At 72.3% G+C, this 56,640-nt stretch carries 52 protein-coding genes and 1 tRNA gene (1 of these 53 running past the window's edge); 27 read left to right on the top strand and 26 right to left on the bottom strand.

All coding sequences use genetic code 11. From position 1 onward, the window contains the following. The 3 genes in view from rdgB to murI are tightly spaced (at most 41 nt apart) and all read right to left on the bottom strand, a layout consistent with a single transcriptional unit that may run on beyond the window. Positions 1–149: the start of an RdgB/HAM1 family non-canonical purine NTP pyrophosphatase gene (rdgB, locus tag J0P97_RS04760; protein WP_215486621.1), read on the bottom strand. The gene continues 484 nt to the left of window position 1, outside the view; only the first 149 of its 633 coding nucleotides appear in the window; its start codon is at positions 147–149; the stop codon falls past the left edge of the window. Positions 150–190: 41 nt separating this feature from the next. Further along, the gene (gene rph, locus J0P97_RS04755) at positions 191–925 is read right to left on the bottom strand and encodes a ribonuclease PH (RefSeq protein ID WP_215486620.1); all 735 of its coding nucleotides are present in this window, start codon (positions 923–925) and stop codon (positions 191–193) included. Beyond that, entirely contained in the window at positions 922–1,749 is an 828-nt protein-coding gene (murI, locus tag J0P97_RS04750; protein WP_215486619.1) for a glutamate racemase, read from the bottom strand. The genes rph and murI overlap by 4 nt, the downstream gene beginning before the upstream one ends. A gap of 38 nt (positions 1,750–1,787) precedes the next feature. Between murI and J0P97_RS04745 the strand changes: the two genes are divergently transcribed. Further along, positions 1,788–3,152 (top strand): nicotinate phosphoribosyltransferase, encoded by a 1,365-nt coding sequence (locus tag J0P97_RS04745; protein WP_215486618.1) that lies wholly within the window; start codon positions 1,788–1,790, stop codon positions 3,150–3,152. Between the two features lie 12 nt (positions 3,153–3,164). Here J0P97_RS04745 and J0P97_RS04740 read toward each other — a convergent pair whose 3' ends face one another. The 3 genes from J0P97_RS04740 to J0P97_RS04730 are packed head-to-tail and all read right to left on the bottom strand — an operon-like array spanning position 3,165 to position 6,515. Next, entirely contained in the window at positions 3,165–3,431 is a 267-nt protein-coding gene (locus tag J0P97_RS04740) for a DUF3039 domain-containing protein (protein ID WP_215486617.1), read from the bottom strand. A gap of 52 nt (positions 3,432–3,483) precedes the next feature. Further along, positions 3,484–5,040, bottom strand: coding sequence for a hypothetical protein (locus tag J0P97_RS04735; protein WP_215486616.1), 1,557 nt, complete (start codon positions 5,038–5,040; stop codon positions 3,484–3,486). After that, positions 5,016–6,515: an ATP-binding cassette domain-containing protein gene (locus J0P97_RS04730; protein ID WP_308163427.1), complete on the bottom strand. Its 1,500-nt coding sequence runs from the start codon at positions 6,513–6,515 to the stop codon at positions 5,016–5,018. Before J0P97_RS04730 ends, J0P97_RS04735 begins: the two co-directional genes overlap by 25 nt. Before the next feature lie 198 nt (positions 6,516–6,713). Here J0P97_RS04730 and J0P97_RS04725 point away from each other — a divergent pair, with 198 nt between their 5' ends. The 4 genes from J0P97_RS04725 to J0P97_RS04710 all read left to right on the top strand — a co-directional run bounded on the left by J0P97_RS04725 (position 6,714) and on the right by J0P97_RS04710 (position 9,889). After that, positions 6,714–7,406 carry a phosphocholine cytidylyltransferase family protein gene (locus tag J0P97_RS04725; RefSeq protein ID WP_215486615.1) on the top strand — a complete coding sequence of 231 codons (693 nt, stop codon included), beginning with the start codon at positions 6,714–6,716 and terminating at the stop codon, positions 7,404–7,406. A gap of 49 nt (positions 7,407–7,455) precedes the next feature. Continuing rightward, entirely contained in the window at positions 7,456–8,337 is an 882-nt protein-coding gene (locus J0P97_RS04720; protein WP_215486614.1) for a hypothetical protein, read from the top strand. Between the two features lie 4 nt (positions 8,338–8,341). Beyond that, the gene (locus J0P97_RS04715; RefSeq protein WP_215486613.1) at positions 8,342–8,551 is read left to right on the top strand and encodes a hypothetical protein; all 210 of its coding nucleotides are present in this window, start codon (positions 8,342–8,344) and stop codon (positions 8,549–8,551) included. 66 nt (positions 8,552–8,617) lie between these two features. Further along, on the top strand, positions 8,618–9,889 hold the full coding sequence (locus J0P97_RS04710; RefSeq protein WP_215486612.1) for a maltokinase N-terminal cap-like domain-containing protein: 1,272 nt from the start codon (positions 8,618–8,620) through the stop codon (positions 9,887–9,889). Between the two features lie 6 nt (positions 9,890–9,895). Here J0P97_RS04710 and J0P97_RS04705 read toward each other — a convergent pair whose 3' ends face one another. Further along, positions 9,896–11,128 (bottom strand): CDP-glycerol glycerophosphotransferase family protein, encoded by a 1,233-nt coding sequence (locus J0P97_RS04705; RefSeq protein WP_215486611.1) that lies wholly within the window; start codon positions 11,126–11,128, stop codon positions 9,896–9,898. Between the two features lie 103 nt (positions 11,129–11,231). Between J0P97_RS04705 and J0P97_RS04700 the strand changes: the two genes are divergently transcribed. Next, a complete protein-coding gene (locus tag J0P97_RS04700; protein WP_215486610.1) occupies positions 11,232–12,323 on the top strand; it encodes a glycosyltransferase family 2 protein in 1,092 nt (363 codons plus the stop codon). Between the two features lie 6 nt (positions 12,324–12,329). Here J0P97_RS04700 and J0P97_RS04695 read toward each other — a convergent pair whose 3' ends face one another. The 3 genes from J0P97_RS04695 to J0P97_RS04685 form a co-directional block, all read right to left on the bottom strand. Beyond that, the gene (locus tag J0P97_RS04695; RefSeq protein WP_215486609.1) at positions 12,330–13,787 is read right to left on the bottom strand and encodes a CDP-glycerol glycerophosphotransferase family protein; all 1,458 of its coding nucleotides are present in this window, start codon (positions 13,785–13,787) and stop codon (positions 12,330–12,332) included. After that, the gene (locus tag J0P97_RS04690; RefSeq protein WP_215486608.1) at positions 13,784–15,070 is read right to left on the bottom strand and encodes a CDP-glycerol glycerophosphotransferase family protein; all 1,287 of its coding nucleotides are present in this window, start codon (positions 15,068–15,070) and stop codon (positions 13,784–13,786) included. Before J0P97_RS04690 ends, J0P97_RS04695 begins: the two co-directional genes overlap by 4 nt. A gap of 66 nt (positions 15,071–15,136) precedes the next feature. Then, a complete protein-coding gene (locus J0P97_RS04685) occupies positions 15,137–16,774 on the bottom strand; it encodes a S1C family serine protease (protein ID WP_215486607.1) in 1,638 nt (545 codons plus the stop codon). A gap of 130 nt (positions 16,775–16,904) precedes the next feature. On the opposite strand from J0P97_RS04685, the gene J0P97_RS04680 reads away from it, so the two are divergent. After that, positions 16,905–18,110 carry an aminotransferase class I/II-fold pyridoxal phosphate-dependent enzyme gene (locus J0P97_RS04680; protein WP_215486606.1) on the top strand — a complete coding sequence of 402 codons (1,206 nt, stop codon included), beginning with the start codon at positions 16,905–16,907 and terminating at the stop codon, positions 18,108–18,110. A gap of 10 nt (positions 18,111–18,120) precedes the next feature. Here the strand turns inward: J0P97_RS04680 and J0P97_RS04675 are convergent, their stop codons facing one another. Together J0P97_RS04675 and J0P97_RS04670 are read right to left on the bottom strand one after the other, a co-directional pair. Further along, positions 18,121–18,951 (bottom strand): carbon-nitrogen hydrolase family protein, encoded by an 831-nt coding sequence (locus J0P97_RS04675; RefSeq protein WP_215486605.1) that lies wholly within the window; start codon positions 18,949–18,951, stop codon positions 18,121–18,123. Further along, positions 18,948–19,451 carry a DUF6328 family protein gene (locus J0P97_RS04670; RefSeq protein WP_215486604.1) on the bottom strand — a complete coding sequence of 168 codons (504 nt, stop codon included), beginning with the start codon at positions 19,449–19,451 and terminating at the stop codon, positions 18,948–18,950. Before J0P97_RS04670 ends, J0P97_RS04675 begins: the two co-directional genes overlap by 4 nt. An 81-nt stretch (positions 19,452–19,532) precedes the next feature. On the opposite strand from J0P97_RS04670, the gene J0P97_RS04665 reads away from it, so the two are divergent. Continuing rightward, a tRNA-Met gene (locus J0P97_RS04665) sits at positions 19,533–19,606 on the top strand. A gap of 81 nt (positions 19,607–19,687) precedes the next feature. Here J0P97_RS04665 and J0P97_RS04660 read toward each other — a convergent pair. Further along, a complete protein-coding gene (locus J0P97_RS04660; RefSeq protein ID WP_282837079.1) occupies positions 19,688–20,155 on the bottom strand; it encodes a MarR family winged helix-turn-helix transcriptional regulator in 468 nt (155 codons plus the stop codon). A gap of 72 nt (positions 20,156–20,227) precedes the next feature. Between J0P97_RS04660 and idi the strand changes: the two genes are divergently transcribed. From idi to J0P97_RS04625, 7 genes are read left to right on the top strand one after another with little or no spacing between them, the layout of a single operon-like run. Then, positions 20,228–20,788, top strand: a complete 561-nt coding sequence (idi, locus tag J0P97_RS04655; protein ID WP_215486603.1) for an isopentenyl-diphosphate Delta-isomerase — start codon at positions 20,228–20,230, stop codon at positions 20,786–20,788. Continuing rightward, the gene (locus J0P97_RS04650; RefSeq protein WP_215486602.1) at positions 20,785–21,840 is read left to right on the top strand and encodes a polyprenyl synthetase family protein; all 1,056 of its coding nucleotides are present in this window, start codon (positions 20,785–20,787) and stop codon (positions 21,838–21,840) included. Before idi ends, J0P97_RS04650 begins: the two co-directional genes overlap by 4 nt. Further along, positions 21,837–22,703, top strand: a complete 867-nt coding sequence (locus J0P97_RS04645; RefSeq protein WP_215486601.1) for a phytoene/squalene synthase family protein — start codon at positions 21,837–21,839, stop codon at positions 22,701–22,703. The genes J0P97_RS04650 and J0P97_RS04645 overlap by 4 nt, the downstream gene beginning before the upstream one ends. Next, a complete protein-coding gene (gene crtI, locus J0P97_RS04640; RefSeq protein ID WP_215486600.1) occupies positions 22,700–24,280 on the top strand; it encodes a phytoene desaturase family protein in 1,581 nt (526 codons plus the stop codon). The genes J0P97_RS04645 and crtI overlap by 4 nt, the downstream gene beginning before the upstream one ends. Positions 24,281–24,282: 2 nt before the next feature. After that, on the top strand, positions 24,283–24,633 hold the full coding sequence (locus J0P97_RS04635) for a lycopene cyclase domain-containing protein (protein ID WP_215486599.1): 351 nt from the start codon (positions 24,283–24,285) through the stop codon (positions 24,631–24,633). Beyond that, positions 24,630–24,968 carry a lycopene cyclase domain-containing protein gene (locus tag J0P97_RS04630; protein ID WP_215486598.1) on the top strand — a complete coding sequence of 113 codons (339 nt, stop codon included), beginning with the start codon at positions 24,630–24,632 and terminating at the stop codon, positions 24,966–24,968. The genes J0P97_RS04635 and J0P97_RS04630 overlap by 4 nt, the downstream gene beginning before the upstream one ends. Then, entirely contained in the window at positions 24,965–25,828 is an 864-nt protein-coding gene (locus J0P97_RS04625; protein ID WP_215486597.1) for a prenyltransferase, read from the top strand. The genes J0P97_RS04630 and J0P97_RS04625 overlap by 4 nt, the downstream gene beginning before the upstream one ends. A gap of 66 nt (positions 25,829–25,894) precedes the next feature. Here J0P97_RS04625 and J0P97_RS04620 read toward each other — a convergent pair whose 3' ends face one another. Both J0P97_RS04620 and J0P97_RS04615 read right to left on the bottom strand, forming a co-directional pair. Continuing rightward, entirely contained in the window at positions 25,895–28,801 is a 2,907-nt protein-coding gene (locus J0P97_RS04620) for a UPF0182 family membrane protein (protein WP_215486596.1), read from the bottom strand. A 9-nt stretch (positions 28,802–28,810) separates the two neighbouring features. Beyond that, positions 28,811–29,932, bottom strand: a complete 1,122-nt coding sequence (locus tag J0P97_RS04615; protein WP_215486595.1) for a YlbL family protein — start codon at positions 29,930–29,932, stop codon at positions 28,811–28,813. Between the two features lie 135 nt (positions 29,933–30,067). On the opposite strand from J0P97_RS04615, the gene J0P97_RS04610 reads away from it, so the two are divergent. Next, positions 30,068–31,504, top strand: coding sequence for a zinc-dependent metalloprotease (locus J0P97_RS04610; RefSeq protein WP_215486594.1), 1,437 nt, complete (start codon positions 30,068–30,070; stop codon positions 31,502–31,504). A 769-nt stretch (positions 31,505–32,273) separates the two neighbouring features. On the opposite strand, the gene J0P97_RS04605 is transcribed toward J0P97_RS04610, so the two are convergent. Continuing rightward, positions 32,274–34,013, bottom strand: coding sequence for an ATP-dependent helicase (locus tag J0P97_RS04605; RefSeq protein ID WP_215486593.1), 1,740 nt, complete (start codon positions 34,011–34,013; stop codon positions 32,274–32,276). After that, positions 34,010–34,942 (bottom strand): NAD(+) diphosphatase, encoded by a 933-nt coding sequence (gene nudC / locus J0P97_RS04600; RefSeq protein WP_215486592.1) that lies wholly within the window; start codon positions 34,940–34,942, stop codon positions 34,010–34,012. The genes J0P97_RS04605 and nudC overlap by 4 nt, the downstream gene beginning before the upstream one ends. A gap of 65 nt (positions 34,943–35,007) precedes the next feature. Here nudC and J0P97_RS04595 point away from each other — a divergent pair, with 65 nt between their 5' ends. Continuing rightward, complete coding sequence (locus J0P97_RS04595; protein WP_215486591.1) at positions 35,008–36,273, top strand: phosphotransferase; 1,266 nt, start codon at positions 35,008–35,010, stop codon at positions 36,271–36,273. A 23-nt stretch (positions 36,274–36,296) separates the two neighbouring features. Here J0P97_RS04595 and J0P97_RS04590 read toward each other — a convergent pair whose 3' ends face one another. Further along, complete coding sequence (locus tag J0P97_RS04590; RefSeq protein ID WP_246539774.1) at positions 36,297–39,665, bottom strand: ATP-dependent DNA helicase; 3,369 nt, start codon at positions 39,663–39,665, stop codon at positions 36,297–36,299. Next, on the bottom strand, positions 39,662–42,823 hold the full coding sequence (locus tag J0P97_RS04585; RefSeq protein ID WP_215486590.1) for an ATP-dependent helicase: 3,162 nt from the start codon (positions 42,821–42,823) through the stop codon (positions 39,662–39,664). The genes J0P97_RS04590 and J0P97_RS04585 overlap by 4 nt, the downstream gene beginning before the upstream one ends. A 137-nt stretch (positions 42,824–42,960) precedes the next feature. Between J0P97_RS04585 and J0P97_RS04580 the strand changes: the two genes are divergently transcribed. Together J0P97_RS04580 and J0P97_RS04575 are read left to right on the top strand one after the other, a co-directional pair. Beyond that, positions 42,961–43,185 (top strand): DUF3107 domain-containing protein, encoded by a 225-nt coding sequence (locus J0P97_RS04580; RefSeq protein ID WP_215486589.1) that lies wholly within the window; start codon positions 42,961–42,963, stop codon positions 43,183–43,185. Between the two features lie 2 nt (positions 43,186–43,187). Then, complete coding sequence (locus J0P97_RS04575; protein ID WP_215486588.1) at positions 43,188–43,478, top strand: GlsB/YeaQ/YmgE family stress response membrane protein; 291 nt, start codon at positions 43,188–43,190, stop codon at positions 43,476–43,478. Between the two features lie 22 nt (positions 43,479–43,500). Here the strand turns inward: J0P97_RS04575 and J0P97_RS04570 are convergent, their stop codons facing one another. Next, the gene (locus J0P97_RS04570) at positions 43,501–44,217 is read right to left on the bottom strand and encodes a ferritin-like fold-containing protein (protein WP_215486587.1); all 717 of its coding nucleotides are present in this window, start codon (positions 44,215–44,217) and stop codon (positions 43,501–43,503) included. 160 nt (positions 44,218–44,377) lie between these two features. Here J0P97_RS04570 and J0P97_RS04565 point away from each other — a divergent pair, with 160 nt between their 5' ends. After that, positions 44,378–45,901, top strand: a complete 1,524-nt coding sequence (locus J0P97_RS04565; protein ID WP_215486586.1) for a DEAD/DEAH box helicase — start codon at positions 44,378–44,380, stop codon at positions 45,899–45,901. A 15-nt stretch (positions 45,902–45,916) separates the two neighbouring features. Here the strand turns inward: J0P97_RS04565 and J0P97_RS04560 are convergent, their stop codons facing one another. After that, on the bottom strand, positions 45,917–46,843 hold the full coding sequence (locus tag J0P97_RS04560) for a DUF817 domain-containing protein (protein ID WP_215486585.1): 927 nt from the start codon (positions 46,841–46,843) through the stop codon (positions 45,917–45,919). 79 nt (positions 46,844–46,922) lie between these two features. On the opposite strand from J0P97_RS04560, the gene J0P97_RS04555 reads away from it, so the two are divergent. Further along, complete coding sequence (locus J0P97_RS04555) at positions 46,923–47,342, top strand: SHOCT domain-containing protein (protein ID WP_215486584.1); 420 nt, start codon at positions 46,923–46,925, stop codon at positions 47,340–47,342. 37 nt (positions 47,343–47,379) lie between these two features. Here the strand turns inward: J0P97_RS04555 and J0P97_RS04550 are convergent, their stop codons facing one another. Then, positions 47,380–48,237 (bottom strand): PHP domain-containing protein, encoded by an 858-nt coding sequence (locus tag J0P97_RS04550; protein WP_215486583.1) that lies wholly within the window; start codon positions 48,235–48,237, stop codon positions 47,380–47,382. 57 nt (positions 48,238–48,294) lie between these two features. Here J0P97_RS04550 and J0P97_RS04545 point away from each other — a divergent pair, with 57 nt between their 5' ends. Both J0P97_RS04545 and J0P97_RS04540 read left to right on the top strand, forming a co-directional pair. Beyond that, positions 48,295–49,329: an endonuclease/exonuclease/phosphatase family protein gene (locus tag J0P97_RS04545; protein ID WP_215486582.1), complete on the top strand. Its 1,035-nt coding sequence runs from the start codon at positions 48,295–48,297 to the stop codon at positions 49,327–49,329. A 41-nt stretch (positions 49,330–49,370) separates the two neighbouring features. Next, positions 49,371–50,795 (top strand): aminopeptidase P family protein, encoded by a 1,425-nt coding sequence (locus J0P97_RS04540; RefSeq protein WP_215486581.1) that lies wholly within the window; start codon positions 49,371–49,373, stop codon positions 50,793–50,795. A 33-nt stretch (positions 50,796–50,828) separates the two neighbouring features. Here the strand turns inward: J0P97_RS04540 and J0P97_RS04535 are convergent, their stop codons facing one another. Both J0P97_RS04535 and J0P97_RS04530 read right to left on the bottom strand, forming a co-directional pair. Then, entirely contained in the window at positions 50,829–51,527 is a 699-nt protein-coding gene (locus J0P97_RS04535) for an alpha/beta hydrolase family protein (RefSeq protein ID WP_215486580.1), read from the bottom strand. Beyond that, positions 51,502–52,119 (bottom strand): YflT domain-containing protein, encoded by a 618-nt coding sequence (locus J0P97_RS04530; RefSeq protein ID WP_215486579.1) that lies wholly within the window; start codon positions 52,117–52,119, stop codon positions 51,502–51,504. The genes J0P97_RS04535 and J0P97_RS04530 overlap by 26 nt, the downstream gene beginning before the upstream one ends. Before the next feature lie 72 nt (positions 52,120–52,191). On the opposite strand from J0P97_RS04530, the gene J0P97_RS04525 reads away from it, so the two are divergent. The 3 genes from J0P97_RS04525 to J0P97_RS04515 are packed head-to-tail and all read left to right on the top strand — an operon-like array spanning position 52,192 to position 55,201. Further along, positions 52,192–53,463 (top strand): magnesium transporter MgtE N-terminal domain-containing protein, encoded by a 1,272-nt coding sequence (locus tag J0P97_RS04525; RefSeq protein ID WP_215486578.1) that lies wholly within the window; start codon positions 52,192–52,194, stop codon positions 53,461–53,463. Further along, a complete protein-coding gene (locus J0P97_RS04520) occupies positions 53,463–54,044 on the top strand; it encodes a DUF1003 domain-containing protein (protein WP_215486577.1) in 582 nt (193 codons plus the stop codon). Before J0P97_RS04525 ends, J0P97_RS04520 begins: the two co-directional genes overlap by 1 nt. 5 nt (positions 54,045–54,049) lie before the next feature. Beyond that, a complete protein-coding gene (locus J0P97_RS04515; RefSeq protein WP_215486576.1) occupies positions 54,050–55,201 on the top strand; it encodes an Mrp/NBP35 family ATP-binding protein in 1,152 nt (383 codons plus the stop codon). Between the two features lie 30 nt (positions 55,202–55,231). Here J0P97_RS04515 and J0P97_RS04510 read toward each other — a convergent pair whose 3' ends face one another. Then, on the bottom strand, positions 55,232–55,609 hold the full coding sequence (locus J0P97_RS04510) for a twin-arginine translocase TatA/TatE family subunit (protein ID WP_215486575.1): 378 nt from the start codon (positions 55,607–55,609) through the stop codon (positions 55,232–55,234). Between the two features lie 72 nt (positions 55,610–55,681). On the opposite strand from J0P97_RS04510, the gene J0P97_RS04505 reads away from it, so the two are divergent. Continuing rightward, complete coding sequence (locus tag J0P97_RS04505; protein ID WP_215486574.1) at positions 55,682–56,323, top strand: O-methyltransferase; 642 nt, start codon at positions 55,682–55,684, stop codon at positions 56,321–56,323. Positions 56,324–56,408: 85 nt separating this feature from the next. Here the strand turns inward: J0P97_RS04505 and J0P97_RS04500 are convergent, their stop codons facing one another. Continuing rightward, positions 56,409–56,582, bottom strand: a complete 174-nt coding sequence (locus tag J0P97_RS04500) for a DUF3117 domain-containing protein (RefSeq protein WP_215486573.1) — start codon at positions 56,580–56,582, stop codon at positions 56,409–56,411. Between the last annotated feature and the right edge of the window lie 58 nt (positions 56,583–56,640).

The following is a 56,640-nucleotide window of genomic DNA, read 5'->3' as shown; positions in this document are numbered from 1 at the left end:
GGCTCCGGACCGTCGTACCCGACGACCTCCAGGTCCGGTCGGACGGTGGCGACGATCTGACCGAACTCCTCCACCTTGTGCGGATTGTGGGTCGCGAGGACCACTCTCCGGCGATCGGACGACGGGTCTGAGGAGTTCTGGTTCGTCATGTCGGGAGATCGGTGCTCAGGCGCAGTCCGGACGCCGGGGATCAGGAATCCAGAGCGGCGAGCTGGGCCGTGCGGAGGTCAGCGCAGCCGGCGACGCCGAGCTCCAGCAGCGCATCGAGCTCGCGCTTGTCGAACGGTGCCCCCTCCGCCGTGCCCTGCACCTCGACGAAGAGGCCGCGGCCGGTGACCACGACGTTCATGTCCGTCTCGGCGCGGACATCCTCGACGTAGGCGAGATCGAGCATCGGCTCCCCGTCGATGATCCCGACCGAGATCGCGGCGACCGAGTCGACCAGCACGGACGCGTTCTTCTTCACCAGCCCCTTGGCGCGGCCCCACTCGATGGCGTCCGCGAGGGCGACGTAGGCGCCCGTGATCGCAGCGGTGCGCGTGCCGCCGTCGGCCTGCAGCACGTCGCAGTCGATGACGATCGTGTTCTCGCCGAGAGCCTTCGTGTCCACGACGGCGCGCAGGGCCCGCCCGATCAGGCGTGAGATCTCGTGCGTGCGGCCGCCGACCTTCCCCTTGATCGATTCGCGGTCGTTGCGACTGTTCGTCGCGCGCGGCAGCATCGCGTACTCCGCGGTCACCCATCCCTTGCCCTTGCCGGTGAGCCACCGCGGCACACCGCCCGTGAAGGACGCGGTGCAGAGCACCTTCGTGCCCCCGAAGGAGATCAGCGCGGAGCCTTCCGCGTGGGCGCTCCAGCCCCGCTCGATGGTCACGGGACGGAGCTGACTGGTGGAGCGCCCGTCGGCGCGGGTGATGTCGGTCACAGGATTCCCCTCGGAAGGTCGATGGCGCCGGTCTGCACGAGGCGGACGGCGGAGACGCCGCGCCCCATCAGCCGATCGGCGAGTCGGATGAAGTCATCGGCGGAGTCGCCGGTCGCCTCGTAGACGTGGGATGCCACGGCGCCCGGCCCCGCGAGCAGGTCGCGCGAGACGAGCTGCCGGTAGACGTCCTTGGCGGTCTCGGTGTCACTGGAGACCAGCGAGACACCCTCCCCCATGACGTAGCTGATCGCGCCCTCGAGGAACGGGTAATGGGTGCAGCCGAGGACGAGGGTGTCCACCCCCGCGTGGCGCAGCGGCGCGAGATACTGCTCCGCGACTTCCAGCACCTCGGGCGAATCGGTGACGCCGGCCTCGACGAACTCCACGAACCGCGGACACGCCTGCGCCACCACGGTCAGGTCCGCGTTGACCCCGAGCATGTCCTGGTAGACGCCCGAGCCGATCGTCCCGTCGGTGCCGATGACGCCGACGCGGCGGTTGCGGGTCGTGGAGATCGCGGTGCGGACGGCGGGCCCGATGACCTCAACGACCGGGACGTCGTAACGCTCGCGCGCGTCGCGCAGCATCGCGGCGGATGCCGTGTTGCAGGCGATCACGAGCATCTTCACGCCCTGATCGACGAGCGTGTCGAGGACCTCAAGGCCGTAGCGGCGGACGTCCGCGATCGGCTTGGGACCGTACGGCGAATGCGCCGTGTCGCCGATGTAGAGCACCGATTCTCGAGGCAGGAGCTGCGAGACCGCACGCGCCACCGTGAGCCCGCCGACTCCGGAGTCGAAGATCCCGATCGGCGCGTCGTCCACGATCGACCAGCCTACCCGGCCGTCGATAGAGTGACCGCATGACCCTTCGACAGGCTCAGGGACCGGGACAGGCTCAGGGACCGTCCACCGCACTCCTGACCGACCGCTACGAGCTGACGATGATCGATGCCGCTCTGCGCGACGGGACGGCGGACCGGCCGTGCGTCTTCGAGCTGTTCGGCCGGCGTCTCCCCGGGGCGCGCCGCTTCGGCGTCGTCGCAGGAACGGGACGCCTCCTGGAGGCGCTCCGCGACTTCCGCTTCGGCGACGACGAGCTGCGCTACCTCCGCGACAACGGCGTCGTCAGCGCCCAGACGCTCTCCTTCCTCGAGGGATACCGTTTCGCCGGCACGATCCGCGGCTACCGCGAAGGCGAGCTGTACTTCCCCGGATCGCCGATCCTCACGGTCGAGGGGTCCTTCGCCGAGGCGGTCATCCTCGAGACGATCGCGCTGTCGATCCTCAACCACGACTCGGCCATCGCCAACGCGGCCGCGCGTATGAGCATCGCCGCGGGCGACCGCCCGCTCTCCGAGATGGGGTCGCGCCGGGCGGCCGAGCACTCGGCGGTCGCGGCGGCCCGTGCGGCCTACATCGCGGGGTTCGGCGCGACGAGCAACCTCGAGGCGGGACGCACCTGGGGCATCCCCACGATGGGCACCGCCGCGCACGCGTGGACCCTTCTGCACGATACGGAGGAGGAGGCGTTCCGGAGCCAGGTCGAGGCGCTCGGCGCCCAGACCACCCTGCTCATCGACACGTACGACATCCGCACCGGCGTCGAGACCGCGGTGCGCGTCGCGGGCACGTCGCTCGGCGGGGTCCGGATCGACTCCGGCGACCTCCCGACGGTCGCGGCCGAGGTCCGCGCGCAGCTCGACCGGCTCGGCGCGACCGGCACACGGATCACCGTCACGAGCGACCTCGACGAGTTCGCGATCGCCGCGCTCGCGGCATCTCCCGTCGACGCCTACGGGGTCGGCACGTCCGTCGTCACCGGTTCGGGCGCTCCCACCGCCGGCATGGTCTACAAGCTCGTGGCGCGTCAGGATGCCGCGGGAGGCTGGGTCGCGGTCGCGAAGGCGTCGACGGACAAGGCGTCCACGGGCGGGCGCAAGGCCGCCTTCCGCACCCTCGAGCACGGGACCGCCACGAGCGAGCTGATCGCCGTCTCCGACGGCTTCGAGAGCATCGACACCCCCGCCGAGCACCCGGACGCACGTCCCCTGCAGGTGACGCTCGTCGATCACGGCGAGGCGGACCCCGCCTTCGCGGGACCGGCCGGAGTCGCCCAGGCCCGCGCGCACCACGCCCGCGTGCGCGAGGAGCTGCCCATCACGGCGCTGGCGCTGAGCCGGTCGGACCCCGCACTGCCGACCGTCTACGTCGACGCCGCGCGGTGAGGCACTGAGCGCTCAGCTGATCAGCGACTCGTAGATCTCCTTGCACGTGGGGCAGACGGGGAACTTCTCCGGGTCGCGACCCGGCGTCCACTTCTTGCCGCACAGCGCGCGCACCGGCTTGCCGGTGATGGCCGACTCGACGATCTTGTCCTTCTTCACGTAGTGCGAGAAGCGCTCATGATCACCGGGCTCGATGTTCTCCTCGCGCAGGAGCTCTTCGAGTTCGCGGTCGAGTGTCAGCGTGCCGCCCTGATCGGGGCCTTCCACCGGAGTGCTCATGACATCCGAGTCTAGGGCGTGGCCTGGAGGTCGGGGCGGGGAGGCGGGCCCGTCAGGTGGACTCGACGAACTCCATCAGACGCCCCCCACGACGGGAGAAGACGGCGCCGCCCGTGAGGATGCCGGCGAGGAGTACGAGAAGTCCGATGCCGACGCCCGTCCACAGCGTCGCCCACGCCAGCGCGGCGTCCGAGGTCAACGTGAGCCACCCGAGCCACAGCGCCGGGGCGCTGAACACGATCGCACCGAGCAGGACGACCCCCTGAGACAGTCCGCCGCCGGAACGCTGCGGCTGCTGGAAGGGGCTGTCCCCCGGCCGCGAGACCGCGTACGGCGCGACCACCGACGACACCGAGGACAAGCCCAGCCCGCACAGGAAGAGGCTCGCGCACACGCCGACCATCGCGGGGAGGACCACCCACCGACCGTGGAGGGAGACCAGGAGCGGGATCGACACCGCGAGGGCGGCGAGGGCCACGAGAGCGACCGGCACGAGCCGCCCCGCCCGGTCGGAGGCCCCCCGCACGGCCGAGGCCACATGCATCCACAATGCCGTCGAATCGTAGGCGAGGTCGTTGTGCGCCAGCCATCCGAAGAAGAGGGCCATGAGCGGGGCGGGCACGAGCGCGACGTACTCGATGGGCACGCCGACCAGCAGGAGCGGCGCGATCGCGAGCGTCGCGCCGACCGGGACGACGACGAGGTTGACGATGTACCGCGGGTCCCGCAGCCAGTAGAGGAGGCTGCGTGCGGCGATCCCCCCGCCGGGTGTGCTGGGAGTGAGCGCGAACCAGCCGAGGCCCGCGCGTTCCCGCCCTGCTCCCGGGCGCTCCGTCGTCGTCAGCAGGAGTCGGACGAGAGCCACCCACGCCGCGCCCAGCAGAAGAACGGTGAGGACGGCGACGACGATCTGCGCCGTGGACGACCCCGCCACGGCGCCTCCGGGGATCGCCCACGCGGCCCCGAGCGGTGTGAGGGAGAGGACGCGCACGGCTTCGGCGAGAGCCGACGGCACCGCACCGTCCCATTCGAGCGAGACAAAGAAGATCGCGACGGGCACCGCCACGACGACGATCATCACGAGGAACAGTCCGCTGAGCTCCCGCGAGCGGCGTTCGCGCAGAAGGAGGCCGCCGATCGCGAGCCCGATCTTCGCCAGGAGCATGCAGGTGAGAACAGCCAGCACCGCCGCGAGGACGACGATCGGCAGCGGTGCGCCCTGCGCCCGCCACAGCCCGCCGATCGCGACCGCGACCGCGATGACCCCGAGGACGGGAACGCTCAGCACGCCGGCGAGGAAGGTCGCCCCGGCGACACGCATCGGCGAGGTCCCGAAGACGGCGAACCGGCGCGGATCGAGCTGATCGTCGAACCCGCCCACGAGCGCGCCCAGGAAGAAGCCGAGCGCGAGGGCCGAGCCGACCACCACCGTGACCGCCTGCGCGGTCGCGGCATCCGCGTGATGCAATCGGGCCGCGCCGAAGAAGATGGCGACGAGCGCCGCGACCAGGAGTCCGAGCCCCGCGACGCGGGTGAGGACGTGTCGCGCATCGCCGCGGAACGCGCCGATGAGCAGGTCGATCCTCAGTCGGAGAACGTGTGCAACCACTCCAGCCCCTCCACGTCGGTGGGTCCGCCGGCGAGTTCGAGGAAGCGCTGCTCGAGTGTGAGGTCGCCCCGCACCTCGGCGACCGAGCCCTCGGCGAGCACCTGGCCCGCGACGATCACGGCGACGCCGTCGCAGACGCGCTCGATGAGGTCCATCCCGTGGCTGGAGAGGATCACGGTGCCCCCGTGCGCGACGTAGGCGGAGAGGATGTCGAGGATGACGGCGGACGACACGGGATCGACCGATTCGAAGGGCTCGTCGAGCACGAGCAGGCGCGGCGAATGGATCATGGCGCCCGCGAGCATGAGCTTCTTCGTCATGCCCGTCGAGTAGTCCGAGACCTTCCGGCTCAGCGCGTCGGACAGGTCGAAGGCACGGGCGAGGTCGGCGGTGCGCGACTCGACGACGGATGACGCGAGCCCGCGCAGCACGCCGTAGTAGTGCAGCAGCTGACGGCCGGTGAGCCGGTCGAAGGTGCGCAGGCGATCGGGGAGGATGCCCATCTGGCGCTTCGCACGCGCGGGGTCCGCGGAAAGGTCGACACCGGCGACCTCGACGCTGCCCGCGTCCGCGCGCAGCAGGCCCGCGACGATCGACAGGGTCGTGGTCTTTCCGGCCCCGTTCGGGCCGACGATTCCGTAGAACGTGCCTGCCGGGATCGTCAGATCGACGTCGTCGACGGCGCGCGTCTGCCCGAACGTCTTCGTGATCCCGCGCAGGCGCAGCGCGGGGACAGCCGTGTCGACGTCGATGTCCAGACCGATGTCCGCACGCGCCGACAGCGCGGAATCCGGGTCCTCCTCGGCAGCCACAGCGAGCTCGGGCTCGGGCTCAGCCGCGGGTGCGGGCTCGGGCTCCACCACAGGCTCAGGCTCAGGCTCAGGCTCAGGCTCAGGCTCAGGCTCAGGCTCAGGCTCAGGCTCAGGCTCAGGCTCAGGCTCAGGCTCCACCAATAGCTCGGGCTCCACCACAAGCTCGGGCTCAGGTTCGACCGGCTCCGAATCGGCGAAGGTCTCGACCTCGGGTTCGGCCACCGCCGCAGCCTGGATCTCGGGTTCGGGCTCGACGACGGGCTTCGGCCTCGCCTTCGGCGCGCGCTTCGGTCTCGGCTTCGTCGCGGGCGCCTGCCCGGCGGCTTCCCGCTCCCCTGCCTCGGCGGCGGGACCGGGGGCGACGTCAACCTCGATCTTCGGCTCGGGCGCAGCCTCCGTCGCGGTCTCGGAACCGGGGTTCGCGAGGCGCGCCGCGGCCTCTGCCGCGGAGACGGTCGGGGGTGGCGGCGGCGTGACGGGGGGCGTCGCGACGGGGCGCGTGCGCGCCACCGCGCCCGGCCGTGTGCGCGGCTTCCGCACGGGTCTCGGGGCGGCGATCGGTGTCGCGGCTGCGGCATCCGCAGCGCTCAGGGCGGGGAGCGGGGGCGCCGGGAACGCGTGCTCGCCGGCGTCGTTCTCGGGGAGCGGCAGGGAGGCGTTCACTCGACCAACCTAGCAAGCGAGAACCGGCTGTGCGGGGCGTGTTCCACCCCGTGACGGCGCTAGCGCAAACATCACGAAAAGGCAACGGACCGGCCACTTCCTGCGCTCTCCCAGGCGCCTTCGATACCATGGCGGGCGGCACGAAGGAGTGTCCCCACGTCGAACAGACAGTGAACAGAACCTTCAGGAGCACCTACTTTGACTCTTCAGACCGTCATCCTCGCCGCCGGCATGGGATCCCGCCTCGGCCGGAGCCTCCCGAAGCCGCTGACCGAACTGAGTGACGGTCGCAGCATCATGCAGCAGCAGCACGACAACATCCGCGCCGCCTTCGGCAGCGACGCACGGATCACGACCGTGGTCGGCTATCGCGCGGAGACCGTCATCGACGCGTTCCCCGACGTCGACTACGTCCACAACGATCGCTACGACCAGACCAACACGTCCAAGAGCCTCCTGCGCGCCCTCAAGGCGACCGGCAAGGGCGGCGTGCTGTGGATGAACGGCGACGTCGTCTTCGACCCGCGCGTCCTCGGACGGGCGATCGAGCTGGTCGAGGACGACCGGTCGTTCGTCGCGGTCAACACCGCCCGCGTCAGCGACGAAGAGGTCAAGTACACCGTGACGGCGGAGGGCTACATCAAGGAGCTCTCCAAGACCGTCGCCGCGGGCATCGGCGAGGCCGTCGGCATCAACTACATCTCGAGCCGCGACAAGCGGGCGCTCATCGCGCAGCTCGGCCGGGTCGCCGACCAGGACTACTTCGAGCGCGGCCTCGAGCTCGCGATCGCGGAGAACGGCCTCCTCCTGGAGCCGCTGGACATCTCCGACCTCTACGCCGTCGAGGTCGACTTCGCCGAAGACCTCGAGCGGGCGAACCAGTTCGTCTGACGCGCCGCCGCGCCCTCCCGCCGCCGGGGCGCTTACGATCGTGGGTGACATGGCAAAGGTCCACCGCATCCATTCCATGCCCGACGACGCCCCCTGGGACGGCGGGCTGCCCCCGCAGGGCTCCCCGGAGCATCCGCACGTGATCCGAGCCCTCGACGGCGTCCTGCGCATCCAGCGCCCCGCCGTCGTGGCGCACCTGCGCAGCATCCGCCTGCGGCATCCCGACGCCACGACGCCGGAGATCGTCCGCATGCTCGAGCGGCGCTACCTCACGGCCGTGACCACCGGTGGCGCGGCCGTCGGCGCGACCGCGGTCGTCCCGGGGATCGGCACCGGGGTGACCCTCGCGCTGTCGGGCGTCGAGACGATCGGGTTCCTGGATGCCACCGCACTGTTCGCGCAGTCCCTGGCCGAGCTCCACGGCATCCCCGTGGAGAACCCCGACCGCGCTCGCGCCCTCGTTCTGACCCTCATGCTCGGCAAGGAGGGCGTCGACCTCGTCGGGCAGCTCGGTCAGCAGCTCGCCGGCACCGGTGCCGCACGCTCGACGTATTGGGGCGAGCTCATCACGAAATCGCTCCCCCGCGCCGCCGTCGGGCCGCTCGTCGATCGGCTGAAGTCGGCGTTCATCCGACAGTTCGCGACGCGCGGGAGCGCATCCGTGCTCGGCAAGGCGCTCCCGTTCGGCATCGGTGCGGCCGTCGGCGGCACCGGCAACCACCTTCTCGGGCGACGGGTCGTGGTCGGCTCGCGACGCGCCTTCGGCGTCCCCCCGACGATCTACCCGCCGGAGCTCGAACCGCGCCCGGGCGCGTCACGATTGGAGTCGTCGGCGTTCGGCGTCGTCCGCCGCACGGGCGCGTCCATCGGGGCGGGCACCAAGCGCATCGCCGGGGCCGTGGTGCGCTCCCCGCGAGGGCGCGCAGAATAAGCGCATGGGAATCTTCCAGAGCCGCCCCGAAGAGCCGACCGAATGGGCCGGTCTCCCCGCCGAGCCGTGGGAGGCGCGCGTCCCCGGAGAGGTCCTTCCACCTCCCCTGGGCGACCTCGCCACCGTCTCGTCGATCGACATCGCCTTCGGCGTGCCCGCCGCGACGATCGCCGAGGTCGCGGTCGACGCGGACGGCGACGGCGACGGCGACTGACCGCGCGGGAGACGGCGCGGGTCGGGCGTCCGCGGGCTGAGGATGCCGAGGCGATACCCTCGACGCATGGCAACGGCCCTCCCCCTGCTGCGAACGTGGCTCCCCCGGCAGCGCTGGTACTCCGCGGCCGGCGAGCCGCCGGCGCTGCGCATCCTGGGTGAGATCCCGGCGGGTGCGGACGACGCCGGCGCGGAGGTGCGGATCTACGCGGTCGCCGATGATGCCGCACCGCGCGAGATCGTCTACCAGGTGCCGGTCGTCCTGCGCTCCGCGCCGGCGCCGACGGGGACGAGCGTCATCGGCAGCCTCCCGGACGGTCGCGTCGTCACCGACGGGCCCACCGACCCCGCCTACACCACGCTCCTCGCTCGCGCGATCGGCCTCCCCGCCGGGGATGCCGAGGTCCTGCGCGGCGAGCAGTCCAACACGTCGGTCATCTATCGTCCGGAGGGCGAACCCCCGGTGATCTGCAAGGTGTACCGGCGCTTGGAGGCGGGATCCAACCCCGACATCGAGCTGCAGAGCGCCTTGGCCGCAGCGGGATCGCCGCACGTCCCCGCCGCCCTCGGCACGTGGGAGAGCGCATGGACGGTGCCCGACGGCACGGCGAGCGGCCCGCTGGCGTTCGCCCAGGAGTTCCTTCCCGGCGTCGAGGATGCCTGGCGCGTCGCCCTGCGCTCCGCCGCGGCCGGCGCCGACTTCCGTCGTGACGCGGAAGAGCTCGGCCGTGCCACCGCCGAGGTCCACCTCGACCTCGCGCGGCTGTTCCCCGTCTCCGAGCCGGGCCCCGCCGCACGCTCCACCCTCGAGAGCGCGTGGCGCCGCCGGCTCACGATCGCCCTCGACGAGGTCCCCGCCCTCGCCGCGCATCGGGAGCGCATCACGCGACGCTATGACGCTGCGGCATCCGCCCGGTGGCCCGCTCTGCAGCGCATCCACGGGGACTATCACCTGGGTCAGGTGCTCCAGGTCGCCGGCCGCGGCTGGGTGCTCCTCGATTTCGAAGGTGAGCCCATGCGCCCCATGGAGGAGCGTCGCGCGCCGGATCTCGCGCTCCGGGACATCGCCGGGATGCTCCGCTCGTTCGACTACGTGTCGGGCTCACTCGTGCTCGGCGCGCCGGCGGACGTCCAGGGCAACCCGACGGCGTGGGCGTCGAGCGCCCGCGCCGCGTTCCTCGCGGGCTATGCCGGAGTGACGGGCGACGAGCCCGCCGGCGCGCTCCTGGACGCGCTCGAGCTCGACAAGGCCGTGTACGAGGCGATCTACGAAGCCCGCTACCGCCCTGACTGGCTCGGGATCCCGCTCGCCGCGATCGAGCGCCTGGCCGGCGTCTGAGTCCGCTCAGGCGTCCGCAGACCCCTCGTCCCACGCTTCCCATCGGGCCATGAGCGACGCGATCGCCGCCTCGAAGCGCGCGGTCGCGGCCCCCGGAGCGGTGTCGCCGAAGTAGTGGCGCACCCACCGCTCGAGCGCGTCCGCGGCACCCGGATCCGCGAGCACGCGGGACGCCTCGTCGAGAAAGCGTCCGGATGCCTCGGCGCTCAGCCATTCGGCATCCGCCAGGTACCCGTGCGTGTCCACGAGCGCTTCAGGATCGACGGGCCGGGTCACCATCAGCGGCCGGTCCGCCGCGAGCCGGTCGTAGACCATCGCGGAGATGTCGACGACGGCGAGGTCCGCGGCGGCCAGCTGCCACCCGAGCGCAGGGCCGTCGTCGAACACGTGCTGGGCACGCGGATCGGCGACGTTCGCCGCCGTGATCGCGGCGATGATGCGCGCGTTCGCCGCGCCGTACTCCGGGTCGACGACGCCCGAGCGCGGATGCGGACGATAGACGAGCCGGTGCCCCGGGGAGGCCAGCACCGCTGCGGCGAGCGCCTCGCCGTGAGTCCGGATCGACCCGTAGTGCGCCGACGGCCGGTCGCCCTCCCAGGTGGGGGCGTAGAGCACGACGGTGCGCTCGTCCGGCGTGTAGGGCAGCGATCCCGAGTAGTAGTCGGCCTGAGGGCGGCCGATCATGATGGTGCGCGCGTCGAGATCGTAGTCCCAGAGCACGCGGCGCAGGCGTTCGCGCGCGGCGTCCCCGGCGATCAGCGCGACGTCGTAGGCCTTGAACTGGTTCGTGGTCATGTACATCTTGTCGGACTCGCCGTGGTTGATGAACACGTGCCAGCGGCGTCCGTACCGGAACATCTGGAAGTTGCGGGTGTTCTGGTTGACGTACAGCACGACGCGGATGTCCTGCGCATCGACCGCCTCCTCCAGGTCGCGCACCGTCGGGACGAACGCGACCGGCAGCGCCCCGTCGGCCAGCAGCGCCCGCGCGCCCGTCGCGCTGCGGGCGAGGACCACGACGGGCCACGTGCGGGCGAGGTGGGCGAGGGGCTCGTACCACTGCCGGATCTGGTACATGTTGACCTCGCCGTCGGCGAAGTACACGGCGATGCGGAAGCGGCGAGGCGGCAGCGGTCCCTGCCGGGCGATGCCGGCGCGGACCGCGCGCAACGCGACCCGGCCGCGGAGGGCACGACGCGTCAGCGCGAGCGCTTTCCGCCCTTCGGTGATCACTCCCACCCGCCCAGCCTAGTCAGCACCCTCGGTGGGGCCGCACGCGGCCGGGGGTGCCGAGGGGACGAGCCGCGAGGGCCCCGGCGAACGCGCATGACATGATCGACGGATGCACGACGTCGCCCCGAGGCAGCAGGATGCCCCCGTCCCGCCTCCCGGCGCCGGGGTCAGTTTCGTGATGCCGGTCCTCAATGAGGAGCGCTATCTGCGCGCCGCGGTGGACAGCGTCCTCCAGCAGGAGGTCGACGGTGAGGCGGAGCTCATCCTCGCTCTCGGCCCCTCCACCGATGCCACCGACGCCATCGCGCAGCGCCTCTCGGCGGATGACCCCCGGGTGCGGGTCATCCGCAATCCGGCGGCGGACATCCCGGTCGGACTGAACCTCGCGATCGCCGCATCCCGCTTTCCGACGATCGTGCGGGTCGACGCGCACTCCGCCCTCGAACCCGGCTACGTGCGCCAGGCGATGACGACGCTCGCGCGCGAGCGCGCCGCGAATGTCGGCGGCGTGATGCGCGCCGAGGGTCGGACGCCGTTCCAGCGCGCCGTCGCCCGGGCCTACAACTCGCGCGTCGGGCTGGGGGGAGGTGCCTACCACTCGGGCGGCACCGCGGGCCCGGCCGAATCGGCCTACCTCGGCGTTCTCCGCCGATCCGTCCTCGACGAGGTCGGGCTCTTCGATGAAACGATCCGCCGCGGCGAGGACTGGGAGCTCAACCTGCGCATCCGCCGCGCCGGATACCGCGTCTGGTTCGATCCCGCACTCGCCGTCGCATATTGGCCGCGGGAGCGCTGGTCGAGCCTCGTCCGACAGTTCCGCTCCACCGGCACCTGGCGCGGCGAGCTCGTCCGTCGGTACGGGCGACGCAACTCCCTCCGCTTCTTCGCCCCGCCCGCGCTCGTGACGCTCGTCGCCCTCGGCCTCGTGACGGCGGTCCTGCAGCTGACGGGAATCGTGCACGGCGTGGCATCGGTCGTGGCATCCGTCCTCTACCTGCCCCTCGCGGCGTATGCGGCGCTCGTCGTCGTCTACGCGGCGAGCGCGCAGGCCGGACCGGGCGTGCGGGAGCGGGCGTGGGCGCTCCTCGTCCTCCCTTCGATGCACCTCTCGTGGGGCGTCGGATTCCTCATCGGGGTGGCGCGCGGTGCGCGCGAGAACATCGACACGTCACGGCTGAGACGCAACACTCCCCTCCCCTGAGCCGTCTCAGGCGCGGTCGACGAAGCCCTGGTCGAGGATGCGCGCGACGACGCGCTCGGCGGCGTGGCCATCGTCGCGCGCGTTGAACCGCGACTGCCACCGCGCGTACTGCTGCGCGTACTCCGCCGCGATGCTGTCGTCCGCGAGCGTCGCGGTCAGCTCGTCCTGCGTCGTCGACAGCGGCCCCGGTGCGTGAGCCGCGAGGTCGAAGTAGAAGCCGCGGAGGTCCTCCCGGTAGTGCTCGAGATCGGGGGTGAAGAAATGGATCGGCTTGCCCGTCGCGGTGAAGTCGAACATCACGGACGAGTAGTCCGTGACGAGGGTGTCGGCGACGACGAGGAGATCCGACATATCGGGATAGGTGGTCACGTCGAGCACCCGCGCGCCGCGGACGTCCCGCCCGGGAAGAAGCGTGCGGGAGTGTCCCCGCACGAGGACGACGGCGCCGGTGTCGGCGGCGAGTCGCGCGGGGTCGAGGTGGTCGACCATCTCCTCGCGGTCGTCGCGCCAGGTCGGCGCGTAGAGGATGACCCGTTCATCCGCGGCGATGCCGAGGGCCGCGCGGAGCGGCCCCGGCGCGGCGCTCACCACCGCGTCGTTGCGGGGATACCCCTCCACCCAGACGGGACGACGGAGGAAGGCATAGGCCTTCCTCATGACCCGCGCGCCGAACGCGTTCTGCGCGAGCAGGACATCCCACCGCCGGCTCTCCCGGACGACGGCGAGCATGCGTCGCGGGTCGAAGCCGGGGCGGTGCAGCGCGAGGCGCTTGAGGGGGGTGCCGTGCCAGGTCTGCAGAACGACCTGACCACGGCGACGCTCGTAGCGGCGACGCAGCCAGTCGTTGACGACGAGGAGGCGCGCGGCCCCCCGCGCCCGCCACCAGGACGGGCTGCCCTCGACGACGGCGATCGCCCCCTCGGGCACCTCCACCGAGAGGTCCACGATGCTCCAGTATCGGGTGACCCCGGGCGCGACACGGGCGAGCTCCCGATCGATCGCGCGGGGGTTGCAGCTCGCGCCCAGCCCGGAGAAGCTCTCGAAGAACACGGCGTTCTCGAGCCCCTGCGGCCGCGTCGCATAGCGCCGTTCGAGGGCCGCCTGACCCTCCCCCGTCTCGTAGGCCGGATCGATGGGAGGGCGCACCCGCAGAATGCCGGAGTGAAGCCCCGCCCGCAGCGTCGCGGTCATCGTGTCGGGCACCTCCGCGGCGACGGCGAGGCCCTCTCCCCCGGCGGCGATGAGCTCGAGGGCGTAGTCGCCGGTCGGCAGCGGGCGCGGGGCACCGCCCCAGCGTGCGGCTTCGAGCGGGAATCGCACCGTCCACGTCGTGCCGTCGCCGCTCACACGGGCATCGACGCGGGCGCGTCGACCGACGAGGGCGGCGGAATCGGGACGTGGTCCGGATCCGGTGAGCACGAGCTCCGGGACGGCGGTGTCGTCGAGGCGTGCGGCGATCGTCATGAGGCCCTCTCGGGTGGGGATGCGGCCAGGCGGTCGCGGATGACACGGTAGACCCGTTCGGTGCTGTGCCCGTCCCGGAAGGCGTGCACGCGGGCGCTCAGGGCGCGGCCGCGGGCGAGGCGTTCGTCACGGAACCCGGGCTCGGTGAGGAGTGCGCGGAGGGTCGCGACGACACCCGCCCAGTCGGACGCGGCATCGCTCCCGGCGACGTCGTCGTATGTGCCGTAGAAACCGCGGGAGCGGGCGTACTCGGCGAGGTCCGGCGCGAAGAACACGGTCGCCACGGGGACCGATGCCGCATCGAACGCGAGCGAGGAATAGTCCGTCACCAGGACGTCGAGCCCCGGGAGGAGCGGCGTGACGTCGGCGACGAGGTCGCCACCGAGCATCCGCACGCGGCCGCCGCCCCGGGCGGGGCCTCGTGCGGCGGCGAGGTCTGCTTCGGCGAGGCCTCCCGCGGCGAGGTGGTGGGCCCGTACGAGCAGGACGGCATCCGCCTCCTCGAGGACGGCCGCGAGCGCCGTCGCCTCCCCGGCATCCGGGCCGGCGGGGTCCGCAGCGCCGTCGCGCCAGGTCGGGGCGTAGAGGATGAGGCGCGCGGCATCCGTCACCCCCGGGAGGATCTCCCGCAGACGCGCCCCCGCGATCTCACGGCGTTCGTCGGCGGTGCCGCACCAGAGGACGTCCGTTCGCGGCTCCCCCGTCACCGGGACGCACGCACTGCCCAGCCCGAAGGCCGACTCCAGGCGGCCGCGGACGATCTCGGATGCCGCCGGCAGCACCGCGATCCGTGCCTGCGTACGCCGGTACAACAGCCTCAGGAGGTGTGCGGTCGCACGGCGGGCGAAAGGCAGAGGGCTCGCCGTCGTGACCGCGGCGTCCAGACCGATGCGCTTGAGCGGGATGCCGTGCCACAGCTGCACGATCACCCCGCCGGTCGCCGCATACCGGTTGACGTCTCCGAACCCGTGGGTGACCACGATCACCGCGGCGCGCGCCGTGAGCCGGAAACCCCGCCACGACGCCTTCGGCGCCCAGGGGATGCCGCGCCGCTGCGCGATCGCCGCTTCCTCCGCGCTCGCCGTGAGCCACACGGCCCGCTCCCCCTGCGCCACCGCGTACTCCCAGAGAGCCCAGGCCCCGTCGGCCGGGCCGGCGGCGGACCCGAAGACCCACAGGTCGCCGGTCCGCGGCGTCACCGCCGTGATGATGCGGCCGAGGGCGTACAGCGGGATGCGCAGAAGCTTCCCGGCGTTGCCGGCGCCGAACGAGAAGGACGCCACCCCGCGAGCCTATCGCGGGGTGGCGTCCGGAGCCTGCGGCCGACTGTCAGGCGGAGAACGCGGATGTCACTGCGTGAGCGTTCCGAGCGTCACTTCGCCCGAGGCGGTCTTCCCGTCGCGGATGTAGACGATGCTGGCGCTGCTGCCGCCCGCAAGAGCCCGCACCTGCGCGGTGAGGTCGGTGGCGTCGGTGATCGGGAAGCCGTTGAAGCTCGTCACGACGTCACCCTTCTTGAGCCCTGCGGCGGCGGCCGCGCCGCCACCGGTGACGTCGCTGATGTACGCGCCGGCATTCGTGGCGCCCTCCTGCGCGGCGGCGTTGCCCACCATCGCCCCGAGGAGACCATGGGTCGCGGCACCGTCCGAGATGAGCTCGTCGGTGATCCGCTTCACGACCGAGGACGGAATGGAGAAGCCCACCCCGATCGATCCGGACTGACCGGAGGAGCTCGACCCGCCGGCCGAGGCGATCGCGACATTGATGCCGACGAGCTCGCCCTTCGAGTTCACGAGCGCACCGCCGGAGTTGCCCGGGTTGATCGCGGCATCCGTCTGCACGACGGCGATCGAGATCGAGCCGCTCGCCGACTGCTGCTGACCCTGGCCGAAGTCGAACTGGAACGGGGAGTCGCCCTGACCGGGGGTCTGCTCCTGCTGGTCGCCGCCGTCGGGCACCGCCGACGAGGCGATCTGGATCGACCGGTTCAGCGCGGAGACGATGCCCGTCGTCACCGTGTTCGAGAGCCCGAGGGGCGCTCCCACGGCGACGGTCTGGTCGCCGACGTTGAGCTTGCCCGAGTCGCCGAACTCGATCGGGGTGAGCCCCGACGCATCCTTCAGCTTGATGACGGCCAGATCGTACGTCGGGTCGGTGCCGACGACGGTCGCCTGGTAGACCTTGCCGTCCGAGGTCGTCACGGTGAGCGCGGCATCGGAGGTCTCGCCGTCGAGCGTGACCACGTGCGTGTTCGTGACGACGTAGCCGTCCGCCGTGAGGATGACTCCGGAGCCGGTGCCCCCGGACGACCCGGCGCTCGCGGAGATCGTCACCACCGAGGGGACCACCTTCGCGGCGATCGCGGTGGTCTGGTTCACCGAGCCGGTGTCGTTGACCGTGACGTTCTGCGGGCTGGAGGTGACGACGCTCTGCGACGAGGGGAAGATCGAGGCTCCCGCAGCGGCGCCGCCGATGCCTGCCGCGCCGCCGACGAGGGCGGCGGCGACCATGATCCCGACGATCTTGCCCGCGCCGACCTTGGCGGACGGAGCGGAGGGAGCGGATGCCGTCGGAGCCTCGCCCGGAGCGGTGGGCACGGTGCCGTATGGGGCGGTGCCGTAGCCGTAGGGCTGTGTGCCGTAGGCCGCCGTCTGGTGCTCGGGCATCCGCGCCTGGGGCGCCGTGTAGGGCTGCTGCGCACCGTAGGGGGCGCCGTACGGGGCGCCCTGCGGCGCGCCGTGCGGAGCGGACTGCGGTCCGCCGTGCGCAGCGGGCTGCTGGCCGAAGGCGTTCGCCGTCGGCGCCGGCGCAGACGTCGGCACCGCGGGCGCGGCCTGCGCGGCATCGGCCGCGGCCTGCGGAGGCAGCGGCGGATGCGTCGCGTCCGCGGCACGGACCTCGGAGGCGCTCTGCGCTTCGGAGGCGCTCTGGGCCGCGGCCGCGCTTTGGGGCTGCGGGTCGTTCGGCGTGGGGGTGTTTTCGCTCATCAGTGGTTCCTTACTTCCCAAGACACCTTCAGCATGACGCCCGATGCTGTGGATTGCTTATGCCACCGCCCCCATGAGCCTATGCATCCCGTTCCCCTCGCGGCAGGTGGGGGCATGTAACGTGTGCACCGTGCGAGAGATACCAGGCGCCTGGCGCCGCACCGCAGCAGGCGCCGGACTCCTCGGCCCGGCGGGAGAGCCCGCCCCCACGATCTTCGCCGAGATGACCGCCCTCGCGACGCGGACCGGTGCGATCAACCTCGGCCAGGGGTTCCCCGACGAGGACGGGCCCGACGAGGTGCGGGATGCCGCGATCGCGGCCATCCGGGGCGGCGCCAACCAGTACGCCCCCGGCCGCGGCGTTCCCGTGCTCCTGCAGGCGATCGCCGCCCATCAGGAACGCTTCTACGGGCTCGAGCTCGACCCGGACCGCGACATCCTCGTCACCGCCGGTGCGACCGAGGCGCTGGCCGCGACGATCCTCGCCCTCACCGCCTCCCCGGACGATGAGATCGTCGTCTTCGAGCCGCTCTACGACGCGTACGCCGCTCTGGCCGCTCTCTCCGGAGCGCGCCTTCGCACCGTGCCGCTGCGCTTCCCCGACTTCCAGCCGGATCTCGACGAGCTCGCCCGAGCCGTCACCGACCAGACCCGCCTCATCCTCGTCAACGACCCGCACAACCCGACCGGCGCGGTCTTCACCGCCGAGGTCCGCGCCGAGATCGTCCGGCTCGCCGAGCGTCACGGCGCGATCATCGTGACCGACGAGGTGTACGAGCATCTCGTCTTCGACGCGCCGCACGTGCCGATCTCGACGCTCCCCGGTGCCGCTGCGCGGACCCTCACCATCTCGTCGGCGGGCAAGACCTTCTCGACCACGGGCTGGAAGATCGGCTGGGTCTCCGGCCCGGCCGCGCTCGTGGATGCCGTGCTCGCGGTGAAGCAGTTCCTCACCTACGTCAACGGCACCCCGTTCCAAAGCGCCGTCGCCGTCGGTCTCGCTCTCCCCGACGCCTTCTTCGCGGGGATCGCGGACACGCTCGCCGCCAAGCGCGATCTGCTCGGCGAGGGGCTGCGCGCCGCCGGATTCTCGGTGTCCACGCCCGCGGGTTCGTACTTCACGATCACCGACGCCGGCCCGTTCCTCGCCGCCGGTCAGGATGCCGCGGAGTTCTGCCGCGTGCTGCCCGAGCGGGCCGGGGTCGTGGGCATCCCCGTCACGGCATTCGCCTCGCCGGAGCACCGGTCCGAGTACGCCGGTCTCGTGCGATTCGCCGCCTGCAAGCGCGTGGACGTGATCGCCGAGGCTTCCGCTCGGCTGCGCGGGCTCGCCTGACGCCGCGGGCTCAGCCCCCGGCGACGACGCGGAAACGTCGGAGCGCCAGGGCCGGGTTGACCCGGCGCACCCGATCGACGGTGGCGGTGTCGACGAACCCGACGGCGACGTCGGTCGTCGTGCCGACCCCGGCGATCTCCACGCCCTGCGGGTCGACGACGACGGAGGCCCCCACCCCGAGGGGCGGCGGATGGTCAGCGCCGGCGACGTACAGCGTGTTCTCGATCGCGCGCGCGTGCAGGAGCGTGCGCCAGTGGTGCTCCTTGAGCGGCCCGCGCACCCACTCCGCCGCCGTCAGGACGACGTGCGCGCCCGTGTCGGCGAGCACCCGCGCGACCTCGGGGAAGCGCAGGTCGTAGCAGGTCATGAGCGCGAAGCGGATGCCGCGGTGCACGAACGTCTCGGGGTCGCCGATCACGCCCGGCTCCACCCAGTCCGACTCGTGCTGGCCGAACGCGTCGTACAGGTGCAGCTTGCGGGAGACCGCGAGGATGCCGTCGGCGCCGACCGCGACGACGGCATTGCGCACGCGGGAGCCGGCGGCCCCCTCGACCAGACCCGCCACCACGACGATGCCGAGGTCGGCCGCGAGGTGGCGCAGCGCGCGCGTGAACGGCCCGTCCAGCGGCTGCGCGTGCGCGGCCAGCGACTCATCGAACGGGTCGACGAAGTAGCTCGCGTATTCGGGGAAGAGGACGACGTCCGCGCCGCGGGCGGCGGCGCGACCGGCGAGCTCCGCGATGACCTCGAGGTTCCGGTCCGTGTCGGTCGTGGGCGCGAACTGCCCGACGGCGACGCCGACGGCATCCGAGGCGTCCGCAGTGTTCTCGGCATCGGTCATCGGGAGACTCCGTTCCTGCGCAGGACGATCGGGATCACGACCCAGAGGATGAGGACAGCCGACGCGGCGGCGATCGCCGCGCTCCACGCCCCGGCTTCGCCGACGACGACCTCGAAGACGAAGGCAACCACGCCGATCAGCAGAAGCGACACCGTCACCAGCGCCGTCACGAGTGCCGCATGGCCGAAGGCGACGACGACCGTCTTCTCGCGCCGCGCGAAGAGCATGCGATGCAGGGCCACGGGCGAGAGGGCGACGATCGCGCTGAGGACGGCGATGACGACGAGGAAGAGGTACAGCATCCGCGCGCCGGTGCCGAGCTCCGCGAATGCGGGCTGGAAGGCGACGGCGAGGAGGAAGCCGGTCAGGATCTGGGTGCCGGTCTGCAGGACGCGCAGCTCTTGCAGCAGCTCGCTCCAGTTGCGGTCCGCGCGCTCGTTCGCCGTCTCATCGCGCCCGTCGACCCGGTCGTCCTGATCGTCGGAGGCGTCGAAGGTCACCGGTTCATCCTCCCCCGCACCGCCGGATCGGTGCAACGTGCGCGCGGCCCCCGAAACCCGTGCTAGGCTTGTGACTCGTGCCGCGGGGTGGAGCAGCTCGGTAGCTCGCTGGGCTCATAACCCAGAGGTCGCAGGTTCAAATCCTGTCCCCGCAACAAAAAACAGAACGCCCGGTCTCCTCGGAGGCCGGGCGTTCTGCCGTCCCGGGGCCTTCCGAACGCGGTCCGCTGGGCGACTCAGTCGGTGAGCGACGTGCCCACCTGGTCCATGAACCGGATGACCGCGCGCAGCTCGTCGTCATCGAAATCCTCCATCGCTGCGCGCATCGTGCGCATCCGGTGGCCGAAGTGCGTGGAGAACTCCTGCCGCGCGAGGTCGGTGAGCACCACGATCCGCCCGCGACCGTCGTGCGGGTGCGGGCGTCGCTCCACATGGCCACGCTCCGACAGACGGTCGAGGAGTTTCGTCGTGGACGCCGTAGAGATCGACAGCTGCGCGGCGATCTCATGCGGCGACACCCACTCCCCCCGGCGCTCGCGCACGACGAGCATCCGCAGGGCCGCGACATCCGTCGCATTCATGTCCATGTCGTCCCGCACGCCGCCGTGCATCCGGTCCATGGATTCGCCGAAGGCGCGCACGGATTCCATCGCGGCGAGCACGAGCTCATCCCGCGGCGACTGCGGCCTCCACGCTCCGTCCACCGTATGGACACCTCCCTCTCCCCCCGGTAGTATCGCTGAAAATCGCTAGATAAACTAGCAACAGGAGAAAACGTGCCCCCGAGCGATACCCCGGTCGACGTCGTCGTCCTCGTCGACGACGACGGCCGAGAGATCGGAACAGCCCCCAAATCGAGCGTGCACGGCGTGGACACCGCGCTGCATCTCGCCTTCTCCTGCCACGTGTACAACGCCGCAGGGCAGACGCTCCTCACGCGGCGGGCGCTGGAGAAGAAGACGTGGCCGGGGGTGTGGACCAACTCGTTCTGCGGGCATCCTCGACCCGCTGAGCCCGTCATCTCCGCCGTCCGCCGCCACGCCGAGCACGAGCTCGGGCTCGTCCTCCGTGACATCCAGCTCGTCCTCCCCCTGTTCCGCTACCGGGCGACGGATGCCAGCGGCATCGTCGAGAACGAGATCTGCCCCGTGTACACGGCGTACGTCGATGACGAGCCGCGCCTGAACCCGAGCGAGGTGGTGGAGGCACGCTGGGTCGATCCGCAGGACCTCGCGATCTCGCTCCGCGCGACCCCCTGGGCGTTCAGCCCCTGGCTGGTGCTGCAGGCCGAGCAGATGCACGTCTTCGACAGCGTGCACGTCGGGTCGGCGCCGTGATCACGCTCGCCGCGGACGACCGGGTGTTCGTCGACACCGAGATCGGCGCCGCGCTGGACCGTCTCACCCGTCGCAGTGTCCCGCTCGGCGACGGACCCCGGGCGCTCGCCGAGGCAGCCGCCGCCGCCGGCGCCGACGGCAAGCGCCTACGCCCCGCCCTCGTCGTCGCCGCCTTCCGCGCCTTCGGCGGGGAGCCGGATGCGGCCCTCTGGCGGGTCGCGGCGGCCTTCGAGCTTCTGCACACCGCTTTCGTCGTCCACGACGACCTGATCGACGGCGACCTCGAGCGGCGCGGCGCCCCGAACGTCTCGGGCCGTTTCCGTACGCGGGCGCGCGCCTATGGCGCGCGCGGCGAGGACGTCGCCGTCGTCGGCGACGCCGCCGCCGTCCTCGCGGGCGACCTGCTGCTGTTCGAGGCGAGCCGGCTCGTCGCCACCGCGGACATCGACGCGGACGCCCGCACACGGCTGTTCGCCATCCTCGACGACGCGGTGCTCGTGTCGGCGGCCGGTGAACTCGCCGACGTCGAGAACGCCGCCCGCGCGGAGGTCCCCGAGACGGACGAACTGCTGGGTGCCGCCCACGACAAGACCGCCGTCTACTCGTTCGAGGCCCCCCTCGTCGCCGGGGCGGTCCTCGCGGGGGCCACGCCGGAGGCTCAGGCCGATCTCGCCGCCGCCGCGGCGGACCTCGGGCTCGCCTTCCAGCTCGTCGACGATCTCATCGGCACGTTCGGCACGCGCCGCCAGGCCGGCCGCGATCCGGGCGCCGACCTGCGCGAGGCCAAGCGCACCCCGCTGATCGGCCTCGCGCGCCGGTCCGGCGCGTGGCCGGAGATCAGCTCCGCCCTCGCCGTCGCGCACACCGGCCCGATCGCCGTGCGGCGCGCGCAGCGCGAGCTCGAGCGCAGCGGCGCCCGCGAGCACGTCGTCGCCCTCGTGCACGAGGGGCTCGATCGAGCGCGCACCCACGCCGCGGGCGGTCGGCTCCCCGTCGCCGCGGCGAGCCTCCTCGACGACATCGGGTCCGCGATCGAGCGGCGCATCCCGTGACCGGCCTCACCCTCTACGACCGGTGCGCGCAGGATGCCGCGGCATCCGTCATCGCCGTCTACTCCACCTCCTTCGCCCTCGCGACGCGGCTGCTGGGGCCCCGCGTCCGCACCCACGTGCGAAGCGTCTACGCGCTCGTGCGCGTCGCCGACGAGATCGTCGACGGCGCCGCCGCGCACGAGGGTGTGCCCGCACCCGAGCAGCGCACCCTCCTCGACGAGTTCGAGGCCGAGACCTTCACCGCCATCGAGCGCGGGTTCAGCACCAACCTGATCGTGCACGCCTTCGCGCTCGCGGCGCGCGAGTGCGGGATCGGGAGCGACCTGATCCGCCCGTTCTTCGCGTCGATGCGCACGGATCTCGACACGACCCGGCACGACGCCGCCTCCCACGAGGAGTACGTCTACGGCTCGGCTGAGGTCGTGGGACTCATGTGCCTGCAGGTCTTCGTCAACGCCGGGCGGCGGACGCCGATCGATCCCGCTCCCGCTCTCGTCGAGGGGGCGCGGCGGCTCGGAGCCGCCTTCCAGGACGTGAACTTCCTCCGCGATCTCGCCGACGACCGGGGGCGGCTCGGCCGCGACTACCTGGGGATCGACGGCGACACGGGTGCCGCCCCGGTCACGCGAGCGACCGTCCTCGACCGGATCGACGCCGACCTTGATGTCGCCGCTGCCGCGATCGGTCAGCTTCCGGCCGATTGCCGTCGGGCGGTCACGACGGCGCACGGACTGTTCGCCGAGCTCGCGCATCGCCTGCGCGAGGACGATGGCGGCGCGCGCGTGTCGGTGCCCGCGCCGGTCAAGGCGACGATCGCGGCGAAGGCCCTCGTCGGCCTGCCCCCGCATCGGAGCCGGTCGTGAGCCGGCAGCCGGGGACCGCCGCCGTCGTCGGCGGCGGCATCGCGGGACTCGCCACCGCGGCGCTGCTCGCCCGCGACGGGTGGACCGTGACGCTGTTCGAGGCGCGCGATCAGCTCGGCGGGCGCGCCGGGTCGTGGGAGCGCGACGGATACCGCTTCGACACAGGCCCCAGCTGGTATCTCATGCCGGAGGTGTTCGACCACTTCTTCCGCCTCCTCGGCACGAGCGCGGAGCAGGAGCTCGACCTCGTCCCGCTCGAGCCCGCGTATCGCGTGTACCCCGAACCGGAGGGCGCGGGTCCCTCGGACCCCGTGGACGTCCCCTCCGGCCGCGACCGGGCGCGCGCGCTGTTCGAGGGGCGCGAACCGGGCGCCGGGGCGGCGCTCGACGCCTACCTCGACTCGGCGCGCGAGGCCTACGACCTGGCCGTGGACCGCTTCCTCTACGACACCTACGCCTCGTACACCGGGCTCCTCGACCCCGCCGTCACCCGGCAGCTGCCCCGCCTCCTCCCCCTCCTCACGCGCTCACTCGAGGACCACGTGGCCCGCTCGTTCAGCGATCCGGTGCTCCGCCAGATCCTCGGCTACCCCGCCGTCTTCCTCGGCGCGTCACCCGACACCGCTCCGGCGCTGTACCACCTCATGAGTCACCTCGACCTCGATGACGGCGTGCGCTACCCCCGGGGTGGATTCACCGAGCTGATCGCGGCCGTCGCGCGACTCGCCGCCGCGCAGGGTGTTGAGCTGCGCACGGGCGCTCGCGTCGCCCACGTCATCGTCGAGGATCGCCACGCCCGCGGAGTGCGCCTGGCCGACGGCACCGAGCACCGGGCGGACCTCGTCGTCTCCACCGCCGACCTCCATCACACCGAGCAGACCCTGCTCGGACCGGCGGAGCGCACCTACTCCAACCGGTGGTGGTCGCGCCGGAACCCCGGCCCCGGTGCGCTGCTGATCCTCCTCGGGGTGGACGGCGAGCTCCCCCAGCTCGCGCACCACACCCTCCTGTTCGCCCGTGACTGGCAGCGCAACTTCGCCGACGTCTTCGGCTCGCCGGGTCGTATTCCGGATCCGGCATCGGTCTACATCTGCCGACCGTCGGCGACCGACTCCACGGTGGCGCCGCAGGGCGGCGAGAACCTCTTCGTCCTCGTGCCCATGGCCGCCGCCCCCGAACTCGGCCACGGAGGCGAGGACGGCGCGGGTGACGAGCTGATCGAGCGCGCCGCCGACCGCGTCATCGCGCAGATCTCGCAGTGGTGCGGCATCGACGATCTCGCCTCGCGGATCCGGGTGCGCCGCACGATCACCCCGGCCGACTTCGAGCGCGATCTCGGCGCGTGGCGCGGCGGGGCGCTGGGCCTCGCGCACACCCTCCGCCAGAGCGCCGTCTTCCGTCCGCGCGGCGCGTCGGCGAAGGTCGACGACCTGCTCTACGCGGGCACCTCGGTCCTCCCCGGGATCGGCCTGCCGATGTGCCTCATCTCCGCCGAGCTCGTGGTCAAGAGACTGCGCGGTGAGCGCGGCGCCGCGCGGCTTTCCGAGCCCGCTGCCGAGGGTTCCGGAGGGGCGTGAGCATGCCCGGCCTGTATCTGCTCTTCCTGCTGATCTCGATCGCGGGCATCACCGCGCTCGACGCCCGGTTCCGCCTGGCGCTCTGGTCCGCTCCCGTCACGTCGGCCCTCGCGGTGGTGGCGGGCACCGCGTTCTTCGTGGGGTGGGATGCCGCGGGCATCGCGAGCGGAGTCTTCGTCCGCGGTGACTCCCCGCTCCTCCTCGGCATCGACCTCGCGCCGCATCTCCCCGTCGAGGAGCCGGTCTTCCTCGCCTTCCTCTGCTACCTGGCGCTCGTCGTCCACGCCGCGGTCCTGCGCATCCTCGGGCGCCGGAGGGCACCCACAGCCGATGGCGGGAGACCGACGCCGTGACCTACGCGCTGCTCGTGCTCCCGTTCCTCGTCCTCGCGGCGATCGTCACCGCCGCCAGCGCGATCCGCCCCGGCTTCGGAGCGCGCATGCGCGCCTCCGCCCTCACCGCTCTCGTGCTGCTCGTCCTCACCGCGATCTTCGACAACGCGATGATCGCGGCCGACCTGTTCACCTATCCGGAGCATCTCATCAGCGGCATCCGCATCGGCCTCGCCCCCCTCGAGGACTTCTCCTACCCCCTCGCCGCCGCCTTCCTCGTGCCGGCGCTGCGCTCCCTCTTCGCTCCCCGGAGCGCACCCGGCCACCCCGGCGCCGCGGTCGGTGAGGACGCGTGATCCGCCAGCTCCTCCTCGCCTCCCGGCCGGTGAGCTGGATCAACACCGCCTATCCGTTCGCGGCGGCCTACCTGCTGACGACGGGCCGCGTGGACCTCGTGCTCGTCGTCGGCACGCTCTTCTTCCTCGTGCCGTACAACCTCGCGATGTACGGGATCAACGACGTCTTCGACTACGAGTCCGACCTGCGCAACCCGCGCAAGGGCGGAGCCCACGGCGCCGTGCTCGACCGTCGGTTCCACCGGGTGACGCTGTGGGCCGCGGGGCTGTCCTGTCTTCCGTTCGTCGTCGCGCTGGTCATCCTGGGGGCATCCACACCCGCGTCGTGGGCGGTGCTGGCCGGCAGCCTCTTCTTCGTCGTGTTCTATTCGGCCCCGCCGCTGCGTCTCAAGGAGCGGCCCCTCGCGGACTCACTGACCAGCAGCATCCATTTCTTCTCGCCCGCCGTCTACGCGCTCGTCCTCGCGGGCGCGACCTGGACGCCGTCCCTCGTGCTCATCATCGTCGCCTTCGGCCTCTGGGGCGTGGCCTCCCATGCCTTCGGGGCGGTCCAGGACGTCGTCGCCGACCGGGAGGGGGGGATCGCGTCCATCGCGACCGCGTTCGGAGCGCGCCGGACCGTCTGGTTCGCCCTCGTCGCCTATGCACTCGCGGGAGTCGCGCTGCTCGGGGTCACCTGGCCGGGGCCCCTCGCCGCCCTGCTCGCCCTGCCGTACCTCGCGACCGTGTGGCCCTTCCGCGCCGTGACGGACGAGACGGCATCCGCCGCGACGCGCGGCTGGGACCGCTTCCTCTGGCTCAATCAGTTCAGCGGGTTCGCGGTGACGCTGCTGCTCATCTGGTTCGCGGCGATCCGCTGACGCAGACGTCCCCCCGACCGCTGACGCGGTTCGAGGGGACGACGGGCTGCGCGCCGATCCGTGCGATCAGTTGCCGCTCAGCGCCAGCAGCTTCTGCACAGCCGCGGTGAGGCGGGCGTCCGCCTCGGCGAACTTCGTCAGGTCGCCCGACTTCAGCGCTGCGTCGCGGTCCAGCATCGCCTGCTGCGCATCCTTCAGCGCCGCCTGGAACGCCACGTCCGTGCCCGTGCCGCCGCCCGTGCCGCCGGTCTCGCCGGAGCCGTCGCCGGAGGCGCTGGGGCTCGGCGTCGGGGTGACATCGCCGTCGCCCGTGTTCGCACCCGAGTCGCCGCCGAAGAGGCTGTCCAGAGCCTCCTGCAGCGTGTCTTCGAACGCGATGTTGTCACCGAACGCGACGAGGATCTTCTGCAGCGTGGGCAGCTTCGTGCCGCTGGATGCCTGGACGAACACCGGCTGCACATAGAGCAGTCCGCCTCCGACGGGGAGGGTCAGCAGGTTGCCGTTGAGCACCTGGGACTGGCCCTGTTGGAGGATGTTGATGAACGAGGAGACGCTCGGCTCGGCGTTGAAGGAGTTCTGCACCTGACCGGGACCGGGCACGCTCACGTCCGCGCTGATCTCCAGCATGCGGAGCTTGCCGTAGTCGGCGGCCTTCGCACCCGCCTGAGCGCCGGCATCGGAGTCGACGGCGAGGTAGCCCATGAGCACGTTCCGCGCCCCGTCGCCCTCGGACGCCGGGATGAAGGAGGTGAACATCGAGAACGCCGGGTCGTCCTGACCCGGCATCTTCATGGTCAGGTAGTACGGCGGCTGGAGGACCGGTTCCTTCTGGGTCGGGTCATCCGGCGTCTTCCACGCGTTGTCGCGGGCGTAGAAGGATGCCGCGTCATCCACGTGGTAGGTGCCGAGCATCGCGCGCTGCACCTTGAAGAGGTCGGTCGGGTAGCGCACGTGGCTCATGAGGTCGCCGGACATCTCGGAGACGGGCTTGAGCGTCGACGGGTACACCTTCTGCCAGGCCTGCAGCAGCGGGTCGGTGTCATCCCAGGCGTAGAGCGTGACCTCGCCCGAGTAGGCGTCGACGGTCGCCTTGACCGAGTTGCGGATGTAGTTGACGTCATCGAGCGCGACCCGCGGGGTCGTGTTCGTCGTGTCGCTGATCGCGTCGCGGAGGCTGACGATCGACGAGTACGGGTAGTTGGCGCTCAGCGTGTAGCCGTCGACGATCCAGACGATGCGGCCGTCGACGACCGAGGGGTACGGGTCGTTGTCGAGCTCGAGGTAGGGCGCCACCTTCTGCACGCGGTCGATCGGGTCACGGTCGTAGAGGATCTGCGAGTTGTCGTTGATCGCGTCGGAGAAGAGGATATCGGTCGACTGGAACTTCAGCGCGTAGAGCATCCGGTTGAAGAGGTTGCCGACGCTCGGCCCGCCGTTGCCCGTGAAGGTCGTCTTGGTCTGCGCTGCGCCGTCCGTGCCGCGCGGGTAGTCCAGCTCGATGTCCGGCCCGCCCTCGGGACCGCCGACGATCGAGTACGTCGGCGACTTCTCTCCGAAGTAGATCCGCGGCTCGTACTGGCCGTCCGTCAGCGCTCCCGCCGTGGGGATGCCGCGCTCCAGGAAGACCGGGTTGCCGTCCGTCGTGCGCTCGTTGCCCTTGGCCGCGACCATGCCGTAGCCGTGGGTGTAGACGAGCGTCGTGTTGTACCAGCTGGCAGCCGCGCCGAGCTGATCGAGGTTGAGCTCGCGCACGGAGACAACGGCGTCCTGGCTCTTGCCGTCGATCTGGTAGCGATCGACGTCGAGCGGATCGGTGAACTGGTAGTACGAGCGGTACTGCTCGAGCTGGCGCACGGTCGGCGAGATGATCGCGGGGTCCATGATGCGGATGGATGCCGTCGTGTCGGCGTCCGCACGCAGCTGCCCGGGCTCGGCATCCGTCACGGCCTTGAAGTCGCTCTTGTCGAGCCCGTCGATGCCGTAGGCGGCCTTGGTCGCGTCGATGTTGCGCTGGTAGTACGGGCTCTCGAGCGTCTCCTGGTTCGGGACGACCTGGAACTGGTTCACCAGGGCCGGGTAGGCGACGCCGACGACGAGGGACGAGACGATGAGTAGCGCGGTGCCGATCAGCGGGAAGCGCCACCGTCCGATCACCGCCGTGACGAAGAACAGCACCGCGACGAGGGCGGCGGCGATCGAGAGGATCGTCAGGCCGGGGATCACCGCGTGGACGTCGACGTAGCCCGCTCCCGTGATCCGGTCGGCGGGCTTGACGAGGGTCTTGAACCGGTCGAGCCAGAGGCTCGCGCCCTGCACCAGGAGGTAGAGACCGGCGATCACGGCGAGCTGGACGCGGGCCGCCTTGGAGATGCGGAGCTCCCGCTGGCCGACGCGCACGGACCCGTACAGGTAGGAGACGAGCGCCGTGACGCCCAGGCAGACGAGCAGGATCGCCGAGGCGAAGCCGAGCGCGGCGGAGAGGAACGGGAGCGAGAACAGATAGAAGCCCGTGTCCATCTGGAACTGCGGGTCGGCCGTGCCCGTGTCGACGCCGTTCGCCCACAGCCACACCGTCTCCCACTGCGCGGCGGCGGCGAATCCGGCGAAGAAGCCGAAGAACACCGGGATTCCCCACATCGCGAGGCGGCGCAGGGGCTCGACGACCTCCTGATAGTGGTCGAGCTGCGAGGACAGCCGGGCGTAGACCGGACGCAGGCGGTAGGCGAGCTGGATCGCCACGGCCACCGGCACCGCCATCAGGAGGAACCCGACGACGAACATCACGACCCTGCCGACCCACTGGGTCACCAGGACGCTGCTGAACCCGAGCTGGTCGAACCAGAGCCAGTCCGCGTAGAGACTCGCGAAGATGAAGAACCCGACGACGATGACGGCGATCACCGCGAGGGTGATGCCGATGGCGCGGCGGAACGGACTGGGCGTGGCCTGATTCGGCGCAGAGGTCGTGGTCACGAGTCCATCCTACGATCCGCAGGTGGGCAGGGCGTCGAGGTCGCCGCCCTCGCGGATGGTCTGGAGCGCCGTGAGGGAGTCATCGAGCGTGCCGACCGAGAAGACGCGCAGGCCATCCGGCACATGGCCGACGACCTCGTCGCAGTTCGCCTCCGGCGCGAGGAACCACCGCGCCCCGGCATCCACCGCCCCGAACATCTTCTGCCGGATGCCCCCGATCGGGCCGACGGTGCCCGCCGAATCGATCGTCCCGGTGCCGGCCACCTGCTGCCCGCCGTTCAGGTCGCCTTCGGTGAGGGTGTCGATCATGCCGAGCGCGAACATCATGCCGGCGGAGGGGCCGCCGACGTTGTCGAGCTGGATCGTGACATCGATCGGGAAGTCGTAGTCGTGGAGGGTCGACACGCCGATGAGCCAGAGGGTCTGGCCGCCGGACTCGACCTTCTTCGGAGTCACGGTCTCGGTGAGCGAGGAGCCCGCGCGGTCGACCGTGAGGGTCACCGGGGCACCGCCGCCGGCGTTGATGATGGCACGCAGGGCGTCGGTGTCCGTGACCGGCTGCCCGTTCGCGGCGCGGATGACATCGTCCTTTTGCAGGATGCCGGTGGCGGCGGAATCATCGGTGAGCGAATACACCCGCACCATGGGCTTCACGTCGTAGCCGAGGTGCGTGAGGGCCGCGGCGGTGGCCTCCTTCTGCGAGTCGACCATCATCACCGCGCTCTCCTGGTTGCGCTGCTCGGTCGACTGGCCCTGCGGGAACACCTCGTCGATCGGGAGAACCGCCCGCGAGCGGTCGAACCAGGCGAGCGCGAGCTCGAACCACGACGGTGTCCGCTCACGCGATCCGACGACCTGGACGGTCAGGAGGTCCAGCGCTCCGGAGGTGGGGTAGGTCTGCGCCCCGTCGACCGAGATGAGCGGCACCTCCTTGCCGTCGGCGTTCTGCACCGAGCCGAGCGTGTTGAACACGGGTCCGGGCTGCTGGATCACGAACGAGGTGGGGAGGAGGGTCAGCGCCAGGAGCGCGAAGATCGCGACGGTGAGCGACCAGATCCCGATCGATGTCGTCCGGGACGCGCGGCGGCGGGGCGCAGGGACGATCCTGACCCGCTCGTCGAAGAGTGCCACTGCAGCCCTTTCCGGCCGGTCGTTCGCGATCGGCGTACAGACGACGTCTCGTCCGAGGGCGCGGATCGCGCCGCGGCGGAAGCCGTGCGACTAGCGTAGAACGGGACCCGACGAGCCTGCTGAAAGGCGCCTGACATGGCTGACGACGACACCCCCGATCGCTTCGACCCCTCCGACGGCTTCGACCCGCAGGACTTCCAGGAGCTGCTGCGGAATCTCCTCGGCGGGGGCGGCGCGGGCGGGATCGACCCGGCACAGCTCGAGGGCCTCTCACGAATGGGCATCGACCCCGCGATGCTCCAGCAGATGATGGCTCAGATGCAGGCCGCCTTCGCGCAGCCCGGCGCCGGCGACGGCATCGACTGGAGCGCCGCGAAGACGCAGGCGCTGCACCTGTCGAACAAGGACGGCCTGAGCATCGCGGCATCCGAGCGCACGGAGTTCGACCAGGCGTTCGCTCTCGCGACCCTCTGGCTGAGCGAGGCGACGACGATCTCCGAGCTGTCCGCACCGCCGGTTGCGATCACCCGCGGCGACTGGGTGGAGCAGACCCTCCCGGTCTGGCAGGAACTCGCCGAGCCCGTCGCGGACTCGATCGCGGGGGCCCTGACCGCCGCGATCGGCGAGCAGACGCCCGAGGAGATGCGCCAGCTCGTCGCGGGCGCCGGGGCGTTCATGCGTCGCATCGGCGGGTCCCTCTTCGCCGCCCAGCTCGGCGGGGTGATCGGACGGCTCTCCCTCGAAGTGGTCTCCGGAGGCGACGTCGGGATCCCGGTCATGCCCGACGGGGTCGCGGCGATCCTGCCGCAGAACTTCGCCGACTTCGGCCGCGACCTCGATGTCACCGACGACCAGCTCGCCCTCTATCTCGCCACCCGCGAGCTCGCCCACGCGCGCCTGTTCCGCCACGCGCGGTGGCTGCGACTGCACGTGATCTCGCAGGTGACGGAGTTCGCCCGCGGCATCCACGTCGACACGTCGGCGTTCGAGGATCTCGCGGCGCGCTTCGACCCCTCCCAGCCGGAGGAGCTGCGCGCCCTCATCGAATCGGGGGCGCTCCTCCCCCAGCGCACCGAGACGCAGGAGGCGGCCCTCGGGCGCCTGGAGAACCTCCTCGCGACGATCGAGGGCTGGGTGGATGTCGTCACCGCCGATGCCACCGCGCGCCTTCCCGAGTCCGCGAAGATCGCCGAAGCCGTCCGCCGCCGCCGCGCTGTGGGGGGCCCCGCAGAGCAGGCGATGGCCTCGCTCGTGGGCCTGGAGCTGCGCCCCCGGCGCCTGCGGGAAGCCGCGGCGATGTGGCGCGCGGTGACGGATGCCGTGGGCAGCGCCGAGCGCGACGGCCTGTGGGACTACCCCGACCTCATGCCGACCGCCGAGGACATCGACGACCCGCAGGCTCTCGTGGCGCGGCTGCGTGCCCGGGCCGCCGGCGAAGCGCCTCCGCGCGACGCCTTCGACGACGCTCTGGACGAGCTGCTCGCGCAGGCGGCCGAGGGGGACACCCCGGGCGAGGCGCCCGGGGACGGCCGGGACGGCCCGGACGACCGGGAGGACCCGCGACCGGTCTGACCGGTCCCCCTGTGGACAGTTGACCCGCCCGCCCGCGCGGGGCGGCAGGATCGGCGCATGCTCCGACTCGCGCCGTCCCGCCCGCCGCTCTGGCGCACCCCGTCCTCCCTCCAGCTCGGCGTGGACGGCGAGGTGCGGCTCGAGGACGTGACGCCGTGGCAGGAGCGCCTCCTCCATGCGCTCGGAGACGGCATTCCCGACGCCATGCTCGCCCCGCTCGCGCGAAGCCTGGGCGCCGCCCCGGCGGATGCCGAGGCCTTCGTCGCGCAGATCGCCCCGGCGCTCGTCCCCGTGGCACCGCCGCGCCTGGCCGTGCAGGTGCAGCTGCCGATCGACATCGCGTTCGCGGAGGCGGACGCCCTCGCCCGCGGGTGGAGCGCGGCGGGGGTCGATCCCGTGCGCACCGTCCGCTGGGCTCCGGAGGATCCCGACCCGACCCTCCCGCTCATCGTGGTGGCCGATCGCCTGCTCGACCCGCGTCAGGCCGCCGCGCTCATGGCCGCGGACATCACCCATCTCCCGATCGAGGTGGCGGGAGACCGCGCCGAGGTCGGGCCGGTCGTCGTCCCCGGGGCGACAGCATGCCTGTCCTGCCGGCACGCGCGGCGCACCGAGGCGGACGAGCAATGGCCTCTCCTGGCCGCGCAGCTCCTCGGTCGCGAACGCATCCGCACCGATACCGCGATCCTGCTCGAGGCGGCCCTCCTGGCGGCACGGCTCCTCCGCGGCGCGCCGGGGACCGACCCCCGCGCGTCGCTCTCGGTGACGATCAGCTCCGCGGACGCCCGGCGGACGTGGCACGTGCACCGGCCGCACGTGCGGTGTCTGTGTCTCTCGCCCCTGGACCGATCTCCTGGAGGAAGCGCGAGCGCTCCCGGGGCCGAGGCCGCCCGGCCGTTCCCCCGCTCCGCGCCCACGACAGCGACAGGGATCGCGCGGCCCGCGTGACGCCGACGTAGGCCAGCCGGCGCTCCTCGTCGATGGCGTCGAACCCCGTCGCGTAGGAGATCGGCAGGAGTCCCTCGCTCATCCCGATGAGATGCACGTGGTCCCACTCCAAGCCCTTGGCCGCGTGCAGCGTCGCGAGAGTGACGGTGCGCAGCGCCGGCTCGTGCTGCGCACGGCCCCGCGCCATGAGCTCGTCGGTGAACGCCCGGAGAGTCGTCCCCGCGGGCGCCTCCTCGGCGAGGCGCAGCACCGCGGCGCGCGCCTCCCAGGCATCGCGCAGCGCCCCGCCCGCCGGTGGCGGATCGTCGCTGAGCCCGAGGCCGCGCAGGATGTCGCGCACGGTCGCGAGGAAGGAGGTCTCGATGGGCGCGACCGTCGCGGCACGCAGGGCCATGACGGCCTGCCGCACCTCGGGGAGGTCGAAGAAGCGGCGTCCGCCGAGGACCGACGAGGGGATCCCGCGCGCGGCGAGGGCCGCGAGCAGCGGCGCGGACTGGGCGTTCGCACGATAGAGCACGGCGATCGCGTGCGGGGAGATCCCCGCTTCGATCTGGGCGGCGATCGCCGCGGCGACCCCGCCCGCCTCGGCGGCGTCGTCGTCGTATGAGGTCACGGTGGGCGCGGGGCCGGACAGGCGCGGCGAGGAGAGCGCGAGCGCGCCGGGGCGGCCGCGCATGAGCGCGTTGGCGACGCCGAGGATCGCGGGGTCGGAGCGGTAGTTGCGCTCGAGGCGCACGATCTGGGCGTCTTCGTACCGCTGCCCGAACTCGAGCAGGTAGCGCGGGTCTGCGCCGGCGAACGAGTAGATCGTCTGGCTGGCGTCCCCCACGACGCAGATGTCGCGCCGCTCTCCGAGCCACAGCTCGAGGAGCCGGTGCTGCACGGGGGACACATCCTGGAACTCGTCGACCGTCAGGTGCCGATACTGCTCATGGACGGCCGCCGCGACGCGCGGCTCGGACTCGAGCATGCCCGCGCAGGCGAGGAGGACGTCCTCGAAGTCGAGCTGCCGGCGCTCGTCCTTGATCTTCTCGTACGCGCGCATGAGGTCGGCGACCTTGCCGGCGTCGAGGGTCCCGAGCCCCTGCGGGTGTGCCACGGCATCCTGATCGATCGTGCGCATCGCGACCTTCCGCCATTCGATGCGGCTCGCGACGTCGCGCAGGGTCGCGGCATCGAGGTGCAGACCCAGCCCGTCGGCGGCCTGGCCGAGCACACGCACCTTCTTGTCGACGATCGACGGGGCGGTGTCGCCTGCCAGCTGCGGCCAGAAGAAGTTCAGCTGCGCGAGGGCGGTCGCGTGGAAGGTGCGCGCGGCGACGCCCTCGACGCCCAGCGCGCGCAGCCGCCCGCGCATCTCCCCCGCCGCCTTCGCGGTGAAGGTGACCGCCATGACGCGGCCCGGCGAGTACGCGCCGGTGTCGACGCCGTGCGCGATGCGGTGGGTGATGACGCGGGTCTTGCCGGTGCCGGCGCCCGCGAGCACGCAGACGGGGCCGCGCAGGAGCGAGGCCGCCGCACGCTGCTGCTCGTCGAGGCCGGAGAGCGCGTCGTCGCTCACCGGTGCATCGCCGCCCAGTCCTCGATGAGAAGACGCGCGATCGATGCGGTGCCGGGAAGGGTGAACTCCACCGCATCGGCGTCGCGGAGTGCGGTTCGCAGCTCGTCGCGCGAGAACCACCGGGCATCGACGATCTCGACGCCGTCCGGCGCGGCGACCGCGCCCTCCTCCGCCCGCGCGTGGAAGCCGAGCATGAGCGAGCGGGGGTACGGCCACGCCTGAGAACCGCGGTAGCTGCTCGCGACGATGGTCACGCCCGCCTCCTCGGCGACCTCTCGGACGATCGTGGCCTCGAGCGACTCACCGGCCTCGACGAAGCCCGCGAACGTCGAGTACATGTTGCGCCCGGCCCAGAGGGCATTCCGGCCGAGCAGCAGCCGCTCGCCGTCGGCGGACGCGACGGCGACGATGACGGCGGGGTCGGTCCGCGGGAAGTGGTCGCGCCCGCAGGCGGGGCACTGCCGCGCCCATCCGCCCGAGCGCACGTCGGTGCGCGTGCCGCAGGCGGAGCAGAACGGGGCATCCACGTGCCAGCGGCCCAGGGCGACGGCTTCGACCATGAGCCCGGCCTCGACGGGGTCGAGGTCGCCGCCGACGACCCGGAGCGCGGCCCACTGAGCACCCGGAACGGCCGGCGCGAGGGCGGCCTCCTCCTCGGCGTCGATGACAGCGAGAAGGACCGCGGCGCCGTCGGCGTCGCGGCCGAGGAAGGCGCGAATCGCATCGGCGGGCACCGCGGCCGCCGGCACACGGGCGAGGCGGTCGCCGGATGCTGCGACGAGAGCACGATCGACGCTCACCGCGACGACGTGCGTCCCAGGATCGGCGGTGAGGCGCGCGATGAGACCGGGCTCCTCGCGCTCCGCAGCGGCGCGGTCGATCCCGGCGCGCGCCAGGGCGGGGGGCGGCGGGGTGTCGACACCGGTCATCCTGTACCTCTCTTGCCGGGCGTGGCGCGCGGGCGGACAGGCCGGCGCACACCTACCCTGGGGGCATGGCACGCTCCCCTCTCACTTTAGCCGCGTCGGTGACCTCAGCCCTGCCCCGCGTCGTGGTGACCGGCGTCAGCATCCTGAGCGAAGGCGCGTCCGGACGCTACGACAGCGCGATCGCCGAGCTCGAGGACGGCCGCCGCGTCGTGGTGCGCGTTCCCGTCGACGGCGAGGCCGAGGACGACCTGCGCGCCGAGGCCCGCGCGCTCACCGCGCTCACGGCGGGCGTCCGCGCCGTGCTGCCCTTCGGGGCGCCGGACGTCCTGGGCGAGACCTCGGTGGACGGGCGGCACACGCTCGTGCAGACGCTGCTGCCCGGCTATCGCGTCGACGCGGCGCATGTCCCGGCGGGGCGCGGCATCGCGACCGCGCTCGGCGCGGCGACCGCGCAGGTGCACGATCTCCCGGTGACGGTCGTCCGCGACGCCGGCCTGCCGATGCGCACCTCGACCGAGGTGCGTGCGGATGCCGAGCGGCTCCTCGACCGCGCCGAGGCGACCGGCGAGCTGCCGTTCGGGCTGCTGCGGCGCTGGAGCACGGCGCTCGCCTCCGACCCGCTGTGGCGCTTCGAGACGACGATCGTCCTCGGCGGCGTCGACCCGGCATCCTTCGTCTTCGAGGATGACGCGGACGGCGTGCCCGTCGTGACGGGCCTCCTCTCCTGGGGCGGGATCGGGGTGGGCGATCCCGCCGTCGATCTGCGCTGGACCGCGTCGGCCCCCGAGGCGGTGGCCGATGTGTTCGACGCGTACTCCCGCGCCTCCCATCGCGCACCCGACCCCCAGCTCGCCGAGCGCGCGCGCCTGTACGCCGAGCTCGAGTTCGCGAACTGGCTCGTGCACGCCCACGCCGCAGGGTCGGCCGAGCTCGTCGCCGACGCCGTCTCGCTTCTCACCTCCCTCGACGAGAACGTCCGCGACCAGCCGGCCGTCGCGCACGAGGCCGTGACGGTCGACGACGCGATCGCGGCCAGCGCGCGCGTCCCCGCGGGTCTCAGCGGCCCCGTGGACACGTCGATGCACACCGATACCTTCGACGCCGACACCCTGGCGAGCTTCCTCGAGGAGGAGGCCGCCCGCGGTGGGGCGGCCGACCCGGACGCCACCGCGCCGATCGAGCTGTCCGGGTGGACCGGTCTGGCCGCAGAGGACAGCGGCCCCATCGGCGGCGATGCCGCGGGTGCCTCGACCGAAGCCGACGACGCGCGCGACGACGACCCGGACGAGGCGGCGCGCAATGCGCTGCGCCGGTGGACCGGCACCGCCTGAGGCGATGAGGCGGGGCGATCCTCTCAGCCCCGGACGATGAGCCCGTCCGCGACGTAGAACAGGGCGACGTCGATCTCGCTCTCGGGGATGCCGGAACGCGCGTGGTACGCGCGGCGGTACAGCTGGAGCTGGAGGAGCCGCTCGCTCCGCTCGGCATCCGTGCGCGGGGGACGCCCCGTCTTCCAGTCGACGATCTCGATGCGCTCGCCACGACGGTAGACGGCGTCGAGCTTGCAGATCGCGATGTGCGGGCGCCCATCGGGCAGAAGGTCCTCCAGCACGACGTCGATCTCCACCTCGACCTCGAGAGGCTGGAGGGTCGCCCACTCGGAGGCGAGGAAGCGCTCCTTCAACCCCGCCAGGGCGGCCTCGTCGGCAGCGGCGAACCCCGAGCCCGCGTCGCCGTCGTCCGGGTCCGCCTCCCACAGCGCGCCGTCGACGACATCACCCGATCCCGTGAGCCCGGACCGCTGCTCGACCCACGCGTGGAAGAGGGTGCCGAGGCGCGTCTGGCGGTACGGCCGTTCGGGCATCGGGAGGGCCAGCGCTGCGACCGCCCCGTCGTAGTCCGCCACGAAATCCTTGTAGCGCGACGCCGCCAGGCGCGTCGGCGCCGTCCCGGCAACGCGTCGGGAGCGTTCCGCGCGCTCGGCGAGGAGGAGGCGGGCGTCACGCGACGGCGATGCCGGCGGCTCGGCCTGTGCCGCGCGGACACGCTCCGCCGCGCCGAGGACGGCAGCCCGCCGCGCGCCGAGCGGATCGATCGGCCACGCGAGGAGGCGGCGCCGATCGAGGAACGGGTTCTCGCCGGGATCCTCCGGGGCATCGATCGCGGTGCCCTGCGCGTCCGCGATCTCCGACAGGAAGGGGCTGGGCCTCCGGGCGGTCTTCGTACCCGACCAGGCCGACCCCGTCACGAGGAGGCGATCGCGCGCCCGGGTGACCGCGACGTAGGCGAGGCGCCGCTCCTCGTCGAGCTGCCGGTCCTTCAGCTCCTGCGCGAAGACCTCCAGCGCGGCGCGCAGATCCTGCTGGGTGGGGGCCTCCGCACTCCCCCACGCGAGCCGGGGCAGCCAATCCCGGTCTCCACGGAACGGGTAGGGCAGCGTGCCGAAGCGCAGCCACCCGAGCCCGTCGCGCGGCTTCGCGGGGAGCTCTTCCACGACGCAGCGGACGACCGCGACGGCATCCCACTCCAGCCCCTTCGATCCGTGGATCGTGAGCAGCTGCACCACGTCATCCTCGGGCGGCTCGGTGCGCGGCGCGAATTCGTCGGCACGCTCGGCCCGGTCGAGCCAGGCGAGCAGGGCCGTGAGCGACCCGCTGTCGTCCGTCGCGAGGAAGCCCTGCAGCTCGTCGACGAACGCCCGCAGCTGGTCCCCGGCGATCCGCGCGGGCCCTCGGCTCTCGTTCGCGGCGAGTTCGATGTCGAGGCGCAGCTCGGCCTCGATGAGGCGGACGAGCTCCGGGATCGGCAGCGATGCGGCGCGGCGCAGCCCCGCGAAGACGGCGGATGCCTCACGCAGCCGCGCGCGCCCCGCCGGGGTGAACGAGTCGAGCCAGCCGTGGTCATCGCTCTGCCGCCCGAGGAAGTCGAGAGCGTCGATGAGGGAGGCGCTCTCGTCTCCGGAACGGCGCAGCTGCGCGACCACCTCGGCGTCGAGAGCCTGCAGCGCGGAGTCGGAGCGGCCGAGCCGCCGAGCGAGCGTCGCGAGGGCGCGGAGGTCCGCGAGTCCCACGGCGAACCGGGGACCTTCGAGGAGGCGGATGAGCGCGGAGCCGGACCGCGGATCGCTGATCACGCGGATCGCCGCGACCACGTCGACGACCTCGGGGGTGGAGAGCAGTCCGCCGAGCCCGAGGATCCGGTGCGGGATGCCGGCCCGCCCGAGCGCCTCGGCGAAGCGCAGCATGTGCTTCTTCGCCCGGAACAGGATCGCGCCCGTCGTCTCGCGTCCGTGAGCCGCGCGGTCGCCGCGCACCGCGGCGAACCACTGCGCGACGCGCTCCGCCTCGGCATCCACGTCGTTCTCATACGCGATCTCGACGAGGCCCTCGGGAGCGTCGGGACGCGGCGTGAGCTCCCCGACGGCGACCGGCGTGCGGGAGGCGAGGGGGGCGAGGACGGCGTTCGCGGCATCCAGCACCCGCTCGCTGTTGCGCCAGCTGGTCAGGAGCGAGAACCGCAGCGCCGGCGGGGCGCCCGGGCCTGTGAAGGCTGAGGCGAAGGCGCCGAGGTTCCCCGCGCTCGCGCCGCGCCATCCGTAGATCGACTGGTGCGGATCGCCCACCGCCATGACCGCGGCTCCGCGGAACACCTCGGCGAGCAGATCGCTCTGGACGACCGAGGTGTCCTGGTACTCGTCGAGCAGCACGACGCGGTAGCGCCGCCGCAGCTCCTCGGCCACCGACGGGTGGGAGCGGACCACCTCCAGCGCGCCGGCGACCTGATCGGAGAAGTCGATGAGGCCGCGACGGCGCTTCTCCGCCGCGTAGGCGCGAGCGAGCACGGCGAGCTGAGGAAGCCACGACACCGGCGCCACCGCGTCGCGGACGGGCGCGAGCGGGCCGCTGCCCCGCTGCGACGGGCGGTCGAGCACCTCCGCGAGACGCGCGGCGAAGGCAGCGACGTCGTCCAGGTCGGCGAGGTTGTCGACCGCGTCGCGGGCGAACCGGAGTGCGGCGTCGATGATCGTGGACGGTCGGCGATCGATCGTCTCGAGGCCGGGGTCGTCGCCGTCGTGGACCACGCGGCGCATCAGCAGCCATGCGGCCGACTCGCTCAGCACGACGGACTCGGGATCGCGCCCGATGCGGACGGCGTTCTCACGCACGAGCTGGTCGGCGAAGCTGTTGTAGGTCGCGACCGTCGGCCGGTCCAGCAGCGCGTCCGCGTCGGCGGGCGCCGCAGACGGGGTGGACAGCGCGGCATCCGACAGCGCAGCATCCGCCGCCAGACGCTCGAGCGCCACGCGGCGGGCATCCGCGGCGTGGCGGGCGTCGGGGCTCTCGCGCTCGATGCGACCGAACACCTCGAGCTCGCCGCGGCGGTACAGGTCCTCCAGCCGCGGCAGGAGGCCGCTGCGCTCGAACTCGGCGAGACGCGCGAGCCGCCGCTGGATGCGCTCGGCGAGCTCGCCCGCGGCCTTCCGGGTGAAGGTCAGCCCGAGGATCTCGTCGCGGCGGACGAGGCCGTTCGCCACGACCCAGACGACGCGGCCGGACATCGTCTCCGTCTTGCCGCTGCCCGCCCCCGCGACGACGAGGGTCGGTGACAGCGGCGCGGAGATCACGGCGGACTGCTCGGGCGTGGGCGGGAACTGCCCGAGCGCCGCCGCGATGGCTTCGGGCGAGAGGAGGGCGAGCGCGGACATCGTGTCGGGCATCGTCATGAGGCGCTCACCGCTCCGATCGTGTGGATGCGGCAGAGGCCGTGCGTGTGGTCGTCGCGGCAGTGCGCCTCATACGGGGCGAGGAACGCGCGGCCGCCCATCACGTGCACCGCCTCCGTGATCGTGCCCAGGAACTCGGCACGGGTCTCCTCGTCGAACGGCCGCTGCGCCGGCGTCGCATAGGGCGCGGTGCGGGTCTGCTTCAGGACGAGCAGCTTCGCGCCGCCGGACGGGCGACCGGATGCCGCGGGGATCGCGCCCTGCTCATGGGCGAGCTGGTACGCGCTCAGCTGCGGGTTCTGGGCCGCGGCAGCGGGCCCGGTCGCCTGCGACCGCCCGGTCTTGAGGTCGACGATGACCACCGTCCCCTCGGCGGTCATCTCGACGCGGTCGATCGTGCCGCTCACGACGGCGGGCTGCACGGCGCCCTCCACCGGGAGGCTCAGCTCGAAATGCGGCTCGGCACCCAGGAGCGTGGTCCCGGCAGACGCGGCATCGCGCAGATACCGGCTGAGGCGGCGGATGAGGTCCCGCGCCCGCGTGCGTTCGGTGCGCTCGATCCACGCGGCCTCGAACTCGAGCTCCCCCCACCGCGACTCGACCGCAGCCCAGAGCTCCGCCTCGTCGGCGCCGTCGGCATGCTCGAGCGCGGCATGGATGAGGGTGCCGAGGCCGGCGCCGACGCTCCCGCTGTCCCCGCCGAGGTCGCCGATCACCCAATCGAGCTGGCATTCCCCGATCGCCTCGAGCTTCGACGGGGACACGCGCGCCGCCTCGACGTCCAGGTCGTACAGCGGTCCGTCGCTCGAGGCGGACGCGACGCCGTACCACTGGTCGGGGTCGGCGCCGGCGACGTCCGCCGCGGCGAGGAGGGCCAGCTGGCGCGCCGCGTCCGACCGGGCGGCCGCGGGCGCGCGCGGATCGGTGAGGGTACGACGGTGGAGTGCGACGAGACCGCGGAGGGAGAGCGGGTGCTCCGCCGACCGGGGCGCAGGCCCGGGCTCGGGCAGGAACTCGAACAGCGCGCTGGGCCCGGTGTCGTCGTCGTCGACCGCGGTCACGATGAGGCGCGTGCGGGCGCGGGTGAGCGCCCGGACGAAGAGGCGCAGTTCGTCGTGCAGCACGCCGCGCCGCAGGTCGCGCGCATCCTGCGGGTCCTCCTCGCCGGCCGAGGCGAGGCGCCACGTGTCGAAGAGTCCGCCGCGGGTGCGGAGGTTCGGCCACACCCCGTCCTGCACGCCCGCGATGACGACCGTGTCGAACTCGACGCCGATTGCGGCGGCGGGGGTGAGGACCGGCACGACTCCGGTGGGCGCCGCAGACGCGAGACGGTCCTCGGCCACATCCGATTGCAGCACGCCGCGCACGAAGGCGAGCGCGGAGGTGCCGTCGGCGCGTTCGCCGTGGCGCTTCGCGGCCTGGAACAGCGCGACCACCGCGCCGAGATCGCGTCGTGCGCGATCGGCGAGCGGTCCGGTCCCCGATGCCGCCTCGCGCCACGAGCGCTCCCAGCCCGAGCGCTCCCACGCGGTCCAGAGCAGCTCGTGCGCGGTCGCTCCCGCGTGAAGGAGCGAGCGGAGCTCGGCGAGCGTCCGGGCGATGCGCGCCGCGCGCCGCCCCTCCCGCGTATCGATCAGCTCGAATTCGATCGGGTGGGCGAGTCCGGATGCCACGAGCTCGCGCGCGCTCGGCGTGGGAGGCGGAGCGGCCGCCGGGGCGTCGGCGGCGGCATCCTGCGACACGCGGAGCGCCTCGTGGCGCAGCGCGGTGCGCAGGCGCCGCAGCTCGACCGCATCGAGTCCGCCGCTGCGGAGCACCTCGAGCGCGTCGTCGGGGCTCACCTCCGCGCGGGCGGCGATGTCGATGAGGAGGAGGAGGTCCCGCACGGCGCGCGTCTCGCCGAGGGTCCGGCCCTGCCCGCTCGTGGTGGGGACATCGCGGGCGGCCAGCTCGGCCTCGAGCGCGGCGACCTGGCGGCTGTCGTGGGCGATGACGGCGCACTCCTCCCACGCGACACCGTCGAGGACGTGACGCTCGCGGAGCAGACGCGCGATCGTGTCGTATTCTTCGCCCGACGAGCGCAGGGCGAAGGTGCGCAGGGCGTCCTCGGACGGCAGGAGCGTCGACGCCGGGCCGGGGCGGCTCACATGGCCCGGGGCAGGCGGGCGTCGGTGGGCGACGACGCCGGCGACGCCGATCCGCGAGGTGATCTCCGCGGCGAGGGCCCGGAGCTCGGGCATCCCCCGGTGTCCGCCGTCGAGCACGTGGACCGGCCCGCCGGCCGCCAGCCGGGCGAAGTTCTCCGGACGGGCGCCGCGGAACGAGCCCGACGCGATGTCCGGGTCACCGAAGGCGAGCACCGCGATGCCCGCGGCGCGGCAGGCCTCGAGCAGTTCGACCCCGCCGAGGGTGAGCTCCTGCGCGTCGTCGACCAGGAGCACCCGCGGTCGTGCGCCCGCCGCCCCGTCGAGGCCGCCGGGCTCTCCCCTAGCCTGTGCGCGCAGGAGCGCCTCGGCCTCGCGCACCAGGCCGGCCGCATCGCGGTGCGCCCCCCGCATCCGCGCGCGCACCGCGAGGTAGTCGTCGGCGAAGGAGGCGAGGGCGACCCACACCTCGCGCCCGTGCCGGTCTCCGAGCTCGGCGAGACGCGCCGGCGGGATGCCGAGGGTCGTGCACTCGGCGAGGAACGCCCGCAGCTCCGCGCGGAACCCGCTCGTGGCGCGCACGGCGGCGCCGAGCCAGCTCGGCCAGCGGCGCTGCCCCTGGACGCCGTCCTCGGCCTCGTCCTCGGCATCCCCGTCGAGAAGGTCCTGGACGATGCGGTCCTCGTCCGGGCCGGTGAGAAGCTGTGGCGGCTCGGCGCCCCGCCGAACGGCGTCGGCGCGCACGAACCCGTACGCGAACGCCGCGACCGAGCGTGCGAGCGGCCCCGGCGTCGCGATCCGCACGGCGAGGGCCAGCCGGTCGCGGAGGGCCGTCGCGCTCTGGCGGGTCGGGGTGAGGACGAGCACGTCCTCGGGCGCGAGGCCGCCCTGCAGGAGCGCCGAGACGCGCTCCACGATCGCCGTCGTCTTGCCCGACCCGGCCGCGCCGACGACGACCCCCGACGCATCCGCCGGGAGCGAGACGACAGCCTTCTGGGCGGGGTCGAGCAGCATGCCTCCACGCTATCCGGCGCTGCGGACACCGCGTTCGCGCAGAGCGAGCGCGGCGAGCCCCCACGGCGCGGCTCGCCCCCCGCGCGGTGTCGTAGAGTCGAGATGCGCCCGTCGTCCGGGCCGGGAAGGCAGTCATCGTGGAGATCCGCATCGGCATCGCGAACACCGCTCGCGAGCTCAGCTTCGAATCCGCTCAGTCGGCGGATGCCGTCTCGTCAGCCGTCACCACGGCACTGGAGTCCGGCCAGAGCGCCGTGAGCTTCGCCGATGTCAAGGGCAACACCTACATCGTCCCCACGGCCGGGATCGCCTTCGTCGAGGTGGGCACCGAGGAGTCCCGCCGCGTCGGCTTCGTGGCCTGAGAGTGGACATCCTCCTCGCCTTCATCTTCGGCGGAACCGCCGGAGCGGTCCTGCACTTCCTGATGCCGGGGCGCACCTCGCGGGGGACGGCTCTCGCGCCGGTGCTGGGAGCGGCCGTGGGCGGGCTCACCTGGATGATCTTCACGTGGGCCGGCGTCACGACGACGAGTCCCTGGATCTGGATCGTCTCGATCCTCACGCCCCTGGCGGTCGTGCCGGTCGTCCTGGCGATCCTCACGCGCTCGCGCGCGACCCACGACGCCCGCGAGCGCGTACGCCTGCGGATCTCCTGACGCGGGGGCGGGATGCCGCAGCTCAGGCGTCGAGGCCCATCGCGGCCATCCGCCGCGAGTGCGCGCCCAGCAGGTCGGTGAAGACGGGCTCCACCCGCTTCTCCTCGGCGGCGTCGAGCGTCTGCGGCCGCAGCGCGCCGCGCGCGATCAGCAGCGTGTCGCCGACCAGGCGCCTCCCCCAGAGCGACAGGAGGTCACGCCACTGCTCGTCAGCGGCGATGGCGTCGGTGATGAGCTGCACGAGCGCCTGACGGTCGTCGTCGGCGTGCAGGATCTGGGCGACGCGGTTTCCGGTCGCGCCGTAGCTCGCGGACAGGGACAGGTAGAAGTCGTCGAGCATCCCCGCCGTGATGTGCACCGAGAGCATCGTCTCGAGGTGGCGCGCGCCGTGCGTCGCACGCCGGAACGCGTCGAGCGGTTCGCGGAACGGCAGCATGACGTCCAGGGGATCATCGCCGCGCTCGCGGATGACACCGACGAGCTGCTGGTGCTTGAAGAGCGCGGCGCCCGCGGCACGGGAGATCGACTCCTTGTGGGAGAGCTCCGGCGTCGGCGCGATGAGCTCGCTGAGCGTCTCGAAGTAGCCCAGCTGCAGATACGCCGCCTGCCCGAGGAACGTGTCGATCGAGGGCGCGAGCTCCTCGAAGTCGACGCGGTTGACGTCGCCGAAGTCGCCCCGGGAGCGCACCTTCAGCGTGCGGGGGGCAGCGCGATCACGCTTCCAGGGCCAGGTCACCACGGCTACAGCCTAGGCGTCCGCGTGCCCCGCGAGCGATCCGGACGGGCTCCGCTAGGCTGGTCGGGTCCCGGCGACGGATCGGGACCACCGCGCCTGTGGCTGAGTGAAGGGCGTGGACTCCCTCACCCGGCGGCCTCTCACCGCCAGACAGGCACGTATCGTGACGACATTCGCAGATATGGGCGTCGACGCCGACATCGTCGAAGCGCTCGCTTCCAAAGGCATCGTGGATGCCTTCCCCATCCAGGAGCAGACGATCCCCCTCGGCCTTCCCGGCCAGGACATCATCGGCCAGGCCAAGACCGGCACGGGCAAGACATTCGGTTTCGGCATCCCCGTGGTCCAGCGCCTCGGCCTCGACCCGGCTCCGGGCGTCAAGGCGCTCATCGTCGTTCCCACGCGCGAGCTCGCCGTCCAGGTCTACGAGGACATGGACATGCTCACCTCGAACCGCTCCACGAGCGTCGTCGCCATCTACGGCGGAAAGGCGTACGAGGGCCAGATCGACCAGCTGAAGGCCGGTGCGCAGATCGTCGTCGGCACGCCGGGCCGCCTCATCGACCTGAACAACCAGCGCCTGCTCGACCTGTCGCACGCGACGGAGGTCGTGCTGGACGAGGCCGACAAGATGCTCGACCTCGGCTTCCTCCCCGACATCGAGAAGATCTTCCAGAAGGTGTCGCAGGTGCGGCACACGATGCTCTACTCCGCGACGATGCCCGGCCCGATCGTCGCCCTCGCGCGTCGGTTCATGTCGAACCCGATCCACATCCGCGCGACCGATCCCGACGAGGGCCTCACGCAGGCGAACATCAAGCACCTCGTCTACCGCGCCCACTCGCTGGACAAGGACGAGGTCATCGCCCGCATCCTGCAGGCCGAGGGCCGCGGCAAGACGGTCGTCTTCACCCGCACCAAGCGCGCGGCGCAGAAGCTCGTCGACGAGCTGAACGACCGCGGCTTCAACGCGGGCGCCGTCCACGGCGACATGAGCCAGGAGGCGCGCGAGCGCTCGATGGCCGGCTTCAAGGCCGGAAAGAAGGACGTGCTCATCGCCACCGACGTCGCCGCGCGCGGCATCGACGTCGACGACGTCACCCACGTGATCAACCACACGATCCCCGACGACGAGAAGACCTACCTCCACCGCGTCGGACGCACCGGCCGCGCCGGCAAGACCGGCATCGCCGTGACGTTCGTCGACTGGGACGACCTGCACAAGTGGGCACTCATCAACCGCGCCCTCGACTTCGGCCAGCCCGAGCCCATGGAGACCTACTCCTCGAGCCCGCACCTGTTCGAGGATCTCGACATCCCCGCCGGCACGAAGGGCCGGATCGGCAAGGCGCCGAAGACCGACACGGTGCGCACGCAGCGCACCGCCCGGCCCGAGCGGGCGGCCGATGCCGCCGCCGAAGGCACGGATGAGGGCGGCACCCGCCGTCGCCGCCGGCGTCGCTCGGCCGACACCCCCGTCGGGTCCACCTTCGCCGAGGGCGCGCCGGCCGATGCGGCAGCGTCGGATGCCACGGCATCCGCCGACGCCGACCGGGGCACCGATGGGGCCGGGACCCACGACGGCGCCGGCAAGGAGCACCACGACGGCAAGCCCGCACCGGCCCGTCGCCGTCGTCGCCGCCGCGGCGGCCCCGGCGGCACCCCCGCCGCTGCCGCCGGGGTCTGAGGCCTTCGCGAGCCGCTACGCCGCGTCCGGGCCGCCCTCACGCAGACCGTCCCCCGGGTGGCGGCTCGGGCTGACGGCCGGGCGCGTCGGGGACAGGCCGGGCGCGCGCGGCGGGTAGACGAACGTGACGAGCACGACCGACACGATCATCAGAAGGAACCAGGACACGAGCTTCGTGGCTGACACGGGGTGCCACCCGTCCAGCTGGTCCGGGTACAGCCACGCGCCTGCCCACGTCGCGATGTTCTCCGCGAGGTAGATGAACGTCGCGACGCCCGCGTAGACGAGCAGGAGCGGCAGCCGGATCGTCCGCCGCCAGACACGGGCGTGCATCACGGTCGGAAGCCAGAGCACGATCACGAGGGCCAGGAGCACCCACCGCGCATCCCACAGGACGTGGTGGGTGAAGAAGTTCGCGTAGATCGCCGCCGCGACGGCCGCGGTGATCCAGCGACGCGGGTAGCGCGCGAACGTCAGATCGAACAGTCGGTACACCCGCACCATGTACGACCCGACGGCCGCGTACATGAACCCGCTGAAGAGCGGGACGCCGCCGATGCGCAGGACGCCCTCCGCCGCGTAGGACCACGACCCGACGTCCGTCTTGAACAGCTCCATCGCGGTACCCGTGAGATGGAACAGGACGATCACCCACAGCTCCCGCCCCGTCTCGAGACGGAAGGCGAGCATCGCGGCCTGGATCAGAACGGCGCTGATCGTGAGCGCGTCGTTGCGCGCCAGGGGTGCGTCATCGGGCCACCACAGCCGAGCCGCCACGATGACCAGGAGCAGCGCCGCACCGAAGACGCACGCCCACGCCTGCTTGAGCAGGAAGACGCCGACCTCCACTGCGCTCGCCCGCGCCCCACGGACAGGCGCGCCCCGCAGCAGCCGGTGGGCGACGTCGTCGATGCGGCGCTCGAGCCGGGTGGGTTGCTGCACCCGAACACGCTAGTGGCCCCGCGAGCCCTACGCTGGACGCGACGGCATCCGCCGCATCCGCGTCATCGAAAGGCACATCATGCGATTCATCGAGGACGCCGTGGTCGAGTACCACGGCTTCTGGGGTTCATTCTGGGACCTCGTCTGGTGGTTCCTCGCCGTTTTCATCTTCGTCGCCTACCTGATGGCGCTCTTCTCGATCATCGGCGACATCTTCCGCGACCGGAACCTCGCCGGCGGGTGGAAGGCCGTGTGGCTCTTCTTCCTGATCTTCTTCCCGATCGTCACGGCGCTCGTCTACCTCATCGCGCGCGGTCGCGGCATGGGTGAGCGCCAGGCATCGGCGGTCAAGCAGTACCAGACCGCGCAGGACGATTACATCAAGCACGTCGCCGGGACGAATCCGTCCGACCAGATCGCGCAGGCCAAGTCCCTGCTCGATGCGGGGACGATCACGCCTGCCGAGTTCGAGGCGCTGAAGGCGAAGGCCCTCGCCTGACCCGACTCCCCCCGCGCAGCGCCCTCGTCCCCGCCTCTCAGGCGTAGACGGGGGCGCTTCCGCTTCCCCGGTCGATGATGCGCTGCACCATCTCATCGCTCGTCGTATGCTCCCCCGGCTGATTCGGCTTCCCCAGTCCGTGGTAGTCGCTCGAGCCGGTCGCGATGAGGTCCCGCTCGCGCACGAGAGCGCGGAGCGTCCCGAGAGCGGGCTCGTGGTTCTCCCGGTGGCCGAGCTCGAACCCCGCGAGGCCGGCCGCGAGCATCGCGTCGATGACGGCCCCCGGCAGAAGCCCGCCCCGCCCCGCCGGGTGGGCGATGATCGGCACCCCGCCGGCATCCGTGATCGCGGCGACGGCCGTCACCGGATCCGGAGCGTAGAGCGAGACGTAATAGTCGCTTCCCGGGCTGAGGATGCCGGCGAACGCCTCGCCGCGGTCGGCGACGTGCCCCTTCGCGACGAGCGCGTCGGCGAGGTGCGGGCGGCCGACCGTGGCGCCGACGGCGGTCTGATCCAGCACGTCCGCCCAGTCGAAGTCGTAGTCCCGAGCGATGCGGCCCGCCATCTCGCGCGCCCGCGTCAGTCGCGAGGAGCGGATGCGGTCGGTGAGGGCGCGCAGGGCCGCGGCATCCGGGTCGAACAGGTAGGCGAGGACGTGCACACTCCGCCATTCGTACCGCGCGGACAGCTCCATCCCCGGGAGGAACGTCATGCCCAGGGACGTCGCGCTCTCGGCGGCCTCCGCCCACCCCGACGACGTGTCGTGGTCGGTGAGCGCGATGGTCCGGAGCCCGGCCGCATGGCAGGATGCCACGACCTGCGCCGGCGGCTCGGTGCCGTCGGAGTGGTCCGAGTGCAGATGCAGATCGCTCGGTCCGCGGAATCTCCTGGCCATGCTTCGAGGGTAGCCTCCGCTCCCGCAACTCCCAGGCTTCGCACGTAGAGTCGATCCGTGCTGCGCCTGCTCGGACTCCTTGTCACCGCGCTCGCCGCGATCGCGGCCGCGATCGTCACGTGGCCGCAGTTCTTCCGACTCGAGCGCACGTTCCCGTTCGCGCAGATCGTCTCGCTGCGGTTTCCCGTCATCCTCGCCTTCGGCGCGGTCTTCGTCCTCGCGCTGCTGCTGTGCCTCGCCCGGCCCGTCCGCGCCTTCGCCGCCTCGCTGGCGATCGTGGCCCTGCTCGGAGGCGTCGCGAACGGTGCCATCCTGCTCACCCGCGGCACGGGCCCGGGCACCCTTCCCGAGCAGACGGACGCCTCGATCCGCGTGATGACGTGGAACACCGCGGGCAACGCGACGGATGCGGATCTGATCGCCCAGACCGCGGTGGCGATGCAGGCGCAGATCGTCGCCCTCCCCGAGACGACGATCGAGACCGGCGAGGCGGTCGCGATCGCGATGCGCGAGATGGGATCGCCGATGTGGGCGCACCACGAGGACTTCGGCGAGCGGGAGGACTACCCCGACTGGGCGTCCAACTCGACCACTCTGCTCATCTCCCCCGACCTCGGCGGCTACTCGGTCGTCGAGTCCGACGCGGACGGCGCCACGAACACGTCTCAGGTGCCGACCGTCGTCGCGATGCCCGTCGACGGCGAGGGCCCCGTCGTCATCGCGGTGCACGCCGTGGCGCCGCGCCAGAGCTTCATGGACGACTGGCGCAGCGACCTGGAATGGCTGGCCGACCAGTGCGGCGACGGCGACGTCATCATGGCCGGCGACTTCAACGCGACCGTCGATCACATGTCACGGCTCGGGGTGGACGGGGCCGACCTCGGCCACTGCCGGGATGCCGCGGTCGCGACCGGCACCGGAGGGGCGGGCACGTGGTCGACGGCCTGGCCTCCGCTCGTCGGGACGCCCATCGACCACGTCCTGACGACGGATGCCTGGGTCGCCACCGGCTCCGTCGTCCTCACCTCGCTCGATGACAGCGGCAGCGACCACCGCCCGCTCGTCGTGCAGCTCGAGCCGGCCTCGCCCTGATCGCCCACTCCCCCGCACCGGCGGAGTGGGAGACTGGAGTCATGAGCACGAACGAGAGCGACACGATCGCACCGGAGGCCCCTTCCCTCGAGGCGCCCGCAGAGAACCTGAACCGCAAGCAGCCGTTCCCGCAGGGGTTCCTCGACACCATCTCGACCGGGTGGGCGGACCGCCCCGACCAGGCGCCCCCGGCGCGCGACCAGGCACCGTTCGCCGCCCGTCGTCGCGATGCCCTGTCGGCCGCATTCCCGGGCGCCCGCCTCGTCGTGCCCGCAGGCTCGTACAAGCAGCGGTCGAACGACACCGACTACCCGTTCCGCGCGCACTCCGCCTTCGCGCACCTGACCGGGTGGGCCAGCGATGCGGTGCCCGACTCCGTGCTCGTGTTCGAGCCCACCGGGGCGGAGGGCCACGACGCCACCCTGTATCTCCGCGAGCGCGCGGACCGCACGACACCCGAGTTCTACGCGGATGCGGCGATCGGCGAGTTCTGGATCGGCCCCCGTCCCTCTCTCGCGGGCGTCGCCTCCGATCTCGGCGTCGCGACGGCGCACCTCGATGCGTTCGAGCCCCGCGAGGGGGACCTCGTACTCGACGAGCACGAGGAGCTCACGCGCGTCGTATCGGAGCTGCGGCTCGTCAAGGACGAGTACGAGATCGCGCAGATGCGACTCGCGGTCGAGGTCACCGCGCGCGGGTTCGACGACATCGTCGCGGACCTCCCGCGGATCATCGACACCCCCCGAGGCGAGCGCGCGGTCGAGGGGATCTTCCACCACCGTGCACGCGTCGAAGGGAACGGCGAGGGGTACGACACCATCGCAGCCTCCGGCCCGCACGCCTGCTATCTGCACTGGACGCGCAACGACGGCGCCGTCGTCCCCGGTGACCTCATCCTGATCGATGCCGGCGTCGAGGTCGACAGCCTCTACACCGCCGACATCACCCGCACCCTCCCGGTCTCGGGCACGTTCACCGACGTGCAGCGCAAGGTCTACGAGACGGTGCGCGAGGCGGCGGATGCCGCGTTCGCCGTCGCGAAGCCGGGCGTGCGCTTCCGCGCGATCCACGAGGCGGCGATGGCGGTCATCGCCCGGCGCACGGCCGAGTGGGGACTCCTGCCGGTGACCGCCGACGAGGCGCTCGACGCCGACCGAGGAGGTCAGCACCGCCGGTACATGGTCCACGGCACGAGCCACCACCTCGGCATCGACGTCCACGACTGCGCGCAGGCGCGCCGGGAGATGTACTACGACGGCATCCTGGAGCCGGGGATGGTCTTCACGATCGAGCCCGGTCTGTACTTCCAGATCGACGACCTCACCGTCCCGGAGGAGTATCGGGGCATCGGCGTCCGGATCGAAGATGACGTGCTCGTGACCGCGGACGGCGTGGAGAACCTCTCCGCCGCGATCCCGCGCACCGCCGATGAGATCGAGGCCTGGATCGCGCGGCTCGCGTCCTGACACGAGAGCGGGTGGTCGGCGGCGCGGCAGCGGTCAGATCCGGGCTCGCAGCCACGGGAGCACGGATGCCGCGACGTCGCCGCCCACCTCTTCGGGCGCCCGACGGGCGCCGGCGACCTCGAACGAGTGGCCCCCTCCGGGGATCCAGACGATCTCGGCGTCCGGGCTCGTCGCCACGGCGGCCGTGAAGTCGTCCGTCGGCTGGATGAACGGGTCGGCGCCGCCCTCGACGAACAGCTGCGGCGCGGGCACCCGGGCGAGGTGCTCGCCCCGGGTCCGCCCGGGCACGCCCGGCGGGTGGAACGGGTAGCCGAGGTAGACGAGCCCGGCAGGGGCGATGAGGCCGTCGGCCGCGGCCAGCGACGCCATCCGGCCGCCATAGGACTTGCCCGCCGCAACCCAGGCGTCCTGCGGCCGCACGCGGGCGACCTCCGTCGCGACGGCGGCCCACGTCGCGACGGCGTGGGCGGCCGGCCCCGGCATCCGGCGCCCCGCCTCGGCGTACGGGAAGGAGAAGCGCACGGTTGCGAAGCCTGCGGCGCGCAGCGCACCGGCGAACCCGACGAGGAAGGGATGGTCCATTCCCGCGCCCGCACCGTGTGCGAGCACGACCACGCCTCCGGCATCCGCCGCGGGCTCCTCCCACGCGAGAGTGACCGTCGCCTCCCCCCGCGGGAGAGGGACGGCCAGCCGGGTCACGGCCGGGTCACGCGCGGGGAGTGCCGCCGGCATCGGGTCCACCGGGCTGCGGCAGCTCCGGCCCGGGTGCGGGCGGAGCGGCCGGGGACGGTGCCGGGTCCACCCGCTCGCCGTACTGCGGCGGCGTGGACAGATCGACCGGAGCCGGTGCCGGTGCGACGGGGGCGCTGGTGCGACCGACGACCTCGCGCGCACGGTGGATGCTCGACGGGAGCACGGTGACCTCGTAGCGGTCGGCCAGCACCTGCGTGACCGACGTGTAGTCCCGGCGGCGGCGCAGGAGGGCGTAGGAGACGAGGCTCAGGAGCATCCCGATCGCGATGCCGACGAACATGACCCCGATGAACAGCTGGATCGCCGCCCCGGGCGTGCCGAGCACGAAGATGGCGGAGAAGAGCAGGCCCAGCAGGATGCCGTTGATCGCTCCCGATCGCGCGGCGGCCGCGTACCCGAGCTTGCCGGTCACCGTCTCGATCGAGCGCAGCCCGTGCCCGACGATCTGGATGTCGCGGGCGGGGATGTCGGACTGGATGAGCTGGGACACGGCCTGCTGGGCACCCTGGTACGTCGCGAAGTCGGCGATCTTCTCGCCGTGCTCGACCGGGGTTCCGCCCAACATGCTCATCGCTCCATCTTGTCACGCGGCGTCCCTGTCCCGCCGCCGCGTCGGCTCGGAGAGGCGGACTACGCTGGTGTGGTGAGTACGCAGAGGGTTTTCGTGGCACGCCTGGTCGGCTGCACCGTCTTCGACCCCTCCGGCGACAGGCTCGGCAAGGTCCGGGATGTCGTCGTCATCTACCGCAAAGACGATCCGCCGCGTGTCGTCGGGCTCGTGGTCGAGATCCCCGGGCGGCGGCACGTCTTCCTGTCCATCGGGCGGGTCACCTCCATCCAGACCGGCCAGGTCATCACGACCGGTCTCATCAACGTCCGCCGCTTCCAGCAGCGCGGCGGCGAGGTGCGGGTCATGACCGAGCTCCTCGGCCGCCGGGTGTACTTCGCCGACGGGTCCGGCGAGGCCGTCATCGAGGACGTCGCCATCGAGCGCAACCGCCTCGGCGAGTGGGACATCGGCCAGCTGTTCCTCCGCAAGCCGAAGACCTCCGCATCCCCGTTCGCGAAGGGGTCGACGACGTTCGCCGACTGGCAGGACGTCCGCGAGCAGCAGGTCCCGGGTGAGGCGCAGTCGGCGGAGCAGCTCGTCGCCACCTACTCCGAGCTGAAGGCCGCCGACCTCGCCAACACCCTTCTCGACCTTCCCGACGAGCGCCTCCTTGAAGTCGCCGAGGAGCTCAGCGACGATCGGCTCGCCGATGCCCTGGAGGAGATGCCCGAGGACGACCAGGTGCACATCCTCGAGGCCCTCGGCGAGGAGCGCGCCGCCGACATCCTCGACCAGATGGAGCCCGACGACGCGGCCGACGTCCTCGCCCAGCTCCCCGAGGAGCAGCGTGAAGAGCTCCTCGAGCTCATGGAGCCCGAAGAGGCCGAGGACGTCCGCGCCCTCCTGAAGTACGGGCCCGACACGGCGGGCGGACTCATGACGCCGGAGCCGATCGTGCTGTCGGCGGATGCCACCGTCGCGGAGGCGCTCGCCCTCATCCGGCGGCACGAACTGCACCCCGCACTGGCCGCGGCCGTCTTCGTGACCCTGCCGCCGTACGAGACGCCCACGGGCCGGCTCCTGGGGACGGTGCACTTCCAGCGGATGCTCCGCTACCCGCCGCACGAGCGCCTCGGCGCGATCATCGACGACACGGCGGACGCGGTGCCGGCCACCGCCTCCGCCGCAGAGGTGGCCCGCATGCTCGCGAGCTACAACCTCGTCTCGCTCCCCGTCGTCGACCAGGCGCACCGCCTTGTCGGCGCGGTCAGCGTCGACGACGTCCTGGACTACCTCCTGCCCGAGGACTGGCGCTCCCACGACGGTGACGACGCGATGCCGGTCGAGGGCGGGGCGCGGCGATGATGGCGCGGGCGTCTCGCGCGTCGCGGGCGAACCTCGAGGACCCGCGCGGCCGGGGCGGGGTGCTCACCCGCACGCCGCGCGCGCCGCAGCCTTCGCGCGACCGTTTCGGTCGCTTCACCGAGTGGATCGCCCGCGCCATGGGCACGCCGGCGTTCCTCCTCATCCTCAGCCTCTTCTGCGTCGCGTGGATCAGCTGGAACACCCTCGCCCCCGACGCGTGGCGTTTCGACTCGCAGACGTACGGCTTCACGGTGCTGACGCTCGTGCTCTCGCTGCAGGCGTCCTACGCCGCCCCGCTGATCCTGCTCGCCCAGAACCGGCAGGACGACCGCGACCGCGTGCAGATCGAGCAGGACCGCCAGCGCGCGGAGCGGAACCTCGCCGACACCGAGTACCTGGCGCGCGAGGTCGTCGCACTCCGGATGGCCCTGACTCACGTCTCGGACCAGGTCGTCACCCGCGACGTGCTGCGTCAGGAGCTCAAAGCCCTGCTCGAACACCTCGACGAGCACGCCGGAGACCGCCCCGGAGAGCGCGGCGCCGAGGCCTCCCCGGCGCGCGCCGCCGCCGAGCCGGCTTGATCATCGTGAGCCTCCAGGACGCCGTCGGCGCCGCCGTGGGCGCGGTGAGCGACCCCGAGCTGCGCCGCCCGCTCGCAGAGCTCGACATGGTCCGCGACGTCTCGGTCGACGGGGCGCAGGCCCGCATCGAGATCGCTCTCACGATCGTCGGCTGCCCGGCGTCGGATCGGATCGAACGCGAGGTACGGGACGCGGCGGCATCCGTCGACGGGATCGACGAGGTCGAGGTCGTCCTCGGGGTGATGTCACAGGCCGAGCGCGCCGCCCTCACCGAGCGGCTCCGCGGCGGGCGGACCCGCACCATGCCCTTCGGCCCCGACACCCTCACCCGCATCATCGCGGTCACGAGCGGCAAGGGTGGGGTCGGCAAGTCGACCCTCACCGCGAACCTCGCCGTCGCGCTCGCCGAACGGGGCCTGTCCGTCGGTCTCATCGACGCCGACGTCCATGGTTTCTCGATCCCCGCGCTCCTCGGTCTCACGGAGGCGGACGGGCTCCCCCCGCAGCCGACCCGCATCGACGACCTCATGCTGCCGCCCGTCGCGTACGGCGTGAAGACGATCTCGATCGGGATGTTCCTCCCGCGGGATCAGCCGGCGGCGGCGGTCGCCTGGCGGGGGCCCATGCTCCACCGCACGGTGCAGCAGTTCCTCACGGACGTGTTCTTCGGCGACCTCGACATCCTTCTCCTCGACATGCCGCCCGGGACCGGCGACATCGCGATCTCGGTGGGGCAGCTCCTCCCCCACGCGGAGGTCCTCGTCGTCACGACGCCGCAGACGGCGGCATCCGACGTCGCCGTCCGCAGCGGGCTCGTCGCCGGGCAGACGGGCCAGCGCGTCATCGGCGTCGTCGAGAACATGGCCGCGATGACGCTCCCGGACGGCTCCGTGCTCGACCTGTTCGGCTCCGGAGGCGGCGAGGCCGTCGCGCAGGCGCTCTCCCGCGCAGGCGCCGCAGCGGAGAGCATCGTGCCACTGCTCGGATCGGTCCCGCTCAGCGTCGGGCTCCGCCGCGGCGGCGACGAGGGCGTGCCCGTCGTCGTCCGCGATCCGGACGATCCGGCCGCACGCGCGATCGACGCCGTCGCGGATGCGCTCGTGCGCACGGCCGGGCGCCGCCTCGCCGGGCGCCGGCTCCCCGTCACGCCACGCTGACGCGCCGCGCCTCCCCGGTCGGTCGGGCGATCAGGTCGCCTCGGTGTCGTAGGGCACCACGGCGTCCGGGTCGAAGGCGGATGCCAGGGGCACCGCCGCGGTCGCGACGGCCGCCGCTCCCGCCGCCGCCGCCCGTACGCTCGGCACGGGGGCGTCATCGAGCAGCGCATCGCGGATGATGCGGCGCGGGTCGTACTGACGCGGGTCCAGACGGCTCCACTGCACGTCGTCGAAGTCCTCGCCCATCTCCTCCTTGACGCGCGTACGCGCGCCCGACAGCCATTCGCGCGTGCGCTTGGTCAGCCGGGCCAGACCTTCCGCGTAGCGCGGCAGCCGCTCCGGGCCGAGCAGGAGGGCGGCCACGATGAGCAGGAGGAGGAACTTCTCCATGTCGTAGCCGAAGAACATGACTCCAGGTTACCCGTGCGCCTCCCCGACGCGGCTCCGAACCGGCCGTACGCTGAGGACGAAGGAGCACTCATGGCTGAAGCAGATGCGATCCGTCGATTCGCCCTCGAGGCGACGATCGAGCCGGACGCCATCGAGCGCGCCCGCGCGCGGGCCGTCGAGATCGGCGCCGACCCGATCAGCGCCGCCGTCGGCGCGCAGATCGCCGTGCTCACAGCCGCCACCGCGGCCCTCAACATCGTCGAGATCGGCACCGGTGCGGGAGTGTCGGGCCTGTGGATGCTGCACGGCTCCCCCCGCGCGACGCTCACGACGATCGACAAGGAGCCGGAGCACCTCGCCGCCGCCCGCGCCGCGTTCACCGACGCGCGCATCGCGCCGGCGCGCGCCCGCTTCATCACGGGCCGAGCCGCCGACGTGCTCCCCCGCATGAACGAGGCCTCCTACGACATCGTCCTGGTGGATGCCGATCCGGAGGGCGTCATCGAATACGTCGAACACGGCCTGCGGCTCGTGCGCGCGGGCGGCACCGTCCTCGTGCCGCGTGTGCTGGCGGGCGGAGGCGTCGCCGACCCCGTGCGCCGCGACGCGGTCACCACCGCGTACCGCTCGCTCATCCAGGAGACGCAGTCCTCCCCCGCCGTCCTCGGCGCCCTGTCGATCGTCGGCGAGGGCCTGCTGCAGCTGACGACGGTTCCGGCCGACCAACGCTGACCAGCGGCGAAAGGCCCCGGGGAACGCCCCCCGGAAACGCCGCACGGCCGGTCCGAAGACCGGCCGTGCATACGGATATCGCGCGTCAGGCTGCGCCGACGACCCCACCGAGGACGCCGTGGAGTTCCTTCGCCTCGTCATCGTTGACGGAGACGACCAGACGGCCACCACCTTCGAGGGGAACGCGCACGATGATGAGGCGCCCCTCCTTCACGGCCTCCATAGGTCCGTCTCCGGTACGCGGCTTCATGGCTGCCATGGCAGACTCCTTTTGCTCTTCGGACAACACTGAGAGTTTACCGGTACTGCGCGACACT

Origin of the sequence: Microbacterium flavum, assembly GCF_018717645.1 — a bacterium.
GTDB classification, from domain to species: domain Bacteria; phylum Actinomycetota; class Actinomycetes; order Actinomycetales; family Microbacteriaceae; genus Microbacterium; species Microbacterium flavum.
The sequence above is the reverse complement of the archived record's forward strand: the minus strand, read 5'-3'. Positions and strand labels throughout refer to the sequence as shown.

What these genes read in the sequence shown, in the direction of transcription:
- J0P97_RS04745 (WP_215486618.1), top strand. Translation starts at nt 1,788, where the DNA reads ATGACCCTTCGACAGGCTCAGGGACCGGGACAGGCTCAGGGACCGTCC.
- J0P97_RS04740 (WP_215486617.1), bottom strand. Translation starts at nt 3,431, where the DNA reads ATGAGCACTCCGGTGGAAGGCCCCGATCAGGGCGGCACGCTGACACTC.
- J0P97_RS04720 (WP_215486614.1), top strand. Translation starts at nt 7,456, where the DNA reads ATGGCAAAGGTCCACCGCATCCATTCCATGCCCGACGACGCCCCCTGG.
- J0P97_RS04715 (WP_215486613.1), top strand. Translation starts at nt 8,342, where the DNA reads ATGGGAATCTTCCAGAGCCGCCCCGAAGAGCCGACCGAATGGGCCGGT.
- J0P97_RS04710 (WP_215486612.1), top strand. Translation starts at nt 8,618, where the DNA reads ATGGCAACGGCCCTCCCCCTGCTGCGAACGTGGCTCCCCCGGCAGCGC.
- J0P97_RS04700 (WP_215486610.1), top strand. Translation starts at nt 11,232, where the DNA reads ATGCACGACGTCGCCCCGAGGCAGCAGGATGCCCCCGTCCCGCCTCCC.
- J0P97_RS04695 (WP_215486609.1), bottom strand. Translation starts at nt 13,787, where the DNA reads ATGACGATCGCCGCACGCCTCGACGACACCGCCGTCCCGGAGCTCGTG.
- J0P97_RS04685 (WP_215486607.1), bottom strand. Translation starts at nt 16,774, where the DNA reads ATGAGCGAAAACACCCCCACGCCGAACGACCCGCAGCCCCAAAGCGCG.
- J0P97_RS04675 (WP_215486605.1), bottom strand. Translation starts at nt 18,951, where the DNA reads ATGACCGATGCCGAGAACACTGCGGACGCCTCGGATGCCGTCGGCGTC.
- J0P97_RS04635 (WP_215486599.1), top strand. Translation starts at nt 24,283, where the DNA reads ATGCCCGGCCTGTATCTGCTCTTCCTGCTGATCTCGATCGCGGGCATC.
- J0P97_RS04610 (WP_215486594.1), top strand. Translation starts at nt 30,068, where the DNA reads ATGGCTGACGACGACACCCCCGATCGCTTCGACCCCTCCGACGGCTTC.
- nudC (WP_215486592.1), bottom strand. Translation starts at nt 34,942, where the DNA reads ATGACCGGTGTCGACACCCCGCCGCCCCCCGCCCTGGCGCGCGCCGGG.
- J0P97_RS04595 (WP_215486591.1), top strand. Translation starts at nt 35,008, where the DNA reads ATGGCACGCTCCCCTCTCACTTTAGCCGCGTCGGTGACCTCAGCCCTG.
- J0P97_RS04590 (WP_246539774.1), bottom strand. Translation starts at nt 39,665, where the DNA reads ATGACGATGCCCGACACGATGTCCGCGCTCGCCCTCCTCTCGCCCGAA.
- J0P97_RS04585 (WP_215486590.1), bottom strand. Translation starts at nt 42,823, where the DNA reads ATGCTGCTCGACCCCGCCCAGAAGGCTGTCGTCTCGCTCCCGGCGGAT.
- J0P97_RS04555 (WP_215486584.1), top strand. Translation starts at nt 46,923, where the DNA reads ATGCGATTCATCGAGGACGCCGTGGTCGAGTACCACGGCTTCTGGGGT.
- J0P97_RS04550 (WP_215486583.1), bottom strand. Translation starts at nt 48,237, where the DNA reads ATGGCCAGGAGATTCCGCGGACCGAGCGATCTGCATCTGCACTCGGAC.
- J0P97_RS04540 (WP_215486581.1), top strand. Translation starts at nt 49,371, where the DNA reads ATGAGCACGAACGAGAGCGACACGATCGCACCGGAGGCCCCTTCCCTC.
- J0P97_RS04535 (WP_215486580.1), bottom strand. Translation starts at nt 51,527, where the DNA reads ATGCCGGCGGCACTCCCCGCGCGTGACCCGGCCGTGACCCGGCTGGCC.
- J0P97_RS04530 (WP_215486579.1), bottom strand. Translation starts at nt 52,119, where the DNA reads ATGAGCATGTTGGGCGGAACCCCGGTCGAGCACGGCGAGAAGATCGCC.
- J0P97_RS04520 (WP_215486577.1), top strand. Translation starts at nt 53,463, where the DNA reads ATGGCGCGGGCGTCTCGCGCGTCGCGGGCGAACCTCGAGGACCCGCGC.
- J0P97_RS04510 (WP_215486575.1), bottom strand. Translation starts at nt 55,609, where the DNA reads ATGTTCTTCGGCTACGACATGGAGAAGTTCCTCCTCCTGCTCATCGTG.
- J0P97_RS04505 (WP_215486574.1), top strand. Translation starts at nt 55,682, where the DNA reads ATGGCTGAAGCAGATGCGATCCGTCGATTCGCCCTCGAGGCGACGATC.
- J0P97_RS04500 (WP_215486573.1), bottom strand. Translation starts at nt 56,582, where the DNA reads ATGGCAGCCATGAAGCCGCGTACCGGAGACGGACCTATGGAGGCCGTG.